Below are 57,671 nucleotides of genomic sequence, written 5' to 3'. Positions count from 1 at the left end.
CCTCTGCGCCAAGGATGAAAAGATGAAGGAGGCTCTGGAGAGAATCAAGAAGGTATTTGACAAATAAAGAAATTTAAAAATATACGACTATGGAATTAGAATTAGAACCATTGAATTTTCCTAGTGACCAGGAACGCCCTTGTATCATCGCAGGCCCATGCTCTGCCGAGACTGAGGAGCAAGTTATGACAACGGCCAAGCAGCTTGCTGCCAAGGGCTGCCACATGTTCCGTGCGGGTGTGTGGAAGCCTCGCACCAAGCCAGGAGGCTTTGAGGGAAATGGCGAGGAGGCCTTGCCTTGGATGAAGCAGGTGAAGGAGGAAACCGGTATGCTCACCGCTACCGAGGTGGCTACTCCTGAGCACGTGGAACTCGCCTTGAAGTATGGTATCGACATTCTTTGGGTGGGTGCGCGTACTTCTGCCAACCCATTCGCCATGCAGGCATTGGCCGACAGCCTGAAGGGTGTTGACGTGCCTGTGTTGGTGAAGAACCCTGTAAACCCAGACCTGGAGCTCTGGATCGGTGCCCTGCAGCGCATCAACCAGGCAGGTATCAAGAAACTCGGTGCCATCCATCGCGGTTTCTCAAGCTTCGACAAGAAGATCTACCGTAATCTCCCAATGTGGCAGATTCCTATCGAGCTGCATCGCCGCATACCTCAGTTGCCTATCATCTGCGACCCTAGCCACATCGGCGGCCGCCGCGACTTGATAGCCCCTCTCTGCCAGCAGGCGATGGACCTGGGCTTCGACGGACTCATCGTAGAGAGCCACTGCAATCCAGACGATGCATGGAGCGATGCCAAGCAGCAGGTTACTCCAGAGGTGCTGGATTACATCCTGAGCCTCCTCGTGGTTCGCGACGAGCACTATTCTACCGAGGGCCTGCACCAGTTGCGTGGCCAGATTGATGAGCTCGACAACCAGCTGATGGATCTCCTGGCAAAGCGTATGCGCGTGTGCCGTGAGATTGGTACCTACAAGAAGGAGCACAACATGACCATCGTGCAGACTAATCGTTATAACGAGATTCTTGACAAGCGTGGTGCACAGGCTGCCCTCTGCGGCATGAGTGCAGATTTCGCTGCTCAGATTTTCGAGCATATCCACGAGGAGAGTGTCCGCCAGCAGTTGGAAATCCTGAATCAGAAATAAATTAAGTGAAGAGTGAAGAAATGAGAATATTAATCATGGGAGCAGGTAAGATGGGAAGCTTTTTCATCGACCTGCTCAGCTTCGACCACGAGGTGGCGGTTTACGAGAAGGATGCCAAGCGACTGCGCTTCACCTACAACTGTTACCGCTTCACCAAGATGGAAGAGATAGAGATGTTCCGCCCCGAACTGGTCATCAATGCGGTGACGGTAAAATATACGCTGCCAGCCTTCGAAGAGGTGTTGCCACATCTCTCTAAAGACTGCATTATCAGCGATATAGCTTCGGTAAAGACCGGACTGCAGGAGTTTTACGAGAAGAGCGGTTTCCGCTTCGTGAGCACGCACCCTATGTTCGGCCCGACCTTTGCCAATCTGAACCAGCTTTCAGAGGAGAATGCAGTCATCATCAAGGAGGGCGACTATATGGGCAAGATATTCTTCAAGGATCTCTACCAGAAGCTGGGACTGAGCCTTCATGAATATACCTTCGACGAGCACGACCAGACGGTGGCTTACTCGCTGAGTATCCCATTCGTGAGCACCTTTGCCTTCGCCGCCGTGATGAAGCATCAGGATGCTCCGGGCACCACCTTCAAGCGCCACATGCAGATAGCCAAGGGCGTGCTGAACGAAGACGATTACCTGCTGCAGGAAATCCTCTTCAACCCGTATACTTCGGGACAGGTGGCACAGATTCGTGAAGAGCTGGCTGAACTCATCGATATCATCGACCACAAGGATGCCAAGCGCATGAAACTCTTCCTCACCAAAATCAGAAACCACGTGAAGGAAGACATCGAGATCAGACAGCAGAAATAAGAAGGTACAGGAAAGATACTGGAAAATAGAAGAAATGTACCGGAAAGATACAAGAAAATACAGGAAAATACAGGAAGACAACAGAAGAGTAGTAGATTATGAGTGAACAGATTGATCAACAGAATAACACAGCTGAACAGCCTAGCATGTTTCAGGTGGTAAACGAGGGATTCTCTACCCGCGAGGCGATTGAGGAGGCCAAGAGATGCCTGCATTGCAAGATTCCTCAGTGCAAGAAGGGATGCCCTATCGAAAACGATATTCCGGACTTCGTACACGAGCTGTCGATGGGTAACATGGGTGCTGCGATGAGCATCATCAACGCCAAGAGCAACCTGCCTGCCATCTGCGGACGTGTTTGTCCGCACGAGAAGCAGTGCCAGGGACACTGTGTGCTGGGAAAGAAGGGAAAACCGGTGCAGATTGGTAAGTTGGAGCAGTTTATCGCTGACTTCGATACCAAGATGAACCTTTCCAGAGAGAAGTTGCCTCAGAAGACGCGCGGCCGCGTGGCGGTTATCGGTTCGGGACCTGCTGGTCTTACCGTGGCTGGTGATCTCGCCCGCCAGGGTTTCAATGTTACCATCTTCGAGGGACAGGCTGAGCCGGGCGGCGTGCTGATGTACGGTATTCCGGAATACAGACTGCCTAAGAGCGTGGTTCGCGACGAGATTAGCAAGATTGAGGCACTGGGTGTACAGTTTATCACCAACTGCATGGTGGGTGAGAACAATGTCACCATCGACAGCCTCTTCCGTGCGGGTTACGATGCCATTTTTATGGGCACGGGTACCAATGTGCCTCAGAACATGGATTCTACCCCTGGTTCTACGCTGCATGGTGTGAGCCAGAGCACCTATTTTCTGCACAACGTGAGTGCCTATAACGAGGGTGCCCTGACCCGCGACATGGTGCCGCTGAGAGATGGTGAGAAGGTGGGCGTAATCGGCGGCGGCAACGTGGCGATGGATGCTGCCCGTACTGCCATCCGTCTGGGTGCCGATGTCACCGTGCTCTATCGCAAGACCCAGGAAGAGATGCCTGCCATTCAAAGTGAATACGAGGATGCCGTGAAAGAGGGCGTCAAGTTTGAGTGGAAAACCACCGTGGAGGCTTTCCTCAAGGGCAAGAACGGCCGACTGGGAAGCTGCGTGCTGAACACTCCTGATGGAGAGAGAGTTGAGAACTTCGACAGAATTTATCTCGCCATCGGTTCCCGTCCTGCCAACCGCATCGTTTCTACCACCGCAGGTATCGAGGTGGATGAGAAGGGCTACGTAAAGGTGGTGGAGCGTCCGTTCGGTATGACTACCCGCCGTGGTGTCTTTGCCGGAGGAGATGTGGTTCACCGTCCGCAGACCGTGGTCTTGGCGATGAAGGCAGCCAAGGAAGTGGCACAGGGCATCGCCCAGTATGTGGATGCCATCAAGCTGCTTGAAGAAGCTAAACGAATCGAAAAAGAAGGCGTATAATTACATGTAATTACATGAATCAGGAGGATATCTCATGATGCAGATATCCTTCCTGAGGTTAATATCTGCTTAATCAGGTTAATATCTATTGCAATATTTTGCAGAATGCAGGATTCTTGTTATTTTTGCCTTCTCAAAAATAAGCAAAGATTATGAAGAAGATTATATTTTTTATCATCTGCCTGATGTCGGTGGCATCTATGGCACAGGCGCAGAAAACCTGCGTCATCGCCAGCGCCGAAGACCATGTGCCTATCCGCGAAGCGCTGATTCATACCGACAAGAACCAGTGGGCACGCACCGATTACCGTGGCTATTGGAACATGCGCTATCAGTTTGACTCTGCCACCGTGTCGAAACCCGGCTACGTGAAGGCTACCATCCGCTACAAGGAACTGCCTGATACCGTGTTCCTGCTGCCGGAAGCCAAGCAGATAGGCGAGGTGACCGTGTGGGGCAAGAACCAGCAGCATATCGACGACATGGAAGGCTTGATTCAGGAGCAGGTGAACTCCATTCCTACCTCGCCAGGCGGCATCGGATTCGATGCCTTCGGCTGGATGGACAAGCAGGGCAAGCGCGACAGAAAGCATCTGGAAAAAGCGAAGGGAATCTTTAAGGAGATGGACCGCAAGGACCCTATCGTCTCTGCTTACGAGAAGGCTACGGGCAAGAACTACAAGCTGAAAGAGCCCGAAAAGTAGAAAAAATCGGGTAACTTGTTGGCTTTCTCAGAAAAAAGTAGTATCTTTGTCGCCGAAATAAAAAGAAATAATAAGAAATGTTTGAAAATTTAAGTGATAGATTAGAACGTTCCTTCAAAATCTTGAAGGGTGAAGGTAAGATTACGGAAATCAACGTGGCTGAAACCATGAAGGATGTGCGCCGTGCACTCCTCGATGCCGACGTTAACTATAAGGTGGCTAAGGAATTCACCAACAAGGTGAAGGAGAAGGCGCTGGGCATGAACGTGCTCACTGCCGTGAAGCCTGGACAGCTGATGGTAAAGCTGGTTCACGACGAGCTGGCTGAACTGATGGGTGGCGAGGAAGCGCCTTTGAAGCTGGAAAACCGCCCGGCAATCATCCTGATGAGTGGTTTGCAGGGTTCCGGTAAGACTACCTTCAGCGGTAAGCTTGCTAACCTGCTCAAGACCAAGAAGGGTAAGAAACCATTGCTCGTAGCCTGCGACGTTTACCGTCCTGCTGCTATCCAGCAGCTCCATGTAGTGGGCGAGCAGGTGGGCGTACCTGTATATAGCGAGCCTGATAACAAGGATGTCTGCGTCATCGCCGACCATGCCTTGCAGCAGGCTAAGACCAACGGCAACGACGTGGTTATCGTGGATACAGCCGGCCGTCTCGCCATCGACGAGCAGATGATGAACGAGATCAGCAATCTGAAGAATCATCTGAATCCTGACGAGACCCTCTTCGTGGTTGACTCCATGACCGGTCAGGATGCCGTGAATACAGCCAAGGAGTTCAACGACCGCCTCGATTTTAACGGCGTTGTTCTCACCAAGCTCGATGGTGATACCCGTGGTGGTGCAGCCCTCAGTATCCGCACCGTGGTTACCAAGCCTATCAAGTTTATCGGTACAGGCGAGAAGATGGAGGCCATCGACGTGTTCCATCCAGCCCGTATGGCCGACCGTATCCTGGGTATGGGTGACGTGGTTTCCCTGGTAGAGCGTGCGCAGGAGCAGTTTGACCTGGAGGAGGCTAAGAAGCTGGAGAAGAAGATTCGCAAGAACCAGTTCGACTTCAACGATTTCTACAATCAGATTCAGCAGATCAAGAAGATGGGTAACATCAAGGACCTGGCTGCCATGATTCCTGGTGTGGGCAAGGCTATCCGCGACGTTGATATTCCTGAGGATGCCTTCAAGAGTGTAGAGGCTATCATCCAGAGTATGACTCCAAAGGAGCGCTCTAATCCTGGAATCCTCAATACCAGCCGCCGCCAGCGTATCGCTAAGGGTTCGGGCACTGACATCCAGGAGGTGAACAAGCTCATCAAGCAGTTTGACCAGACCCGCAAGATGATGCAGATGATGACAGGCAACAAGATGGCCCAGATGATGAGCCGCATGAAGGGTATGCCAGGCATGCCTAAGATGCCGGGAATGTAAATCAGTTGATAGTTAATAGTTTATAGCGGCTTTGCCGTATAGCAAACTTGCTTTATAGGCAAGAATGCCTATAAAGCAAGAATGCCCTATAAACTATAAATTATAAATTATAAACTAAAGAATAAAATGCAGTTAATCGACGGAAAGGCGACAGCAGCCGCCATCAAGGAACAGATAGCCCAAGAGGTGGCACAGATTGTGGCACAGGGCGGAAAGCAACCTCATCTGGTTGCTGTGCTCGTGGGACACGACGGAGGAAGCGAGACCTATGTGAAGAACAAGGTTCTGGCTTGCGAGAAATGTGGCTTTAAGTCGACACTCATTCGATATGAGGATGATGTGACTGAAGAGGAACTTCTGGCCTGCGTTGACAGGCTGAACAAGGACGAGGATGTGGACGGATTCATCGTGCAGCTTCCTCTGCCTAAGCATATTGACGAGCAGAAGGTGACCATGGCGATAGACTATCGCAAGGATGTGGATGGTTTCCATCCCGTAAACGTGGGTCGCATGGCGCTGGGCATGCCTAGCTTCATCTCTGCCACGCCGCTGGGCATCCTTACCCTCTTGCAGCATTACAACATCCCGACCAGTGGCAAGAAATGCGTTATCCTGGGCAGAAGCAACATCGTGGGCAAACCTATGGCCCAGTTGATGATGCAGAAGCAGTATGGCGACGCCACTGTTACCGTGTGCCATTCTCATTCGGCTCATCTGAAGGAGGAATGCCGCGAAGCAGACATCATCATTGCTGCTATCGGCAAGCCTGATTTCGTTACTGCCGACATGGTGAAGCCGGGAGCCGTGGTCATCGATGTGGGTACCACCCGTGTGCCTGATGCATCGAAGAAAAGCGGATTCCGCCTGAATGGCGATGTGAAATTTGATGAGGTGGCAGAGAAGTGCTCTTTCATCACTCCAGTACCTGGAGGTGTAGGACCGATGACTATCTGTTCTTTGATGAAGAATACCCTTGCCGCCGGAAAAAAAGAGATCTATAAATAGGTCTATTCTGCACCAAAAGTGTGGAAAAGACGTTATGCGATTCGTGGAGGTAGGCTACTGTGAAGCAGCCTGCCTTTTTTCATATATTTGCATAGTTTATTTATTAAGCGTATGTATATAATAAGGTGAAACAATAGAAATCTAAAAACAAATTCGATAATTAAAAATTAGAAAATATGATGAAACCAAAGTATCTACTCTTCTCGGCGGCATTGCTAGCTATGACGCAAGCTGTGGCGCTGACTCCGGTAAAGAAGCAAATCAGTAAGGTGGCTGCTCGAAACAAGGTTGCGGCTGCTGCGAATGCGGCTAGAGCGAATGCTTCTGCTGCGAGTGTGGCTAATGCGCCTATAGATAAGGATGCGCCGGCTTATAGAATCGTGGGCAAGGATTCCACTTGCCAAATCTTCGTTTATTCTCCTGCGGCAGACCAGGGCTTGCATCTGGCTTATCTTACCGACGATGATCGCTGGGTGGATGTAGGTCAGCTCTGTGCCAGCGACTTCGGTCCGTGGGGCAGCGAGAAGAAGATGTATCGCCCGTTTGTGATGAAGGCGAACGATGGCACCTGGCGTGCGCTCTGGAGTGTGAATACCCGTTCGCCTCAGTTTGCCGTGGCTTATTCAGAGGATTTGGTTACCTGGCGCCCTCAGGATTATCCTATCATGAAGGAGAAGGGTATCAAGGATGTGGCAGCCTATCAGATGGACGACGGATCTTTCGATATCTATCTGAAAACAGCCAAGGGCAAGCGATATGTGCATGCCGACAAGGATTTCCGCACCTTTGAAGAGGATTCGCTGGAAGCCACAGCCGACGATGTACTCTGGCAGCGTGATACGGCTACCATCAACGGTAAGCTGGTGGAAGGCAACGATTTCGAGATTCCTGCCATCCATCTCAACTATATCCGTGCCTGGCACAAGGCACTAGCCGAGGAAAACAGAGAGAACTGCAGACTCCTGCCTCATAACGAAGCTGAGCTTCAGGCTTATCTGAAGGAAAAGAATGTAGAGCTGGCTGCAGGCAACGAGGTTTCTGCCCAGCTTCAGATCAAGGCTCAGAAATCGCATCGCATCTCAGACAAGCTCATCGGTATCTTCTTCGAGGATATCAGCCGTGCTGCTGATGGTGGCCTTTGTGCCGAGCTGCTGCAGAATGGCGACTTTGAGTATAACGGAGAAAGAAAAGGCTGGAATGCCATCACGGCATGGCAGGGATTGAATTTGCAGGTGGGTTCATCATCTGCCACTCTTTCATCTTCATCATCATCTTCTTCAGAGACTTCAACCTCTGTTGTTTCTTCAGAGAATGGTGTGAGCCAGAACAATCCTCATTATGCCATCCTGGGCGAGACACCTATTTATAATATAGGCTGGGAGGGTATCACCGTGAAGCGTGCTGCCTACGATGTGAGTCTCTATGCCCGCTGCATGGATGGCAAGAAAAAGCAGCTTACCGTGGCCTTGGTGGATGCTGAGAACCAGATAGTGGCTCAGGCTAAACTGAAGGTGCAGGGCGGCGAATGGAACGAATATAAGACCCAGCTCGTGATTTCTGATAAATATAAGGGTGAACTGGGCAAGGATATCCGTTTTGCCGTTATCCCTAAGGGCAAAGACAGAGTGGCTGTGGATATGCTGAGCCTCATGCCGCAGGATACCTATAAGGGACATGGACTGCGCAAGGATCTGGCAGAGGTAATCGCAGATTTGAAGCCTCGCTTCGTAAGATTCCCGGGCGGCTGCATGCTTCATGGTCAGGGCTTGGAGAACATCTATCACTGGAAGGAGAGCGTGGGTCCGCTGAAGGACCGCAAGCCGGCTAAGAATATCTGGAATTATCACCAGACTCGCAAACTGGGCTTCTTTGAGTATTTCCAGTGGTGCGAGGATATGGGAGCAGAGCCGCTGCCAGTGTTGGCAGCAGGTGTGCCTTGCCAAAATTCACAGCCTAATGCTCAGGACATCTGCGGTCAGCAGGGTGGTATCCCGATGGCTGATATGCCTCAGTATGTTCAGGATGTGCTCGACCTGGTGGAGTGGGCGAATGGCAATCCAGCCACATCGAAGTGGGCAAAGATGAGAGCTGATGCCGGTCATCCCGCTCCATTCAACCTGAAGATGGTGGGAATCGGTAACGAAGATTTGATTTCCACCGATTTCGAGCAGCGTTATCTGATGATATGCAAGGCCCTGAAGGAGAAGCATCCAGAGATAGAGGTGGTAGGCACTGTAGGTCCGTTCCACTATCCATCTTCTGATTATATCGAGGGCTGGAAGATTGCCAAGGAGAACAAGAAGTGGATTGATGCGGTGGACGAGCACTATTACGAAAAACCAGGATGGTTCATCAACCATCAGGACTATTACGATAACTATGACCGCAAGGCTCCGAAGGTATATCTGGGCGAGTATGCTGCCAATGGCAATAATGAGTTGGACCGTGCCCTGGCAGAAGGCATCCATCTCTGCAATGTAGAGCGTAATGGTGATGTGGTAGAAATGACCTCCTATGCTCCGTTGCTTTGCAAGAATGGTTATAGCAACTGGAATCCGGATATGATCTACTTCGATAACAGCGAGAAAATCCGTCTCACTGAGAGCTACAAGATGCAGAAGATGTTCGGTCAGCATGCCGGCGATACTTACATTGCTTCAGAGTTGAATCTTCCTGCTGCCTTGCAGCGTTATGTGGGAACCAGTGTGGTGAAGGATTCAAAGACGGGCAAAACGTGGCTCAAGGTGGTGAATGCCTTGCCTCGTACGCTCAAGCTTCAGGTAAATGGCCTTGGCAGCAAGGCTGTGGAAGTAAAAGCCCGTTCTTCGCAGGTCTTCGAACTCTAGGATAATTCCTATTTTCTATACAAGGGTAAAAGCATCAAACTTAATTCTGTATTGATGCTTTTGCCCTTCTTTTTTTTGCTCAATATCTCGTGAAACGTGCGTTTTAGCTGATAATTTGTTAGAATAAAGCTTTGTTTTATAACAAAATTCGTGATTTTTTGAAAGTTTATACGAAATTTGTTGGTTATTACATAAATTCTCATTATCTTTGCAGACAAAAATAAAGGATGAGGTCTCGAAAGAGTCCTTTTCGTAGTAACGAACAAGAAAAATAAAAGAGATAATTCAATATGAAACATCCATTAAGAAGTAGCGTCTGTACTGAAGGCAGAAGAATGGCAGGTGCCCGTGCACTTTGGGTAGCTGCTGGTATGAAACATGAGCAGTTTGGCAAGCCAATCATCGCTATCGTGAACAGCTTTACACAGTTTGTTCCAGGTCATACTCATCTTCACGAGATTGGTCAGATTGTCAAGAAGGAAATTGAGGCTATGGGTTGCTATGCAGCCGAGTTTAATACCATCGCTGTGGATGATGGTATCGCTATGGGCCACGACGGAATGCTCTATTCTTTGCCAAGCCGTGACATCATCGCTGATTCTGTGGAATATATGGTCAATGCTCACAAGGCGGATGCCATGATCTGCATCTCCAACTGTGACAAGGTGACTCCAGGTATGCTCATGGCATCTATGCGATTGAATATCCCTACCGTGTTCTGTTCGGGTGGTCCGATGGAGGCTGGCCGCTGGAAAGGCGAGAATGCCGACTTGATTACCGCAATGATCAAGGGTGCTGATACCAGCATTTCTGACGAGGAGATGGAGCAGATTGAAAAGTGTGCCTGCCCTGGTTGCGGAAGCTGCTCGGGTATGTTCACAGCCAACTCCATGAACTCTCTTACCGAGGCTATCGGTTTGAGTCTTCCGGGAAACGGAACCATTCTTGCTACCCATAAGAACCGCATCGAACTCTTCAAGGAGGCTGCCCGCCAGGTGGTTAAGAATGCATACGCATACTATCAGGATGGTGACGAGAGCGTTTTGCCACGCAATATCGCTACCCGTGACGCCTTCCTCAACGCCATGACACTTGATATCGCCATGGGCGGTAGCACCAACACCGTGCTCCACCTGTTGGCTGTGGCTCAGGAAGCTGGTGCCGACTTCAAGATGGAAGACATCGACGCTTTGAGCCGCAAGGTGCCTTGCCTCTGCAAGCTCTCTCCTAATACTCAGAAGTATAGCGTGCAGGAGTGCAACCGTGCCGGTGGTATCCTGGGCATCTTGAACGAGTTGAACAAGGGCGGACTTATCAATGGCAACGTGATGCGTGTGGATGGTCATACCCTTGCAGAACAGATGAAGAAATATGATATCACAGGTGCTAGCATCGACCCAGAGGCTGACAAAATCTATCATTCTGCCCCTGGCAGAAAGTTCTCTACCCAGATGGGTAGCCAGGATGCACAGTGGGAGAGCCTTGATACAGACAGAGAAAATGGTTGTATCCGCGACTTGGAGCATGCTTACACCAAGGATGGCGGTTTGGCAGTGCTCTTCGGTAACATCGCCCAGAATGGTTGCGTTGTGAAGACTGCCGGTGTTGACCCAGTGCTTTGGCACTTCGAGGGTCCTGCCGTATGCTTCGACTCTCAGGAGGATGCCTGCGAGGGAATCTTGGGTGGCAAGGTGAATTCTGGCGATTGCGTAGTGATTACTCACGAAGGTCCTAAGGGCGGTCCTGGCATGCAGGAAATGCTTTATCCTACCTCTTACATCAAGAGCCGTCACCTCGGAAAGGAATGTGCGCTCATCACCGATGGCCGCTTCTCGGGTGGTACTTCTGGCTTGAGTATCGGTCATATCAGTCCTGAGGCTGCTGCCGGTGGCAACATCGGTAAGATCAAGGATGGCGATATCATCGTTATCGATATTCCTAGCCGTTCTATCAACGTGAAGCTTTCTGATGAGGAACTCGCAGCGCGCCCACAGCAGCCTTTGAAGCGAAACCGTGTGGTTAGCAAGGCTTTGCGTGCCTACGCCCAGAGCGTAAGTTCTGCAGATAAGGGCGGTGTGAGAATCATCGACTAAGGTACGGGAATCATCGACTAATAGAGAAAAGATAACAAGTTTTTGAATTTTCAGAATAATAACAGATAAATGGCAAAAGAAGTAATAACAGGAGCTGAAGCATTGATGCGCTCGCTGCATAACGAAGGGGTTAAGACCATCTTCGGCTATCCGGGCGGTAGCATTATGCCAGTGTTTGATGCGCTGTATGGTTACACGAGAGGAGAGAAGAAGATGTTCGATCACATCTTGGTTCGTCACGAGCAGGCTGCTGCTCACGCTGCACAGGGTTATGCCCGAGTCAGCGGCGAAGTGGGTGTGACTCTCGTAACTAGTGGTCCTGGAGCAACTAATACGCTCACCGGTATTGCTGATGCCATGATGGATTCTACACCTATCGTGGTCATCGCCGGACAGGTGGGTGTGGGCGCTTTGGGTACTGATGCCTTCCAGGAGGTTGACCTGGTGGGCGTTACCCAGCCTATCTCTAAGTGGGCTTATCAGATTCGCCGTCCTGAGGATGTGGCATGGGCTGTGAGCCGTGCGTTCTATATAGCTCGTAGCGGCCGTCCGGGTCCGGTGGTTCTCGACTTCACCAAGAATGCCCAGGTTGCTACCTGCGAGTGGGAACCGGTGAAATGCGAGAAGGTTACATCTTACAATCCATATCCTAAGATTGATGAGAAGGCTGTGGCTGAGGCTGCAGAACTCATCAATCAGGCAAAGAAGCCTTTTGCCCTCGTGGGGCATGGTGTAGAGCTGGGAGGTGCCCATAATGAATTGTTGGAATTCCTGGAGAAGGCAGACATCCCGGCAGGTCGCACCCTGCTCGGTCTTTCTGCTCTTCCTAGCAATCACCCTCTCAACATGGGTATGCTCGGTATGCATGGTTCCTATGCTACCAATATGAAGACCCAGGAGTGCGATGTGCTCATCGCCATCGGTATGCGTTTCAGCGACCGTATCACGGGCGTTCCGTCTAAATACGCCAAGCAGGCTAAGATTATCCATCTGGATATCGACAAGTCGGAAATCGATAAGGTTATCAAGACAGATGTGGCTGTGATTGGCGATTGCAAGCAGTCGCTGCCAGCCATCACCCGTCTCCTGAACAAGAATGTTCACCGCGAATGGAGAGATTCCTTCGAGGAATATCGCCAGCAGGAGCAGGAGAAGGTGATAGAAAAGGATATCCATCCTACAGAAGGACCTCTGCTCATGGGCGAGGTGACCAATGTGGTGACAGAAGCTACTCATAATGAGGCGGTTCTCGTGAACGATGTAGGTCAGAACCAGATGATCAGTAGCCGCTACTTCAAGTTTACCAAGAAGTTGAGCATCGTGACCAGTGGTGGTTTCGGAACCATGGGCTTCGGTCTTCCAGCAGCTATCGGTGCTACCTTCGGTGCTCCAGACAGAACTATCTGCTGTTTCTTCGGTGATGGCGGATTCCAGATGAACATCCAGGAGTTGGGTACCATCATGGAGCAGCAGGCACCGGTGAAGATGATTCTCCTGAACAACAACTATCTGGGTAATGTGCGCCAGTGGCAGGATCTGATGTTCGAGGGACGTCACTCTTTCACCCACATGCTGAACCCACGCTATGAGGAAATCGCCAAGGCTTATGGCATCCCATACGATGTGGTTATCGACCGCAAGGACTTGAAGGAGAAGGTAGAGAAGATGATAAGCACCAAGGGACCATATCTTCTGGAGTGCGCCATCAAGGAAGACGAGGACATCGTTCCGATGACCCTGCCTGGAAAGAGTGTGGATGAAATGCAGCTTGAGCTTCACTATTAATAAAGAAAAGAATTATGGAGAATAACAACGAAAAGAAATTATATACGTTGCTTGTCTATTCTGAGAATATCGCTGGTATTCTGAATCAGATTACAACTGTGTTCACTCGCAGACAGGTTAACATCGAGAGCTTGAATGTATCGGCTAGTAGCATCAGGAATATCCATAAATACACGATTACTGTGTGGAGCGACGCTGAGCAGATAGAGAAAATCAACAAGGCGATTGAAAAGAAGATTGATGTGGTGAAGAGTGATTACTACACCGACGATCAGATTTTCATTCACGAGGTGGCACTCTTTAAGATTTCTACTCCTGTCTTGTTGGAAAATCCAGAGGTATCCCGCACCATCCGCAAGCACGATGCTCGCATGATGGAGGTGAATCCTACCTATAGCACCGTGCTTTTGGCAGGACTTACCGAGGATATCGCCGACCTCTTCCATAAGCTGAATAGTTTCGACTGTCTCCTGCAATATACCCGAAGTGGACGAATTGCCGTAACCCGAAGCTTCGACGAGCCGGTTTCCGACTATGTGAAGCAGAATTCAGAAGGATAATCCATTTATGATTCAATAGATCCCTTTGTTCCTTTGATTTGAAAATCAGAGGAACAGAGGGATTTTTGTCTTATATACAAGCATATTTTTCGTCCTTTATGCAAACAGGGCTTTTGCTATACAATATAAGCCGGAATTTTTCGCTATATATATAATGACGTTATATATATAATAACGCTATATATATAATAAGGTGTAAACGAATAAAAGAAATTAGTATGAAACCAGAATTATTAAGTAAAGTAGGTCGCTATGAGTTTTTGGCAGAACCCTTCCATTGCGACTTTTCCAGTCATCTCTTCATGGGACACCTGGGCAATCATCTTTTGAACGCAGCCGATTTTCATAGCAACGACCGTGGCTATGGCATGAATTATCTGATGCCTCGCCACAAGACTTGGGTATTGAGCCGTCTTGCCGTAGAAATGATAGAAATGCCAAAATCATACGATAAGTTCTTCGTGGAAACATGGGTAGAGAGTGCCATGAAGTATTTCACATCCCGTGATTTCAAGATTTGCGGAAAAGATGAGAAAGTGTATGGCTATGGCAAGAGTGTTTGGGCGATGATTGATACGGAGACCCGACAGCCTGTAGATATTTTTGAAATTAATGATGGTCTGATCAAGGAATATATCGAAACTGAAAAACTTTGTCCTATTGCTGCAAGTTCCAGAGTGAAGATGAGCAAGGAGGCAAAGCTGCTCCGCACCATCGATACCTATTATAATGATGTGGATGTAAACGGGCATATCAACTCCGTAAAGTACATCGAACACATCCTCGACCTCTTCGACATCGATTACTATTTGACACATTTCTTGCAAAGATTCGAGATAGCTTATGTTGCCGAGAGCCATCAGGGTGACAAATTGAAATTCTATATGGAGCAGGTAGAAGACGAAGAATTCTGCATAAAAATAACAAAAATATGCAGAAATGACGAAAATGAGGTGGAAATCGTAAGAAGTAAGCTAAAATTTATAAAAAAGTGATAGAAAAATTTGGTAGTGTCATTTTAAATCATTACCTTTGCACTCGAAATAAAGAATAAACCCAGTGCCGCTACCTTGGATAGGCAGTGGACGGATCAAACAGGCTCTCTTTGGATAAGAATACAGCTCGCATCCGTATGGACAAGTATAACCCGTGGCTCCATAAAGGTAAGCCGCACAAATTAAATTACAATTATGGCAGAAATGAATTTCGGTGGCGTAATGGAAACTGTTGTCACCAGTCATGAATTTTCATTGGAGAAGGCACGTGAAGTATTGAAGAACGAAACTATCGCAGTTATCGGTTATGGTATCCAGGGTCCTGGTCAGGCTTGTAACCTTCGCGATAATGGTTTCAATGTCATCGTCGGACAGCGTCAGGGTAAGACCTACGAGAAGTGTTTGAAGGATGGCTGGGTACCTGGCAAGACTTTGTTCTCTATCGAGGAGGCAGCTGAGAAGGGTACTATCATCTGTATGTTGCTTTCTGATGCCGGTCAGATTGCTTGCTGGCCAAAAATTAAGCCACACCTCACAGCAGGTAAGACTTTGTATTATTCACATGGTTTCGCTATCAACTGGAGCGATCGCACAGGCGTAGTTCCACCTAAGGATATTGATGTTATCATGGTTGCACCTAAGGGTTCTGGTACTTCTCTCCGCACAATGTTCTGCGAGGGTCGTGGTTTGAACTGCTCTTACGCTGTATATCAGGATGCATCTGGTAAAGCAGAGGAAAAGACTATTGCATTCGGTATTGGTATCGGTGCAGGTTATTTGTTCAAGACTACATTCCAGCGTGAGGCTACTTCTGACCTTACTGGTGAGCGTGGTTCTTTGATGGGTGCTATCGAGGGTCTGTTGGAGGCTCAGTACGATGTACTCCGTGAGAATGGTCACTCTCCATCTGAGGCATTCAACGAGACTGTTGAGGAGTTGACTCAGAGCCTTGGCCCTCTCTTCGGTGCTAAGGGTATGGATTGGATGTATGCTAACTGTTCTACAACAGCTCAGCGTGGTGCTCTCGATTGGGCTCCTCGTTTCCGTGAGGCTATCAAGCCAGTTATGGAGTGGTTGTATTACTCTGTTAAGACTGGTAATGAGGCTCAGATTTCTATCGACAAGAACTCTCAGGCTGATTACCGTGAGAAGTTGAATGCTGAACTCGAGGCTATGCGCAACAAGGAAATGTGGCAGGCTGGTGTTACAGTACGTAAACTTCGCCCAGAGAATAACTAATTTTTTTCTCGTACATAATGTTTTAAAAGGGGACGGACCGAGATGGTTCGTCCCCTTTTTAATGTGATTGATCAGAAGATATTTTGTGGCTTTATCAAAAGATGAAATTCTTGAGCATCTTTATTTATATAATCAGTGTAGGATGCTCAAGAGTTTCAATCCTTTTTTTCTATGATATGATGGTCTTCTATGATGATCTGGTTTTCTGCTACCTTCCTGCGGAGTTCCTTCTCTCTTTCTTCTGTCTGATCAGCCAGGCATACGTCGCATTGCTTGCAATCTCTGTCGTTCTCTTCTCCAAAATAGGCGAGTAGCTGTCTTGATCGGCATACCTCGTCGTTCTTGGCATAGCGAATCATGCTTTTGATGCGTTTCTCGTATTGCTCACGTCTCGACTCCCATACTTCTTTAGGAATCACTACTTTGTCTCCATCCACCCTGTCGCGGGTATAACTGATAAAAGGTATCTTGCGGCGAGGGATAAATTGGATGATATGGCGGGCTGCCAGACTCTTGAGAGCAAAATATACCTGCTGGATGGTTAGCTCTGCCTGCCGGGCTATCAGCGCCTCGTCGATATAGGTAAGATCAACAAAGAGACTTCCGTAGGAGCGTAGTAGGGCGGTGACGACGGCATCCTGGCTTGGAGCGAGCTGATCTAGCTGGTAAAGGTCGTTTCTGCCTAGCAGGAACATCACTCGTGCCTTGCCGTCGGGATTATCCTCATAATGCAGATATCCGCTTCTCTCCAGAATGCGAAGAGCTGCATCTACCTTGGTAGGGAAGTACTTGTAGGTGACGCAGAATTTCTCTATGTCAAACTCAAAGGTCTTGCCCTGTCCGCTGCCCACACCTATCTGGTAGAAGTAAGCCAGATGCTCATAAATGTCTTGTATGAGTTCTTTGGATGGGAAGGTGTCATCCACTCGCTTGCATAGCTTCAGCTCGTCGTGCTTGTTGTAGAGAAGTACGGCGTATGATTTCTGTCCGTCTCTTCCCGCACGTCCTGCTTCCTGGAAATAGGCTTCCAGCGAGTCTGGACAGTCTATGTGAATCACCACGCGTACGTCTGGCTTGTCGATGCCCATACCGAAGGCGTTGGTTGCACACATCACCCTTACTTCGTCCTTCTGCCATGCTTTCTGGCGCTGGTCCTTTACGTCGGGATCAAGACCGGCATGATAAAAGGTGGCGGTGATACCTTGCTGTGAGAGCAGCTGTGCCATCTCCTTGGTTCGCTTTCTGCTGCGGGCATAAACGATGGCAGAGCCACCCACGCTTTGCAGGATATGAATCATTTCGCCCTGCTTATCCTCTGCTTCGCGTACTACGTAAGCCAGGTTCTTGCGCTCGAAACTCATCTTGAAGACATTCTTTTCCTTGAAATGGAGCCTTTCCTGTATGTCGTCTACTACTTCGGGGGTAGCTGTGGCGGTAAGGGCAAGTATCGGAATGCCAGGTTTCATCTCCCTGATGCTGGCTATCTGCAGATAGGAGGGGCGGAAGTCGTAGCCCCACTGACTGATGCAGTGGGCTTCATCTACTGTGATAAAACTTACATGGATGTGGCGTAATTTGGTTTGAAACATATCCGAGGCAAGTCTTTCGGGCGAAACATACAGTATCTTCACACCTCCGAAGATGGCATTGTCGAGGGTTTGCAGGATTTCGCTTCTCGATTTGTCGGCATAGATGGCATCAGCCAGGATGCCATGTTCCCTGAGGTGCTGCACCTGGTCTTTCATCAGGGCGATGAGAGGGGTTATCACGATGCATACCCCTTCCTGTGCCAGGGCTGGCACCTGGAATGTGATTGACTTGCCACCGCCCGTAGGCATAAGACCGAGGGTATCCCGTCCGCTGGCAATGCTCTCAATGATATTGCGCTGAATGCCTCGGAAATCGGGATACCCCCAGTATTTTTGCAGAATAGATTGAAATTTATCTGCCATAATCTTCTTTCTTTAATCGTTAGGACGGATATCTTCTATCTGAAGCTGTACTTGGTTCTTCTTGAAGATATTGTCTTCGATGGTGTAAACAATGTCGAAACTGCGGCGGCTCTTGATGTAGCGGGCTGCTGCACTCTGTCCGAAGGCTATACCGTTCATGACAGTGCTCGACTTTGAATCCACCAATTCCAGCTTGATGTGTTCCTGTTCTCTACCCACCACCTTGCTGGTTCCGTAGTCGTATACCTTTCGGGTACAGAACACTGGTTTAGGGTTGCAGGGACCGAATGGCGAGAATCGCTTCAGGTCGGCATGCAGCTGCTTGCTGATGTCCTTGAAATCTATCACGGCTTCTATATTAAGCAGGGCTTCCGTCTGTTCGGGAGCGATGTGTTCTGCCACATATTTCTGGAATCTGTCTCTGAATTCCTTGATATGTTCCCATCTCAGGGTAAGACCGCATGCATAGGTATGACCTCCGAAGTTCACGAGCAGGTCGCGGCAACTCTTGATGGCAGAATAAACGTCAAATCCTGTCACGCTGCGGGCTGAACCTGTTGCCAGTTCTCCTTCGCGGGTCAATACCACGGTAGGACGGAAGTAGATTTCCGTGAGTCTTGAGGCTACGATGCCGATGACTCCCTTTTTCCATCCCTCATCATAGAGCACGATGCTTGAGTTGTGCTTCTGGGTTTCCAGTCTTGAAACAATCAGGTTGGCTTCCTCTGTCATCTGCTTGTCGATGTCCTTGCGCTGTTCGTTGTATTCGTTGATGTGCTTTGCCATGTGCAGTGCATGCCCATAGTCACGTTCCACCAGCAAATCTACGCTTTCCTTGCCATTCTCCATGCGGCCCGAAGCATTGATTCTAGGACCAATCTTGAAGACGATATCGCTCATGCCCAGCTCTCGCCCGTTCAGGCTGCAGATGTCGATGATGGCTTTCAGTCCGATGCTCGGGTTGGTGTTGAGCAGTTTCAAGCCATGGAAAGCCAGAATTCTGTTCTCGTCGACTACAGGCACGATATCCGCAGCAATGCTCACTGCACAGAGGTCGAGCAATGGGATGAGTCGGGAGAACGGAATGTTGTTGTTCTTGGCAAAGGCCTGCATGAACTTGAATCCCACGCCGCATCCACAGAGGTGCTTGAATGGGAATGGATCATCCGGGCGCTTGGGGTTGAGTATAGCCACAGCGGGTGGCATCACATCGTCGGGAACGTGATGGTCGCAGATGATGAAGTCTATGCCAAGGCTTTTGGCATATTCAATCTCCTTGATGGCCTTGATGCCGCAATCGAGGATGATGATGAGTTTCACACCAGTTTCATGTGCAAAGTCTATTCCCTTTTTGCTTACTCCATAGCCTTCGTCATATCGGTCGGGGATGTAGTAATCGATGTTGGAATAGAATTGCTGCAGAAACTTATACACCAATGCTACAGCCGTGCAGCCGTCTACGTCGTAATCGCCGTAAACGAGAATGCGCTCCTTGCGTCCCATGGCATCGTTGAGGCGGTCTACGGCGATATCCATATCCTTCATCAGGAAAGGATTGATCAGGTCGGAAAGCTGTGGACGGAAGAATCGCTTGGCTGCCGACTCGGTCGTAATGCCTCGATGGATGAGAAGATTCGCCAGGATAGGGCTGATGCTGAGCTTCACGGCCAGTTCGTTAGCCGTTTTTTCTTGCTCCGGTGAAGGTTCTTCGTAATTCCATTTAAAATGCATTTTTAATTATTTTTATTTCTGCCCCCAAAGTTACGAAAATAAAATGACAAACGGAAACTTTTTCCTAGGAATTTAACATAATTACGAAGAAATAATAAAAAAAGGCAGCAAACCAAGGTTTGCTGCCTTTGAATATTTTGTTTTTATTAGATTCCGAGCTTCTTGCGGATATCCTTAGGGATGGCGTTCTTGTTAACCATGAAGTCCATAGTCTTGTAAGCTACGAATGCCTTGGTCATGTACCAGGTGCCCTTGTAGTCACCATACTCACCCCAAGAGTTCTTTACCATATAGTACTCCTTGCCGTTCTGGTCCTTTGCGATACCGTAGATGTGCATTCCGTGGTCGTCTGTTGTCTCCCAGTTGTCGAATGCTTCCTGGCGCATAGCCTGTGTAGGAACCACCTCGGGAGCGTTTACGCCGAGTGAATCGAACTTCTCCTTCTTCTCGTCCTTAGAGAGCTTGAACCAGTGGTCAGCGTCTGTACCTGCCATAGAACGTACCTTCTTCACGTCGTAAGCGATACCGAGACCCTTGCGTGTGAAACCGTCCTCTGTTACGTCACCGCCCCAAGCTATGGTATAGCCATTGTTTACGGCGTTGTCGATAATCTTGCAGAGGTCGTCCATAGGAACGTTGTAGCTCAAAGGCCAGCGCCAGTTGTCCTGTACCTCAACAGCAAACTTGCTCCACATTGGATGGTGGGTGTAGCTGGTGATGGTTACGTAATCATCGAGGTTCAGACCGAGGCTCTTGCAGAAAGTCTCTGGAGTATACTGCTTGCCCTGGTAAGTGAACTTTTCAGGAGCCTTGCCGATGTATGAGTCGATGATGCCCTGAAGACCGTTCTTCCAAGCTGGAGAGAGCTTCTTGGCTGTGCTCTTAGCCACTGCCTCTACGTATGGAGTCATTACGTCGAAGAACTCGCCGAAGTTAGCCAGTGAGTCGCCTGTCATTGTACCTGGAGCTGGCATAGCATCCTCTGGTACGATGCCATAGTGCTGCAAAGCATAGAGAACATCGTATGCGCTACCACCCTGAGAGAAGCTTACGTCGCCGTGCATTCTCACTGCCATTGTGGCGCGGTCCATATAAGTCTTGTTGGCAACGAACATCTCGCTCAGGTTGAATGTCTTGCCTGTATTCTTCAAAATCTCGCTCTCGAAGAAGCTGAGAGTAGAGTAAGCCCAACACGTACCGCTACGGTTCTGGTCCTTGATGCTTGTGATAGGATTCTGCTTCACTACTGTGAAAACAGGCTTGTTCTTAGCGATGGCTGCTGAATCTGCAGCATTCTTAGCGCTTGCACCAGTAGCAACCATGGCCAACATGGCTGCGACAATCATTGATTTCTTCATGAATTTTTTTCTCTTTAAATTAATAATGTAATTGTATTATCTCTCTTTAAGATAGAATCTTCTCTTGTTAATGGCAGTTTCGCCTAGCGGATTTCTTCTCTGTTGGCTGCCATGTATTCCTCAACATCCTTTGGATGGTAAGGGATGCGGTCCTTGCCCAGGAATCTGCAACCATCCTTGGTGATGAGAACATCGTCCTCAATACGGATGCCACCGAAGTCCTTGTAAGTCTCAATTTTATCGAAGTTGAGGAACTCTGCACAGTGACCTGACGCCTTCCAGTCGTCGATGAGGGCTGGAATGAAGTAAACGCCCGGCTCGTCTGTTACTACGAAACCTTCCTGGAGTCGGCGACCCATGCGCAGGCAGTTGGTACCAAACTGTTCCAAGTTAGGACGTACTTCCTCGTCGAAGCCTACGTTAATCTGGTCGAGGTTCTCCATGTCGTGTACATCCATACCCATCATGTGTCCCAATCCGTGAGGCAGGAACATAGCGTGGGCACCAGCCTTTACAGCTTCCTCTGTATCGCCCTTGGCAAGACCGAGTTCCTTCATGCGGTCGAAGAGCAGGCGGCAAACACCGAAGTGAACATCTGCCCATTTTACACCTGGCTTTGCTACTTCGAGAGCATAGTCGTGGCAAGCTTCTACGATGGTGTAGATTTCCAGCTGGCGCTGGCTGAACTTACCGCTCACAGGCATGGTACGGGTATTGTCTGAACAGTAGTTGTTCATGGTCTCAGCACCCGCATCGCAGAGTGCCAGTCTGCCTTCCTCCAACAAGTTCATTGATGGATAGCCATGCTGAATCTCGCCGTGCTGGCTGAAGATGGTTGGGAAGCTGACCATTGATCCGTAAGAATGTGCGATTCCGCTTACCTGACCGGCTACGTATTTCTCTGTGATACCTGGGCGAACCAGTTTCATGGCTGTGGTATGCATCTTGTAGCCGATGACTGCAGCACGCTCCAGCTCTTCGATTTCCTCCTGGGTCTTGGTAGAGCGCATCTTGACTACGGCCTTAATCAGGTCCATGCTGGCTTCTTCCTTCTGCTGAACAGGGTGGATGCCGAGCAAGTCGAATACCTGAAGCTTGATGTCGTAGCGGTAAGGAGGCAGGAAGTGAATCTTGCGCTTCTTCGACATGGCATCGTTGCAGATGGTCTTGAGAGTCTTCATTGGCGCAGAGTTATGAACACCCACCTGTTCTGCCAGGTCGTGTACGCTGTCTACGCTTCCATACCAAACAATGTCAACCAGGTCGATGTCGTCACCGATCAGAGTCTCGATGTCGTTATCTATATCAATCACACCAACCAATCCTTCGCGCTGCTGTCCGAAGTAATACAGGAAAGTAGAGTCCTGACGGAATGGATAATATCCGTTGTTTGGGAAATTACATGGTGAATTGTTGTTTCCGAAAAGAATGATCACGCCGCTCTTTACAAGCTTCTTGAGCTCCTGGCGACGGCTGATATAAGTGTCCTTGCTAAACATATTTTTAGAATTTTACTTTATTTTGCTGCAAAGTTAGCAAATATTTCGCAAAAATGTATTATCTTTGCAAGCAAAAATAAAATATTCGTGTGAATTTATAAATAATTAATACATTCATGCGCTTTTTGATGGTAAATTGTAATGAAAATCGTAAAGAATACGCTTGTTTATTGCATGTTTGCTATCAGATTGAAAGCTATAATTGAAGAATAAAAAGCAGTTAAACAGTTATGAAGATAAAATTGAGAAATACAGGATTGGTATTAGAGGGTGGAGGCATGCGTGGTGTATTCACCAGTGGTGTGCTGGATGCCTTCATGAAGCATGATGTGTACTTTCCTTACACGGTGGCGGTATCGGCTGGAGCCTGCAATGGCATGTCGTATATAAGCCGTCAGCCTCGCCGTGCCCGAATTTCAAACATTGATTATTTGGCGCGTTATCAGTATATAGGTATTCGCCATCTCGTTACCCAGGGATGTATCTTCGACCGTAAGTTGCTTTATGATAAGTTCCCGAACCAGTTGCTTCCTTATGATTTCGACACCTTTTTTAAATATGCCGATGGCTTCGAAATGGTTACCACCAATTGTCTTACGGGACTGCCTATGTATCTTTCGGAGAACCACGACCGTCAGCGTGCCCTCGATATCGTGCGTGCTTCCAGCAGTCTGCCCTATGTGAGTAAGATTGTGAATGTGGATGGCATTCCGATGTTGGATGGTGGCATAGCCGATAGTATTCCTGTGCAGCGTGCCTTTGATAAGGGTTTTGAGCATAATGTGGTTATCCTGACACGTAACAAGGGGTGGCGAGATACGGGTAAGGATAGGAAGCTACCTTATTTATATAAGAACTATCCGCGTCTGCGAGTGGCACTGAGCCGTCGCCACAGGGCTTATAATGAGCAGATTCAACTGGTCGATGATCTGGAGGCTGCAGGAAAGATTACCTGTATTCGCCCGATACGTCCGATGGAGGTGGGACGCATAGAGAAAGATACCGCCAAGTTGGAGCGGCTCTATGAAGAGGGCTTCTTGCTGGGTGAAGCTTTCTGCGAGAAATATCTGTAAAATGAACTATAATAATAAAAATGAATATAGCTTGCTCTTTCTCTGGAATTCCAGGCAACGGGCAAGCTATATTTCAATTTATGCTGGTGCTCCGTAAATTTCTGTTATTTGCAGCAGATTCTTCCGTTTGGTGGCATCCATGATTAGAAATAGATCAATGAGCCACCAAATGCCACAATCTCCACATGTTAGCAATTTGATGATACCTAATCCCACATCACCAATGTAAATTCTGTCGATTCCCCATGATCCAACTATGATTGACAATATGATTGAAATCGTTGGGTCTTTGGCTTGTGCTAAAATAATACTAGCTGTATTGTAATCCATAGACAGTAATTTTTCCCTTACAGTAAAGATGGATTCAATAGGCAACTTGTTTCCATATATCGCAATAAGTTGTTCTACTTGTTGTTGTTCCATACATTAAGTTTTATATGTTTAATATGTTTCTGACTATAAACCAAATAAAAAATGTTGTTACATATATTCTTATAGCTATGTTGCTCTCAAATATATTTTTCATCTTTGTCTTTGTTTTGCTGTCAGGCAAATAATATGATATCACTACTAATATAAAATATGGTAATGCATATAGTAAATAATAGTTATATTGGTATGCTTTAGCTAAATTTCCTTGCAGTGCAGCATGAATAAACCTTTGTATTCCACAAGCGGGACAATTTAATCCTGTCAAAATCTTGATAGGGCACTTTGGCCAAAACCAATACTCTGAAGGGTTGTATTTGTATAGCAAAGGCAGACCAATGATAACTATTATTAATAGAGTGTATTTATTGATGTATTTCAATTTACAATTGAGATGCTATTGCTGCACCATAAAAGATGACATAAATCACTTGGATAACGAGACCAACAACAATACCGATAATACTCCATTTCTTGGCATCTTGTGCCATCAGAGCAGCGGCTTCGTATTGCTTTGTTAGGTAAAGTCCATTAACTTTACTAGCCTTAATGATACCAACTATACCAAATGGTAAGCAGCAGCATACGGTGCAAGCAATTGCCAAAACCATATTGTTGTCTGGTTTAGGTGGCATAGGTGTAGAAACTTGTTGTTCTAAATGGTTTTGTTCCATAATTCTAACTGATAGACCATTTATTAGTTATTTTCTTATGGTACAGTCTGGTCTTTTTCGCTGCGCCTAAGAACTTTATGTTAATTGTTGTTTATTCCTCAAGCAGGTCTGGGCGCAGGCGCTTGGTTCGCTCCATGGCTTGGTCGAACTCCCATTGGCGTATCTTCGCCTCGTTGCCGCTCAGAAGAATCTCTGGCACTTTCCAACCCTTGTAGTCGGATGGGCGGGTGTAGATAGGAGCTGAGAGGATATCGTCCTGGAAACAGTCGGATAGGGCACTCTGCTCGTCGCTGATAACGCCCGGTACCAGTCTGATCACCGCATCCGAGATAATTGCTGCAGCAAGCTCTCCACCTGTGAGCACATAGTCGCCCACGCTGATTTCGCGGGTGATGAGGTGGTCGCGCACACGCTGGTCTATTCCCTTGTAGTGACCACAGAGAATGATGAGGTTGCCACCCAGCGACATTTCGTTGGCTATCTTCTGGTTGAAGGTTTCGCCGTCAGGAGATACGTAGATCACGTCGTCGTACTCACGTTCTGCCTTCAGTGCCGTGATGCATCGGTCGATAGGCTCGCATTGCATCACCATGCCGGCACTTCCACCGTATGGATAGTCGTCCACTCGCTTCCATTTATCTAATGTATAGTCGCGCAAGTTGTGCAGATGAATCTCTGCGAGACCCTTCTTCTGCGCGCGTGCCAGAATCGACTCGTTGAAGAAGCCTTCCAGCATCTCTGGTAATACTGTAATAATGTCTATTCTCATATCATCTGCAAAATTAATAAATAATGTAGTAAGTTCCAAATCTTTTTCATCTTTTCTTTGTTTTTTGAGCCGAAAATTTGTTTTTTGCAGCTAAAACAAGTGGTTTGCTTGAAAATCGTAATTTTAGCGTGTTGGCACCAAAATAAGGTTGATTATTGCATAAATATGCAACAAATTCATCAAAAACAAAGAAATTTAATAGCAAAATGATAAATAATCGTGAAAATGTGCTACTATTTGAAGAAAAAGTCGTATATTTGCAAACAAAATCGCTCGATTAGGGTACATCGCATAGAAAAATGGTGTGCGTACACACGAGTGCATGGTTAATTTAATAATAGTGAATAAGATGATACTGGACATTGAAATGCTGAGAAGCTTTTATGCTTCGTATTCGGAAAGTGTAAAACAGGCGAAAGCTACTGTAAAACGACCTCTCACTTACGCCGAGAAGGTGCTCTTTGCGCATCTTTTCGACCCATCTGAGTTGCGACCATATAAAAGAGGTGTAGAATATGTGGATTTCCGACCTAACCGCGTGGCGATGCAGGATGCTACTGCTCAGATGGCGCTCTTGCAGTTTATGAACGCCGGTAAGGACAAGGTGGCAGTGCCTGCATCAGTACATTGCGATCACTTGATTCGTGCCGACGTGGGTGCTACACAAGACCTGCCTGAGGCATGCAAGACTAATAAAGAGGTATATGACTTCCTGAAGTCGGTATCTCAGAAATATCACATCGGATTCTGGGGACCAGGTGCTGGTATCATCCATCAGGTGGTACTTGAGAACTATGCCTTCCCGGGAGGTATGATGGTGGGTACTGACTCCCATACCCCAAACGCCGGCGGTCTCGGTATGGTAGCCGTGGGTGTTGGTGGTGCCGATGCCGTGGATGTGCTTACAGGTCAGCCTTGGGAGCTCAAGATGCCACGCCTCATCGGTGTGCATCTCACAGGCAAGCTCTCCGGATGGGCTACTCCTAAGGATGTGATTCTCGAAATCCTGGGCATCCTCACCGTGAAGGGTGGTACCAATGCCATCCTCGAATACTTTGGCGAGGGCTTGGATAGCATCTCTACCACGGGTAAGGCTACCATCTGTAACATGGGTGCAGAGCTGGGTGCTACCTGTTCTATCTTCCCATTCGACCAGAATGCCAGCGAATATCTTCGCAAGACGGGTCGTGAGGAGATTGCTTCTCTTGCCCAGAAGAACGCTGCCGAGCTTCGTGCCGACGATGAGGTACTTGCCAATCCGGCTGCTTTCTACGACCAGATTGTAGAAATCGACCTCTCTAAGGTGGAGCCACATCTCAATGGTCCGTTTACTCCGGATGCAGCAACTCCTATCTCTCACATGAAGGCGAAGGGACCTGCCAACGACTATCCAATGGTTGTTGAAGTGGGATTGGTAGGTAGCTGTACCAACTCTTCCTATCAGGACTTGGCCCGTGCTGCAAGTGTAGCCCGACAGGCTTACGAGAAGGGAATCCAGGTAAAGGGTCAGCTTATCATCAACCCTGGTTCTGAGCAGATTCGCTATACTGCCGAGCGTGACGGAATCCTCGATGACTTCAAGAAGATTGGAGCCTTGATCATGACCAATGCCTGCGGTCCTTGCATCGGACAGTGGAAGCGTCATACCGATGACAACACCCGCAAGAATGCCATCGTTACTTCTTTCAATAGAAACTTCCGTCGTCGTGCAGATGGCAACCCTAATACATTTGCCTTCATCGGCAGCCCTGAGCTCACCGTGGCTCTCACCATTGCCGGCCGTCTGGATTTCAATCCAGCCACCGACACCTTATTAGATAAGGATGGCAACAGCGTGAAGCTCGATGCGCCTACCGGTTTCACCTTCCCTCCTAAGGGATTCGCCGTGGAAGACAAGGGCTTCATCGCTCCTAGCGAGGCGAATGCCAATATCGAGGTAGTGATTGCTCCAGACAGCAACCGCCTGCAGAAACTGGCTCCATTCGCTCCTTGGGATGGTAAGGACCTGGTAGATATGCCTCTCCTCATCAAGACCGAGGGCAAGTGTACCACCGACCACATCTCTATGGCTGGACCATGGTTGAAGTTCCGTGGACATCTTCAGAACATCTCTGACAACCTGCTGATGGGTGCCGTCAATGCCTTCAATGGCGAGAGCAACAAGGTGAAGAACCAGTTGGATGGCAAGTATGTGGAGGTTTCTACCGCAGCCAAGGCTTACAAGGCACAGGGCATCAGCAGCATCGTGGTAGCAGAGGATAACTATGGCGAGGGATCATCCCGTGAGCATGCAGCCATGGAACCTCGTTTCCTGAACGTGAAGGTGATTCTTGCCAAGAGCTTCGCCCGTATTCACGAAACCAACTTGAAGAAGCAGGGTATGCTCGCCCTTACATTCTGCAACAAGGATGATTATAATAAGGTACAGGAAGACGACCGCATCTCACTCACCGGACTGAAGGAGTTTGCGCCAGGTTCTAAACTCACTGTCACCCTGAAGCACAAGGATGGTTCTGAGGATAGTTTCGAGGTTGAGCATACTTATAATGATACACAGATTGCATGGTTCAAGGCCGGTTCTGCATTGAACTTTGCTGCAAAGAAGTAATCTTGCAGCAGGAAAAGTAACAGTTTGTGCCATGCAACTTAAAAAGTAACAGTTATGAATAAAGAGTATTTGATATATAAATTAAGCGATGAGGTAAAGAACTCATGCAAGATAGATAAGGAGGCATTTACCAAGTTCAACGTGAAGCGTGGACTTCGTAATGAGGATGGCTCTGGTGTGCTGGTCGGACTGACCAACATCGGTAACGTTGTGGGTTACGAACGCGATGAGAATGGCAAGCTGAAGCCTACCGAGGGTAAGCTCTATTATCGTGGCTACGAGCTTGACGACCTCGTTACTCCTCTCTTGAAGGAGAAACGATTCGGTTTTGAGGAGGTTGCCTTCCTGCTCCTTTCCGGTCAGCTGCCGGATAAGGAGGAGCTGGAGGCTTTCAAGGAACTCCTCAACGACAACATGCCGCTCGACCACCGTACCATTACTCACATCATCGAGCTGGAGGGTTCTAACATCATGAACATCCTGGCTCGTTGCGTGCTCGAAATGTACACCTTCGATCCGAACCCTGACGATATCAGCCGCGATAACCTGATGCGTCAGAGTGTGGAGTTGATTGCGAAGTTCCCAACCATCATCGCCTATGCATACAACATCTATCGTCACTCTGTGCAGGGCAGAAGCTTGCACATTCGCCATCCACGCGAGAATCTCTCTATCGCAGAGAATTTCCTCTATATGATGAAGCACGAGAACTACTCTGAGCTGGATGCGCGTATGCTCGATCTGCTCCTCATCATTCAGGCAGAGCATGGTGGTGGTAACAACTCTACCTTCACGGTGCGTGTCACCTCTTCTACCCGCACGGATACCTACAGCTCTATTGCTGCCGGTATCGGTAGCTTGAAGGGTCCTCTTCATGGTGGTGCCAACATCAAGGTTATCAATATGTTCCATCATCTGAAGGAGGCTATCAAGGATTGGACCAATGTCAACGAACTCGATATTTACCTGAAGCGCATGCTCAATAAGGAGGCTTATGATAAGACGGGTCTTATCTATGGTATCGGCCATGCCGTGTATACCTTGAGCGATCCTCGTGCCGTAGAGCTGAAGCGACTGGCTGGCGAACTTGCCAAGGAGAAGGGTAGAGAGGATGAGTACAACTTCCTGAAGCTCATAGAGCAGGAGGGTATCAAGTGCCTGCAGGAGCATCGTGGCGGCAGCAAGCCAGCTTGCGCCAACCTCGACTTCTATAGCGGCTTCATCTATGAGATGATTGGTCTGCCTCAGGAAATTTATACGCCTATCTTCGCTATGGCCCGTATTGTGGGCTGGACTGCCCACCGCATCGAGGAACTCAACTTCGAGGGTCGTCGCATCATCCGTCCTGCTTACAAGAATATCCTGGGTGAGTTGGATTATACCCCATTGGATGAGCGATAAAAAGACTGTTTTATGGGTGCGAGATAAAAAAGCATCACATCTAGAATGATTGATTGTATAAAAAAGACAATGCTCCAGCGAGCATTGTCTTTTTATGTTTATAGGGTAGTTTCTAAGTTTATTTAGTAAAGTTCTGTTTGAAACGAAGATTTTTATTTAAAGAGTGTTAAATGTTTGAGTTTTAAAGGGATTTTATTTGCTTATAACGGATATTTGTCGTAACTTTGTCGACGGATTGCTAAAGTAGAAGGCACTATTCAAGGTGCTTAAAAAAATAGTAATAGATAATAATTTTAAGTATAGGTAAATTAAGGTGCTGCATTGAATGTCAGGCATCAATATGAAGGTATTAAATTAAGAATTGAATGGAAAAGGAATTTGAAGATTATTGGAATGCACATCGCAAGCGTATGCTGCTGAATGCACCACGCGAATTGCGAGAAGAATACTTGGAGTCTACTAAGTTGGATTCACCAATGGATTGGGTGTGTTTCGTTTTGCCTGTGGCGGTAGGTATCTTGGTACAGCCGCATATACACTTTGCAAGCGAGATACTCTCATGGATTATAGTGCTGCTCATCGTGGTGGTGCTTTTTGCCTTGTTGCAGATGGTGAAGCCGATGTTGCAGAAAAAGAAAACTACTATTCAGGTGATAGAGCAGATTAAGCAATATTACTATGATAGATATAAAAAATACGGATTGGATAAAATGGAGCCTTGGAAATAGGGCTCCATTTTTATGCGATTTATAATGCTTTTATTCGATTTGTAATGCCTTTATTCGATTTGTAATGCCTTTATTCGATTTTTATACTATCATGAAGTCGCTCATCACGTCGTCTGAGATATAGAGACCCTGATGGGTGAGCGATAGCCTTCCGTCTTCTATCTTCATCAGTCCACGCACTATATGCTTCTCTGCTTCCTGCATCATTTTTCCGGCAAGTTCTTTTCCGAATTCCTGTCTCGTCTTCTCGATGTTGATGCCGTCGCTTGTTCGCAATGCAGTGGTAATGAGGTCGTTGTATCGGGTGTTGAGGTCGAGTGTCTCGCTTTCCGATGGCAGTTCGCCTTGGTTGATTCGGGAGATGTATTCACTGATGTCGTCTACGTTCCAGCTTCTCATGGCTTTGCCGTTCCGCTTGTAGGAATGGGCAGCCGCACCTATTCCGATGTAAGGTATCTCGTGCCAGTAGCTGCTGTTGTGGCGTGACCGCTTGCCGGGACGGGCAAAGTTGCTGATTTCGTAGTGCTCGTAGCCGGCTTCGGTCAGCTGGCTGATAAGCTGCTCGTACATCTGGCGGCTGGCCTCCTCGTCTATTTCCTCTATTTTCCCTTGCTCCAGCATTCTGTAGAGGGTGGTTCCCTCTTCATACATCAGACTGTAGGCAGAGATGTGCTCCACGCCCAGATTGATGGCTGCAGCGATGTCGCTCTGCCAGTCGGCTAGGGTTTCTTGGGGGAAACCGAACATCAGGTCGATGCTGATGTTGCGGATGCCGATGCCGCGAAGCCTTTCTACGGCAGTCTTCACCTCGGCAGCATTGTGGCGGCGATGAAGAAAGCGGAGGCGATGGTCTGAGAAGGTCTGCGCACCCATGCTCACACGGTTCACGGGCAGCAGCTTCAGGGTTTCGCAGAATTCCTCGGTCACGTCGTCGGGATTGCACTCCATGGTGATTTCCATCTCCGGCAAGGAAGTTTCATGCCCTTTTTGAGCAGAAAGCTCTTCCTTCCTGGTGTCATCCGGGAATCCGCTTTGAAGATAGTTCTGCCTGATGGCATCGAAGAGGCGGATGAGCTGGTCTCCGGTCAGCTGGCTTGGAGTGCCGCCTCCCAGATAGATGGTTTCGATGTTTTCACCGTCGCCCAGTGCCTTCGGGATGGGGCGCAGTTCCATCTCTCTGCAGAGTGCGTCCACGTAAGCATCTCTCATTTTGAGCGATGTGGTGCTGTAAAAGCCGCAGTAGATGCAGCGGCTTTCGCAGAAGGGGATATGTATGTATAAACCTGCCATAATTCCTGATTCTTTAAATTTTCAATTCTCTTCCCACTTTCCCCTTAATATAATAAGGTGTAGGGGGCGAAAAAAGTCTTAACAAGATGCAAAATTACTAATATGTTTTAAATTATGGCAACTTTTTTGCGAAAATGTTTGGTGGTACGCAAAAAAAAGCGTAATTTAGTAGCATGAAACAGAAAACCGCATGGTTTTACTGATCATGAACAACTGACAAACATTAAGTATAACCCCTTAAAAATCTATAAGCGTCATGAGAGTATATCAGACAAATGAGATTAAAAACATTGCATTGCTGGGCAGTGCGGGTAGCGGCAAGACTACACTTGCCGAAAGTATGTTATTTGAAGCAGGCGTTATCAAGCGTAGAGGCTCTGTAGAAGCGAAGAATACGGTGAGCGACTACTTCCCAGTTGAGCTGGAGTATGGTTACTCTGTGTTCCCTACCGTTTTTCACGTGGAGTGGAACAACAAGAAGTTGAATATCATCGACTGCCCTGGTAGCGACGATTTCGTTGGTGGTGCTATCACATCACTCAACGTAACCGATCAGGCAGTGATCCTTATCAATGGTCAATATGGTCCTGAGGTAGGCACCCAGAACAACTTCCGTTATACCGAGAAGTTGGGCAAGCCTGTCATCTTCCTCGTTAACCAACTTGACTCAGACAAGTGTGATTTTGATAACCTCATTGCTACCATGAAGGACATCTATGGTCCTAAGTGTGTGCAGATTCAATATCCTATCGAGACCGGTCCTGGCTTCAATGCTCTCATTGACGTCTTATTGATGAAAAAATATTCCTGGAAACCAGAAGGCGGTGCACCTATCATCGAGGATATTCCTGAAGAGGAAATGGATAAGGCAATGGAACTGCATGCTGCGCTCGTTGAGGCTGCTGCCGAGAACGACGAGGGTCTGATGGAGAAATTCTTCGAGAGCGAGAGCTTGACAGAGGATGAACTCCGCGAGGGTATCCGCAAGGGTTTGGTTACCCGCAGCATCTTCCCTGTATTCTGCGTTTGCGCCGGTAAGTCAATGGGCGTTCACCGCCTCATGGAGTTCCTGGGCAATGTGGTTCCTTTCGTAAGCGAGATGCCTAAGCTGCACAATACCCGTGGTGAAGAGATTAGTCCTGATACCAACGGTCCTGAGAGTGTTTACTTCTTCAAGACTGGCCTGGAGCCACACATCGGCGAGGTGAGCTACTTCAAGGTGATGAGCGGTTCTATCAAGAGCGGCGACGACCTGACCAATGCCGACCGTGGTTCTAAGGAGCGTATCGGACAGATTTATGCCTGCGCTGGTGCCAACCGTGTGCCTGTGGATCAGTTGAATGCCGGTGACATCGGTTGTACCGTGAAGATGAAGGACGTGAAGACGGGTAATACCCTGAACGGAAAGGGTGCCGAGTGGCGCTTCGATTTCATCAAGTATCCTAACCCTAAGTATTCCCGTGCCATCAAGGCTGCCAATGCTCAGGATACTGAGAAACTGATGGCTGCCCTCATCAAGATGCGCCAGGAAGACCCAACATGGGTGGTTGACCAGAGCAAGGAGCTGCGCCAGGTTATCGTGCGCGGACAGGGTGAGTTCCACCTCCGCACCTTGAAGTGGCGTCTTGAGAACAACGAGAAGCTCAATGTTACCTTCGAGGAGCCTCGCATCCCATATCGTGAGACTATTACCAAGAAGGCTCGTGCCGACTACCGTCATAAGAAGCAGAGTGGTGGTGCTGGTCAGTTTGGTGAGGTTCACCTCATCGTTGAGCCATACGCAGAGGGTATGCCAGACCCTACATCATTCACCTTCAACGGCCAGGAGTTCAAGATGAACATCAAGAGCCGCGAGGAAGTTTCACTGGAGTGGGGTGGCAAGCTGGTATTCCTCAACTCAGTGGTTGGTGGTGCCATCGATGCACGCTTCATGCCTGCCATCCTGAAGGGTATCATGGATTGTATGGAGCACGGACCTCTTACAGGTTCTTATGCCCGCGACGTTCGCGTCATCGTATATGATGGCAAGATGCATCCGGTAGACAGCAACGAGTTGTCGTTCATGCTGGCAGCCCGCCGTGCCTTCAGCGACGCCTTCAAGCAGGCAGGTCCTAAGATTCTGGAGCCTATCTACGATTTGGAGGTTTATGTACCTGCCGACTATATGGGTGATGTGATGAGCGACCTTCAGGGACGCCGTGCCCTCATCATGGGTATGGATTCTGAGGCTGGTTACCAGAAGCTCAGTGCCAAGATTCCTCTGAAGGAGCTTGCCAACTATTCCATCTCTCTGAGTTCACTCACGGGTGGTAGAGCTTCGTTCACTACCAAGTTTGCCAGCTACGAGTTGGTTCCTTCCGACATTCAGAGCAAGCTGATTGCCGACCATGAGGCCGAGCTGGCTAAGGAAGCAGAGTAGAAGAATTATCTCTCTTATATAAATTAAAATTTTATGTTGATATGACCAATAGAGGGGGCGTGCATGTGATATGTACGCTCCCTTACTTGTTTTTCTGAAATTCAAATTCTAAATACGGAGCTATTAATGTTGCTTTTGGTTAAAAACAATTAATATCAAATAAATAATTAACTATTTTGTGTTAATCAATTAAGATTTTTCTTATCTTTGCGCCCATGAAGAAGAAAACGATTTGGACCATAGCCATTATCATGGGCTTTTCGTTCCTCGCGCTGCTATTCCTGCAGCTCAGTTACATCCAGGAGATGGTTAACATGAAGAAGGAACAGTTTGACGAGTCCGTCAACAGAGCCCTATATCAGGCTTCAAGAAACTTGGAGCTGAATGAGACCCTGCGCTATCTTGAAAAAGACGTCAATGAGGCGGAGCGCAAGGCCAACAGGAAAGATTCGGTGGGAACACGGAGCGGCCAGCCGGCAGATGGAACCGTACAGCATTCTCATCAGTATTCTGTGGTGGGCAAGGACGGCACGGTGTATTCATCCTTCGAGTTGAAGACCATCGCCACCAATCCTGCCAACAAGCCGAAGGCGATGATTCTCAGAAGCGACAGGAATTCGCTCAGCGAAACGCAGAAGTCGCTGCAGGAGATAGTGAAGAACCGCTATGTGTATCAGAAGGCTTTGCTCGACGAGGTGGTGTATTCCATCCTCTACTCGGCATCCGACAAGCCTCTGAAGGAGCGAATCAACTTCAAGCAGCTTGATCAGGATCTCAAGGCAGAGATGATGAACAACGGCATCAACATCCCTTATCACTTCACGGTGACAACGCAGGATGGACGAGAGGTGTACCGCTGCCCAGACTTTAGCGACGAGGGCGAGGAGTACAGCTATTCGCAGGTGCTCTTCAGAAACGACCCGCAGTCGAAGATGGGTGTCGTGAAGGTTCACTTCCCTGATATGAACAGCTACATTTTCTCCAGTGTGCGCTTCATGATTCCTAGCATCATCTTCACGCTGGTGCTGCTCATCACCTTCATCTTCACCATCGTGGTCATCTTCCGTCAGAAGAGGTACACGGAAATCAAGAACGATTTCATCAACAACATGACCCACGAGCTGAAGACGCCTATCGCCAGCATCAGTCTGGCTGCACAGATGCTCAACGACCCGTCTGTCTCCAAGAGCGAGCAGATGCAGAAACATCTGGGTGGCGTCATTGACGACGAGTCGAAGCGACTCCGCTTCCTGGTAGAGAAGGTGCTGCAGATGAGTATGTTCGACCGCAAGAAGGCGGTGTTCAAGAAGAAGGAGCTCGACCTCAACGAAATCGTAGAGAATGCAGCCCATTCGTTCTCACTCCGTGTGGAGCATACGGGCGGCAAGATTTACGTAGATATCGAGGCGATAGATTCCACCCTCTTCGTCGACGAGGTGCATTTCCAGAATGTAATCTTCAATCTGATGGACAATGCCGTGAAGTATCGCAAGCCGGATGAGCCTCTGTTCATCACGATGAAGACATGGAATGATGAACATCATCTCTATCTGTCCATCAACGATACGGGCATGGGAATGAAGAAGGAGAACCTGAAGAAGATATTCGACAAGTTCTATCGCGTTCATACCGGCAATGTGCACGACGTGAAGGGCTTCGGCCTCGGTCTTGCCTACGTTAAGAAGGTAGTGGATTTGCATGATGGCGAAATCAAGGTAGAAAGCGAGTTGGGCAAGGGCACCACCTTTACCATCAAGCTGCCTGTGATTCATGATTAATTCATGATTGATTCATGATTAATTCATGCCAAATCAGTATTCAATATTTAAAAATTCAACAATAGTAAAAAAGAATATTAACAAATTAAATAGATTAAGATATGGAAGAGACAGTAAAGATCCTGCTTTGCGAGGATGATGAAAACTTGGGTATGTTGCTCCGTGAGTATTTGTTGACCAAGGGTTTTGATACAACATTGTGCCCTGACGGTGAGGCAGGTTTCAAGGAGTTTTCCAAGAATAAGTTTGATATTGCCGTGCTCGACGTGATGATGCCAAAGAAGGATGGTTTCACCCTGGCACAGGAAATCCGCCAGCAGAATGTAGATATGCCAATCGTATTCCTCACAGCCAAGACTCTGAAGGAAGACATTCTCGAGGGTTTCAAAATTGGTGCAGATGATTATATCACCAAGCCATTCTCTATGGAGGAGCTGGTGTTCCGTGTAGAGGCTATCCTTCGCCGTGTACGCGGCAAGAAGTCTAAGGAGTCAACCATGTATCACATCGGTAAGTTCACCTTCGATACACAGAAGCAGCTGCTTACCATCAATGGCGAGCAGACCAAGTTGACAACCAAGGAGAATGAGCTTCTCGCTCTTCTCTGCGCTCATGCCAACGAGATTCTTCAGCGTGATTTCGCCCTGAAGACCATCTGGATAGACGATAACTACTTCAATGCCCGCTCAATGGATGTATATATCACCAAGCTGCGCAAGCATCTGAAGGAAGATCCGCAGATAGAGATCATCAACATCCATGGCAAGGGCTATAAGCTCATCGTGCCAGATGCAGAATAATGCCTATATTATATAAGGTGTAAGAAGAAAAGGGATAAGTCGGCAGCCGACTTATCCCTTTTTCAATGAATACACGAATCCTGCCACACCGGCAAGAACGAAGAATAATCCGGCGAAGAGCATGATGTTGCTCTTCATGGAAAAGGCGAAGCTGGCAGCAAGCAGCAAAACGCCCAGCACAATGAACGTCATGCCCATGGAAGGGATGACGCGGAGCGAATCTTTCAATTTTTTGTTCATAATTCCTACTATTTTCAAATATTTCCTGCAAAAGTACAAAAAATATTTGGTTAATTCAAAAAAAAATTGTAATTTTGCACCGCAATTCGTGAAATAGAGGTGTTTTCGCACACATTTCGTCGTTTTGCAAGAGAATTTTAATATTAATATTTAATCATTTACAAAGTAGTATGAATCAATACGAAACCGTTTTCATTTTGACTCCCGTTTTGTCTGATGAACAGATGAAGGAAACGGTCGCTAAGTTCGAGAAGGTACTCACCGATAATGGTGCTGAGATTCTGAACAAGGAGGCTTGGGGTTTGAAGAAGTTGGCTTACAACATCGAGAAGAAGACATCAGGCTTCTACAGCTTGGTTGAGTTCAAGGCAGAGCCAACTGTTATCGCTAAACTCGAGACAGCTTTCCGCCGCGACGAGAAAGTAATTCGTTACATGACTGTTAAACTTGACAAGTATGCCGTTGCTTACGCAGAGAAGCGTCGTGCAAAGCTTGGTAAAAAAGAGGAGGCTTAATCATGGCAGATCAGAAATCAGAAATCCGTTATTTGACCGCTCCTTCTATCGACACAAAGAAGAAGAAGTATTGCCGTTTCAAGAAGAGCGGCATTAAGTACATCGACTATAAGGACCCAGAGTTCTTGAAGAAGTTCTTGAACGAGCAGGGTAAGATCCTTCCACGTCGTATCACAGGTACATCTTTGAAGTATCAGCGCCGCGTGGCACAGGCTGTTAAGCGTGCTCGCCAGATCGCTTTGCTTCCTTACGTAACCGATTTGATGAAGTAATTTAAGGAGGAGAAGAAGAAATGGAAATTATTTTGAAGCAAGATATTATCGGTCTTGGATACAAGAACGATATCGTAAATGTAAAGAGTGGTTATGGTCGTAACTTCCTTATCCCTACAGGTAAGGCTGTTATCGCTTCTCCAGCTGCTAAGAAGCAGTTGGCTGAGGACTTGAAGCAGCAGGCTCACAAGCTTGAGGCTATCAAGGCTGAGGCTGTTAAGAAGGGCGAGGCTCTCAATGGCATCGTTCTTACTATCGCTGCTAAGGTTAGTGCTACAGGTCAGCTCTACGGTTCAGTTAACGCTGCTACCGTTGCTGAGGAGCTCGCTAAGAAGGGCATCGAGGTTGATCGCAAGATCATCACTATGAAGGATGCTAAGAAGGTTGGCGAGTACGAGGCTACTGTACACTATCACAAGGAGGTTGAGGTTAAGGTTCCAGTGAACGTTGTTGCTGAGAACGCTCCTGTTGCAGCTCCTGCTGCTGAGGAGGCTCCAGTTGAGGCTCCTGCTACAGAGGAAGAGGCTCCAGCTGCTGAGTAATCCCTTAAGGATAAAAATATCTCAAATCGACAAAAGTACGATAATTTTCGCACTGTAAAGCAAATTAATATAAAGAATCCCTTTTGCCGCAAGGCATTAGGGATTTTTTTTGTGTGTTTTAAGTCCGATTCTCAGATTTTTGTTGTTTTTCTCACGTTTCTCAGTTTTTTATTGTACCTTTGCAAGCGAAATAAGAAAATGATTGTAGAAAAATAGAATATTATTTATAAACTAAAAAAATAGGATAAAATGAAAGCATTTGTTTTCCCTGGACAGGGTTCTCAGTTCGTAGGTATGGGTAAGGACCTCTACGATAACAACACATTGGCAAAAGAACTTTTTGATAAGGCCGACGAGATTCTCGGCTTCAAGATTACTGATATCATGTTCGCCGGTACCGACGAGCAGCTCAAGGAGACCAAGGTTACACAGCCTGCTGTGTTCCTCCACTCTGTCATCTCTGCCCTCTGCCTGGGCGAGGAGTTCAACCCAGCTATGGTGGCTGGTCACTCTCTCGGTGAGTTCTCAGCATTGGTTGCTGCCGGCGCCATGGCTTTCGAGGATGGCTTGAAGCTCGTTGCTGCGCGTGCCAACGCTATGCAGAAGGCTTGCGAGGCTAACCCTGGTACAATGGCTGCCATCATCGGCTTGCCAGACGAGAAGGTTGAGGAAATCTGCGCTGAGGTAAGCACAGAGGGCAACGTGGTGGTTGCTGCTAACTACAACTGCCCTGGTCAGCTCGTTATCTCTGGTAACGTTGACGCTATCAACGCTGCCTGCGAGAAGCTGAAGGCTGCCGGCGCTAAGCGTGCTTTGCCATTGAAGGTGGGTGGTGCTTTCCACTCTCCATTGATGCAGCCAGCCAAGGACGAACTCCAGGCTGCCATCGAGAAGACTACATTCTCTGCACCTAAGTGCCCAGTTTACCAGAACGTGGACGGCAAGCCTCATACAGACCCAGCCGAGATTCAGAAGAACCTCATCGCTCAGCTCACAAGCTCAGTTCGCTGGACATCTTCTGTTCAGGCTATGATTGCCGATGGTGCTGACGACTTCACAGAGTGTGGTCCTGGTAAGGCATTGCAGGGCATGATCGGTCGCATCGACAAGACTGTCGCTGCTCACGGTATCGCTTAGTTCTTTGTATGGAGAAAAAAATCGTAATCTATCAGGTTCTTCCACGTCTCTTTGGCAATGGCAACACCACTTGCAAGGAGAATGGAACCATTGAGGAAAATGGTTGCGGAAAACTGAATAACTTTACCGACGATGTGCTGGCCCGTATCCATGATATGGGCTTCACGCACGTCTGGTACACAGGTGTGATTCGTCACGCCACCCAGACAAACTACTCTTCTTATGGAATTCCTACCCAGCATGCCGAGGTGGTGAAGGGCAAGGCAGGTTCGCCATACGCCATCACCGACTATTACGACATCGACCCGGATCTGGCAGTGAACGTGAGCATGCGAATGAAGGAGTGGGAGAGTCTCATCGAGCGCACGCACAAGGCAGGCATGAAGGTAATCATGGATTTCGTGCCAAACCATGTGGCCCGAGAGTATCATTCCATTTGCAAACCGGCAGATGTACGAGATTTAGGAGAAGATGATGATCCGAACATGCATTTCTCTACCAGGAATAATTTCTATTATGCCTGGGGCGATCTGGATTTGAACGAGATTCGTCATTCTAAGCCAGAATTCAAGGCTTTTCATGCTAAAGACGCTAAAATTTATGAGCAGTATGAGGAGAGCCCTGCCAAGGCCACGGGTAACGACCGCTTTGACAACCGCCCTGGTTGCAACGACTGGTATGAGACCGTGAAGCTCAACTATGGTGTGGATTATTGCGATGCCGGAGGCAGAAGCTATCATTACGAGCCGGTGCCAAGCACCTGGGGCAAGATGACCGATATTCTGCTCTTCTGGGCAAGTAAGGGTGTGGATGGCTTCCGCTGCGACATGGCAGAGATGGTGCCTACTGCATTCTGGGCCTACGCCACACAGATTCTGAAGGCGAAGTATCCTCACATCGTGGTTATCGGCGAGGTGTATGATCCTAACCAGTATCGCAACTACGTGAAGGCAGGCTTCGATTATCTCTACGACAAGGTGGGCATGTACGATTGTCTGCGTGGTGTGATTCGCGGCGAGCGTCCGGCAGCCAGCATCACCCATGAGTGGCAGGTGGTGGATGATATCCGCCAGCACATGCTCTATTTCCTTGAGAATCATGATGAGCAGCGCATCGCCAGCGATTTCTTCAGCGGCAGTGCCATGAAGGCGATTCCTGCGGCAGCCATGAGCCTCTTCTTCCAGAAGAATCCTTTCATGCTCTATAGCGGACAGGAGTTTGGCGAGAAGGGTATGGACAAGGAGGGATTCAGCGGCAGAGACGGCAGAACCACGATATTCGACTACTGGAGCCCGTCTACCCTGACTCATGCCTATCAGGATTCGGCCGATGGGACCCTGACTCCGGAGCAGAAGTATCTGGCAGCCACCTATCGCCAGCTTCTCCGACTTGCCAACGAGGAGAAGGCGCTTCGCGAGGGTGATACCTTCGACCTGATGTATGTGAATCCGGGTTCAGAGAATTTCGACCCGCGAACCAACTTTGCCTTCCTTCGCAAGAAGGATGATGAAGTGATGCTCATCGTGCTCAACTTTGCTCAGGAGGCCCGCCAGCTGCAGGTTTGCATCCCTGGCCATGCCTTCGATTTCTTCCAGATAGCAGAAGAGGAGGTGCTCGTTACAGAGCTGTTCTCGGGTGGCAAGAAGAAGGTAGAGTTGAAGAAGGACGGGGTATTCCCGATATCAATGGATGCCAACGGAGTAAGAATCTATAAATTCAATGTCAAGATGGAGGAGACTGATTTCATATTGAATGAGCATCACAAGGAGGAATTCCCTCCTGCTCATACGGCTGAGCATCTGCTCAACCAGTTGATGGTTCGTATGTTTGGTTGCGAGCGCAGCAAGAATGCCCATATCGAGCGCAAGAAGAGCAAGATGACCTTCGTGGTTGATCACAAGCCTACCCGCCAGGAGGAGAAGGCGATCGAGACGGAGATGAATCGCCTGATAGAGCTTGATATGCCAGTGACCTACGAGTTTGTGGATCGTGACCACATCCCAGCTGGTGTGAAGATAGACCGTCTTCCAGACGATGCCAGCGACACCTTGCGTCTGGTTCGCATTGGCGACTACGATGTTTGTCCATGCATTGGCAAGCACGTGCGTTCAACGGCTCAGATTGGCAAGTTTGTATTGCTCGGTACGAATTGGGATGAGCATGCTCACTCATTGCGTATCCGCTTCAAGATTGTGCAGTAATCGTTGATGCATTGCATTGACCCGATAGCCTGTGGTTTCTTTTCAGGCTTAATTCCCGATAAAGGGTATATGGTTGTTTTTTCAGGCAGCTGTATGCCCTTTTTCTCTTTCTTCATCTTCTCCTTTGTGCCCTTCTCTTTCTTTTTTCCGGAATCGGGTGCAAAGTTACGGCTATTTTCCGATACCGCCAAAAATCACCCTGCAGAGTTATGTGAAATTCCGTTAAAATATCGGGGGATATGCGTTAAAGAAAAAAACTCATGGTTTTGGTAACGAGAAAACATAGTTTTTCTTGTACGAACTCATAGCTTCTCTTGTACGAACTCATAGTGTGCTTACAGACTGCTGCTTACTGCTTACTGACAGCTTATTACGATTACTGATTACTGATTACGATTACAGTTCCATTTTCCGCTAGTTGTCTTATCAGGTGTGAAGGGAGCTTTTAAAGAAGGGTATATTATATATATATATTTATATAGATATATATATAATATACCTCCCCATATAACCCCTCATACATCGTTCGGAAAATGGAACTGTAATCGTAATCAGTAATCACTTTCAGCAAAGTAAGAGAAAAAGTTGGTGGGGTTCATCAGATGAAGGTCACCAAACTATATATGTTGATAATCAGATAGTTGTAAGTGAAAGGAAAAGATGGGATAGCCTATGTTTTTCAATATATTTTTAGGGAATCTATCGAAGTTACCTCCTGTCATTTTCCAGAAAAAAACAGAAAGATAGAAAATAATCTTTTGAAAGCTTGCCAGTTTCATTTCTTTTTATTATTTTTGCAACCATAAATATCAGTATATTGAAGATAAAGGCTGATATAAGGGATAAATATCATTATAATGATAGATAAATGATAGAAGATTATGGCAGATTTATATGAATATTCTACTCCAGAGTTGGTACGCTTGCTGGGAGTGAGATTCAAGGAATACAGATTGCGATGCAATCTCACCCAGAAGGAGGTAGCCGAGCTTACGGGGCTTGGCTTGACCACCATCCATAAATTTGAGAATGGCACAGCTGGCAATCTTTCGCTAGCCACTTTTCTTCTCTTGCTGAAGGTGGTAGGTCAGATTGATGCCATCAATGATGTGCTTCCAGAGCTGCCCCCTTCCCCTTATCTGATGAGAAAGGATGAGAAGAAAGCACAGAGAATTCGTCATACTAAACAATAATGGGCTATGGTAAATACGTTGAGAGTAATGCTTTGGGACGAAGAAATCGGTCGCTTAGCATGGGACGATCGCCGCAGGCTGTCGTACTTCACATATAATCCTGAGTTTTTGAAGAAGGGAATCGAAGTTTCTCCTCTTCAGGCTCCTGTGCATGGTATCCGTGCGATGATACCAGTGTGGGGAGAGGATGCCAGAATGTACCAAAAACTTCCTGCATTTTTGGCAGATTCGTTGCCGGATGCTTGGGGTAATCAGCTTTTCGAGCTTTGGCGAATTCAAAATCATATTCCTAATGCTGATATAACTCCGTTGGATAAACTATCCTTTATCGGTAAGCGAGGTATGGGTGCATTGGAATTCTTGCCAGAGGTGGCAAAGACGGATAAGGCTGAAATGATAGATGTCAAGTCGTTGGCCGATTTGGCAGAGCGCATATTCATCGAGCGTGAAAATGCCCACATCATGCCAGAGGAATCTATCACTATGCAGTCTTTGCTTACCGTGGGAACATCGGCTGGTGGACGGCAACCTAAGGCTATCATTGCCATCAATAAAGATACAGGGGAAATACGAAGCGGTCAGGTGGCTGGGCTGCAGGATTATGATTATTACATATTGAAATTTGGAGACACAAAATACAGTTCTGCTGAGATAGAGATGACCTACTATGAGATGGCCATCAAGTCGGGAATAGATATGATGCCATCCAGACTATATGAGATTGATGGAAACAGGAATTTCATAACGAAGCGTTTCGATCGTGATGGTGAGCGGAAATTGCATACACAGACCCTTGCTGCGATTTCTCCGGAAACCGATAGCTATGAGGGACTTGTGGCTATCTGTAGAAAATTACATTTGCCGGAGACTGATTGTCAGGAAGTATTTCGCAGACTTGTGTTCAATGTCCTTTCCAACAATACGGATGATCATACAAAGAATTTCTCTTTTGTGATGGACGAGGCGGGTCTTTGGCGTTTGTCGCCAGCCTACGATCTTACTTATATTATAGATACGGGAGGCTATTTACCCAATACGGGTCATTGTATGTATGTAAGGTCTAAGCTGCATCATATTTCTTACGATGATGCCATTCAGTTTGCCAAGGACAATGGTATTCGTCGTGCTGATGCAATCATCAGGGAAGTAGCTGATTCACTGCGGCAATACCGTGAAATTGCCAAGCGAAATGAGGTTCAGGACAGATGGATCAGTTCCATAGAGTCAGCGATAAATGCTCATCTCGTATCATGGGGGTTGGAGGATAAAGGCAACAGTTCTTCTTCTTTTGAGATAGATGGCAAAAGTTGTACTGATGTTCGCATAGAGCAGGCTTACAAAGGCAACTTCCATTTGTATGCAAGCATAGATGGGCGAGACTGTAAGTTTATTATCGGAAAGAACAAGCCCGAATATGCTATGATTCAAGAGACGGGATTGTCCAATCTTTCAGAGTCGATGCTCATGGATTTGGTTGCGAAATATCTGCTGAGATAGTATCGCGGCCTGATATAAATGTCAATATATTGAAGATAAAGGCTGATATAAGGGATAAATATCATTATAATGATAGATAAATAATAGAAGATTATGGCAGATAAAAATAACATCTAACAATACTGCGTATGAAACGTTATACAATAAAGAACCTACCACCCTCTATTCATAAAGAGACAGAGGATATACGACTTACTTTTGCCAAAAGCAGAAGTACATTCTTATGGTGTGCATTCAAGGACTTGCTTTTGAATGAAACTCTTCCTATGAGGATCATTATTGCCATCCTTGTCATAGGAGCCATCGGATTGGTGGCTTTAGACCGTCCTGAAAAATCCATCACCTGCTTGATAGTCCTGCTTATCTACTATGTAAGATACATTTGGACAGTCAACAAAGTTTACTCCTTGTATAAGGAAGGTACTTTTCCGATGCTTACATTCGAAGGACCGCAAAATACAATGAGCGTCGAGGAGGGAAAAAGGTATGTCCGGTTGGAGTCGCCAACCTGGGAAGAAGTGGACCGTATCTGCTTTTACCACAATTGCTTGGTTGTAGGAATGAACAAAAAATCAGAGTATGGGCTATTGTTTATGTGGACAAACGATATGGAAAAAGCGCAGCAAACAGCTTTGGACATGTGGCGGAATGCCTTGGATGCCAAAGCTTCCAACACGAAGATGCCTGAGTTCTATTCAGAAACAGAAGTCGATGAAATATCCAATTTCATTGAGAACATTTTCGGCAATTACGAACTTGTCCTTCACGAGATAGTCTCTCCTGATATTCACGTGGACATTGCTATCATTCCTCCTACTGAAGAACGCAATTATTATACTTTGTGTACAATGGGCGTGGGAGCGCATCGCATGAACGTGCCTGATACATTAAGGTATGAATCCCTAATTGCTGAACGTGTGGAGTTATTGATGTATCTTCCTGCTGACTGGAATCTGTCAGAGGAAGCATCGGAAGACGAACGGAATTTCTGGCCTATTCGTCTCTTGAAAGATTTTGCTCGTATGCCTATCTATAGCGACAGTTGGATGGGTTGGGGACATTCTTTAGGGCAAGAAGAGGTAGAACTCTTTGCAGAGGGCGTTCCATATTCTGCAGCTGTCCTGTTGGCACCACAACCCGACATTGACAACTTCACGTCTTGCCCTTTGACGGTTGGTAAGACTGTAGATTTCTTCCAAGTTTTTCCACTAACTCACGAAGAATTGGAATACAAGATAAAATGTGCCGAGGATGAAGATTGTGAATCTCCTACCGATATGCTGTTAGACCATATTCATGCCGACCGTGAGCATTGGCTGGACTATGCTTTAAGCCGCTTTGATTATCGAGAAAAAAAATAACAACGTTTACCAAGGGTCAACTCGTGTGTCGCTATTTGACTGTCTGGATTTCGTAAATATAGATACAGCTCCATGCTATATGAGATACATTCCGATATGGGCATAATTGTAACTTGCCTGTAACTTGCCTACAAATCGTTGCTTCTTCTACTGGAATCAATAATGTTACGATGGATTCTAATGTAAGCAATTGTCCTGTTTATAATATGAACGGGCAGAGAGTAGGAGGTAGTTATAAGGGCGTAGTAATCCAGAATGGATAAAAGAGATTAGTAAAGTAAAAACTTGCAGGATATATTATAAATGAAAAACAGCCAACTTTCAAATGTTATTGAAGGTTGGCTGTTTTTTTCTTGCTCAAAAGTTTGTATTATTAATAATTATTTGTATCTTTGCAGTGCGAGAACCCGCCAAGCCTCTCAACGATGCTCAAATGTGCGGGTCGTTTTGTATAATACGTTTATTCTCAAAATACGCTAATGTAAAGATTACTGCATTTTTTAGTCGTTTAAGTAGGAGTCGCCGCAGTCGAAAGAATCAACTTTATATTCTGTATCTGAATCAAAACGATAAATATTCATCCTAAAAGTGCGTTATATGTTAAATTCCAATTTTTCATGATGATGGCACTACGGTATGAACCTAAGAAACCGAAGTACATAGCTTCCGTGTGCTGGTTGTCGTTGTTCCTATCATCCTTGCTCTAACAAATCTTTGTCTGTCAGAAAATCCAATAATCCAACCGTCAATACTCCGAGTTCGTCTTCTTTGCGATGGATGTCATCACCTACAATAACAATCTTACGGAAGTGGTCATTGATTGACAATAGTGGGCGTCGCTCTTGTTCTTCCTTCTCTGGCGTAGGCATGTGGAAAGCTGACTGGATATACACCCTGTATGGAGGACGGTTTACTACAAAGTCAACCTCTAGCTGCTTTCTTGTAAACTTGCCGTTCTCATCCTTACCACCAAGTTCTACCAATCCTACGTCCACATTATATCCACGGCTACGAAGCTCATTATAGATAATGTTTTCCATAATGTGCGTTTCTTCCTGCTGTCGATAGTTGAGAATGGCTGCACGTATGCCGATATCTGCGAAGTAGTATTTCGTCTCGGTACCAATATATTTTCTGCCTTTCACATCATAGCGCAAGGCTTCTTCTATCAAGAAAGAGTCTTTCAGATAGTCAATATATTGTTTTATAGTGTCTCTTTTTATGGTTACCCCTTGTGCTGATCGAATGGTATTGGCTATTCTCGTTGGATTGGTTGATGAGCCAATGCCCGAAGCTAGAACACGCACCAATTCCTTCATTCCTTCAGGATTACGCAGATGGTTGCGCTCTATTACGTCACGCAGATAGGTGGTTTCATACAGACCACGCAAATAGTCTGTTTTCTTTTCTTCTGTTTCGAGCAAAGCCACCTGTGGTAGTCCGCCAAAGGTATAGTAGTTCAGCCATGCTTTGCGTATATCGCCACCAATGCCTTTAAAGTATTCGTCAAAGGTGAGAGGCCAGATACGTATCTCGTCACCTCTGCCTCGGAACTCAGTCACAACATCACTTGACAGAAAGCGAGAGTTTGAGCCTGACACATACACATCCACATTTCTCATGTGTGTCAAGCTAAGAATAACCTCCACAAATTCTTCTACCAGTTGCACCTCGTCTAAGACTATATAATAAGGATAGCCATCATTCACCACCTTTGAGTCTATATAGTCAAGTAAAGCATCAGGCTTCCTCAATCGTCTATTTCGGAAATCATCAAGTTGTATCTCGATGATGTGACTATCAGTCACCCCATGTTCCAACAGCCAATTATGCCAGATATCAAACAGCAGGAATGACTTTCCACATCGTCTGACACCTGTTATAATCTTCACAAGACCGTTCCCGCGTCCTGCAATAAGTTCATTCAAGTATTTCTTACGTTCAAATATCATATTAGAGTACTATTTTTGATACTGGTATCACATTTTACACCGCAAAGATAACATTTATATCTCGAAATACCGCATAAACAATGAAAAAAACTGTGTTTTTTAAGAATAAAAAATGTTTTATATAAGCCATAATCCCTTTACTTTAAGATGTTCTATCATTTCCTCTTCGTCAATCAGTCCATTTTTCTCTATGTCGGCTTCTATAGCCTCGATGCGAGCTATGGCTTTTTCTTCGTTGGTAGGTCCCCAGCCAACAAGTGTAGTTTTCTTCTCTTTCATATCTTTCCTGTTTTTAATTTATGGCAAAAATGAAAAGTGTATGTCACCACATTGAATCAGGGTTGGTGGGGTTCATCTGATGAAGGTCACCACATTATTTAATTGATAATCAATAATATGAAATGGAATCACTTATTGCTTAAACAAATCGTCCATCGTAATCTCGCTCTGTATCATGCCGTATTGGGCATTTTTTGCCACTCCGTAAGTCGTAACGAAGGTGAGGTGCAGAGCCTTGCTGGTACCAGTGGTTTCTCTGAACAACTCACGGCGATAGATGATATGCTCTAAATAGGAGGGAGTAATTTTTCTTTGAAGAATTGTTTCACCAGGAAAGTCTTGCCGATGCGTCGTCTTCCATAGACTGCTACGAATTCCGGTTTGTTGGATTCATAGCAATCCTGCAACGTTTTCTGCTCTTCCTTGCGTCCTATTATTTTTTGTAGCATAATGGTAAAGTCTTATTTTATGATAACAATTAGCCCTAAGGCTCTGATATTTGGCTACAAAGATAATGTTTTTATTTGAATTCCGCAAGGGATTTTAGATAAAAATATGCTTGAACTGGGGCGGTAACTCGTTTTTTAAGGCAGTTACCGCCCCATTTCAAGCATGTTTTGTTGAATTTCGGTTCTATTTTTACAGTGATATATTGTTAATAATCAGAAAAACGCTTGTTTTCTGAAATATTATCCGTATCTTTGTACCTAGATTATAAAGAGTAAGATTATGGCTTCAAAGAGATATCCTTTGGGAATACAAACGTTCTCCGAAATCGTGAAGGGGAATTACTTCTATGCTGACAAGACGGCTATCGTCTATCAGTTGGCTCATTATGCCAAGTTTCATTTTCTGAGTCGCCCACGTCGATTCGGAAAATCCTTGTTTGTATCTACTCTCCAGGCTTATTTCGAGGGTAAGAAAGAGTTGTTCAAGGGACTTGCCATCGAACAGATGGAGAAGGAGTGGACGGCATATCCCGTCATTCACCTGGATCTGAGCTGCGGTAAGTATTATAGTTTGGAGAATACTAAAATCATATTAAACAATATTCTTAAAGTTGAAGAGCAGAAATATGGAATAGAAGTTCCTGAATCTGAGCGCGAAGGCTTTGGAATTCGCTTTAGGGATATCTTGCTGGCTGCCACGGCTCAAACCGGTAAACAAGTTGTCGTTCTCATTGATGAGTATGATGCCCCGATGCATGATTCTGTAAGTGACGAAGAATTACAGAAGACCATCCGCAACATCATGCGAGATTTCTTCAGTCCCTTGAAGCAGCAAGAGGGAAACATTCGTTTTGTATTCATCACGGGCATCTCTAAGTTCAGTCAGCTCAGCATCTTCAGCGAGTTGAACAATCTCAAGATTCTCACGTTGAAGGATGAATACAGTAGCTGTTGTGGTATTACCAAGAGTGAATTGTCTCAGTATTTCCGTGAGGGAATTGAGGAGATGGCTGAGCATAATGGGCTTACTTATGAGGAGACCTTAGGGCAACTCAAGCAGCATTATGATGGCTACCATTTCAGTATCAATAGCGAGGATATCTTCAATCCTTACAGCATCATCAATGCATTGGATGATAAAGAGTTTAATAGCTATTGGTTTACATCTGGTACGCCTACGTTCCTGGTAGAGTTGTTGCAGCAGAAAAATTTGGACATGCTCAATCTGGATGATTTGTGGATACAGGCTTCACGTTTTGATACACCTACGGAACGACTCACTGATCCTATTCCGGTTCTTTTCCAAAGTGGCTACCTTACCATTAAAGGATATGAGCGAAGAGGAAAATTGTATCATCTCTGTTTCCCAAATCTAGAAGTAAGACAAGGCTTTTCTGATAGTCTCGTCAGGTATTATACTGCACAAGACATGAACAGATATGATGCCATTGTGTATGCTTATGCCAAGAATGTGCTCGTCAATGACGACATGGGAGCCTTTATGCCTCACTTGAAGGCATTCTATGATAAGTTCCCATATACGATTATCAACAATAATGAGCGTCACTATCAAGCCGTGATATTCACCATCTTCACCATGCTTGGCGAAGATGTGAAGGTGGAGCATAGCACTTCTGATGGAAGAATAGACCTTGTTCTCAAGACGGATAAGAGCATCTTTATCTTTGAGTTGAAATATAAGAAGTCTGCCGACATCGCCATGGCGCAAATCAGCCACAAGGACTATGCCAAGGCTTTTGCCGATGATGGGCGAAAGGTAGTGAAAGTGGGTATTAACTTCTCTGAAAACCAGCGAAGTATAGAGGATTGGGTGATAGAATAAATGATATAGAAGAAAGTTGGTGACCTTCATCAGATGAAGGTCACCACATTGAACAGGAGTTGGTGGGGTTCATCTGATGAAGGTCACCAACTCTCATTAACTCTGTAAAGTAATGTCATTCAGTTAATTATCTTATATAATCACTGCCGTTCCGCTGCACGTTACCATCAGCATGGAGCCGCTGTTGCCCACGGTTTCGTAATCCAGGTCGATGCCCACGATGGCGTTGCAGCCCAGGGATGCGGCACGCTCGGCCATCTCTCTCAGGGCAGTATCCTTGGCCTGGCGGAGGGTGCTTTCGTAAGAACCGCTTCTTCCACCTATCACATCACGGACACTGGCAAAGAAATCCTTAACAAAGTTGGTACCAATGATGGTTTCGCCAGTAACTACGCCACGATATTCACGGATAGGGTGGCCTTCTATGGTTGGAGTTGTACTTAAAATCATAATCTTTTTCCTTTCTTTTTTATGTTATCTATACTATTTATTTATGTAACTATACATGTTATTTTATAGCTTAGACGATAAAATACAGCAAAAGGTTGCAGGAAAAAATAAAAAATATGTAAAAAGCAACAAAAAAGAGCATAAGAAGCACTAGAAGCAAAAAAAGCTCCATTCGCATCATAAAATTGCGAATGGAGCTTTTTGCTGAGAATTAAAAACTTACTTTGTCTCCTGCTCTTCCTGCATATCCAGATACTGGTTGTCCTTGTCGTAGAATTCATACTGGAGGAACGCCAGTTTCTGCGAAGGAATCACATTGAAGCCGAATCCATACTTAAACTGCCATCTGCGCTTCAGGGAAACGAAGCCCTTGTTGATGAAGGCAGCTACATAAGGATTCACATACAAAGTGAACTTCTTGACGCCAATCTTGTTGACTAGGCGGTCGATCTTTCTTTCCAGCTGGTCGGTGAAGAGGATGCTCGACTTGATTTTGCCCGTGCCGAAGCAGGTAGGGCAGGTCTCCTCTACGTTCACGTCCATCGCTGGGCGCACACGCTGGCGGGTAATCTGCATCAGTCCGAACTTGCTCAATGGCAGGATGTTGTGCTTGGCACGGTCCTTCTGCATGTTCTTGCACATGCGCTCATAGAGCAGCTGTCGGTCTTCGGCAAGGTTCATGTCGATGAAATCCACCACGATGATGCCTCCCATATCACGGAGGCGCAACTGTCGGGCCAATTCATCGGCAGCGCCGAGGTTCACGTCGAGAGCATTCGCTTCCTGACCTTTCTCACGAGTGCGGTTGCCGCTGTTCACATCCACCACATGCAGGGCTTCGGTATGCTCAATGATGAGATACGCACCGTGCTTGTAGTTGACAACTCTTCCAAAACCAGCCTTAATCTGCTTGGTGATGCTGAAGTTGTCGAAGATAGGCACCTTTCCGGTGTAGAGCTTGACTATGCCCGCCTTTTCAGGGGCTATTAGAGAAACATAGTCCTTCACCTCGTTCATCACACCTTCGTCGTTGACGAAGATGTTCTCGTAAGATGGGTTAAACAAGTCACGCAAGAGAGCGACGGCTCTTCCGGTCTCCTCGAAGGCGATTTGCGGGCGCTGCTGGGTCTTCTGCACCTTGGCGATAGCATCCTCCCATCGCTTCACCAGGATTTTCAGCTCAGCATCGAGCTCAGCGACACGCTTACCCTCAGCCACAGTGCGGACAATGACACCGCAATTCTTTGGCTTGATGCTGTGAATGAGTTGCTTGAGTCGGGAGCGTTCTTCACCGCTTTTGATTTTCGACGAGACAGAAACTTTGTCACCGAATGGCATGAGTACCAGGTATCGACCTGCGAAAGAGATTTCGCCCGTAAGTCGAGGACCCTTGGTAGAGATTGGTTCTTTAACGATTTGCACCAGCACTTCCTGTCCCGCTTTCAGGACATTCTGAATGCTGCCTTCCTTTTCCAATTCAGGCATTTTGCTGGCTTTAGAGAATGGGAAAAGTTTCTTTCTGTCGCTCTGTACTTGTTTTAGATACTTCTGGTAGGAATTGAAATGACTTCCTAGATCAAGATAATGAAGAAAGGCGTCGCGTTCATAACCCACATCCACGAAGCAAGCGTTAAGTCCTGGCATCAGTTTCTTAACCTTTGCAATGTAGATGTTGCCCACAGAGAACGATGCCTCACGGGGTTCGTTCTGGTATTCCACCAGCTGCTTGTCCTCCATGAGTGCGATAGAGATGTCCTTCTGCTGGACGTCAATTACAACTTCGCTTGTCATACTCTTCAATAATCTTTTTACTTAAAGTTCTACTAATTACACTTTACAAAAAGGGGCATGCCAAACCATGTTGATATGACACGCCCCCTCAGTCTGACGAACCGACTGAGAGCAATGTTAGCTTCTAAATCGAAAGCTTACTTGCTCTTATGTCTGTTCTTACGTAATCTCTTTTTACGCTTGTGAGTAGCCATCTTGTGGCCCTTCTTTTTCTTTCCGTTTGGCATGATTTTAAAATTTTAAAAATATTGTTATTATTAAAAATGATATTATTATCTTTTAATGCAGCGATTGCCCTATTACTGGGCGTTCTGCATCTCCTCTACGAAGCTCTTTGCTGGCTTGAAGCTTGGAAGGTCGTGAGCTGGGATAGTGAGGGTTGTGTTCTTGGAGATGTTACGAGCGGTCTTGGCTGCACGGTGCTTGATGTTGAAGCTGCCGAAACCACGCAAGTAAACGTTCTCCTTGTTCTGGATGAGGCTCTTCTTCACCTCTTCCATGAACGACTCCACTACCATGCCTACTTCTTTCTTTGGCATACCCGTAGCGATTGCTACTTCGTTAATGATATCTGCTTTGGTCATTTCTTCTTTTATTTACTTTTATACTTTAATTATCTCAAATCGGTGTGCAAAGATACAAGTTTTTTGCGATATAACAAAATAGTTCGGGCTTTTTTTTGAAAAAAAATGCTCTAAGTATTTGCATATTAGGTTTTTATTATGTATTTTTGCACAAAAATAGGGAAATTATGGGTTTTAAGAGATATTTTTTGCTTTTCATAGGAGTGGCTTTCAGCGTGTTGTCGCTGGCTGCCAGCAGGGAGTGGAGCGCACAGAATGTGCCGATTCCGTTCCTCAAAGACTCCACGCAGTATGTTTCCGATCCGGATGGATTGGTGGGGAAGGCGCAGAAGGATTCTGCCAACCTATACCTGCAGAAGCTGAAACTGGAGTGTGGGGTGCAGAACGTGCTCATCATCGTGGGCAAGGTGGAGAACCAGGATGCCTTCCGCATGGCGCAGGATGTGGGCAACAAGTATGGCATCGGATATAAGAAGAGCCGAAGAGGACTGGTCATCGTCATCGCAGTGGAAGACCATAAGTATTTCATTGCTCCGGGTAGCGGACTGGAAGGCGAGCTGACGGATGTGGATTGCGACGACATTGCCCGTGCCTGCATCGTGAAATACATGCGAGAGGATGACCCCGGCGAGGCTGTGGCATCAGTGAGCCGTGCTATATATAATAAGGTGAAGAGCGGACGCACCGGAATCGAATCGGTAGACGAGGGTACGGTGAATGGAGAAGAAGACTGGGCGCTGGTTATCATCCTCTTCCTTCTCTTCTTCGGAGTTCCGATTTATTACCTCGTCAGATATATCCTGGAGCAGGTGGGTGTGCTGAAACCAAAACCTAAGGGAAAGGGTAGAAGCCAGAATAGAAGAAGAAATGATGACGACGACTGGTTGCCGCCGTTCTTCATGGGAGGAGGCGGCTTCTCCGGAGGTGGTGGAGGCGGCTTCTCGGGCGGATCCTTCGGCGGCGGTAGCTTCTCTGGCGGCGGATCCGGAGGAAGCTGGTGATAGTTAAAAGTTGATAGTTTATAGTTGAAAGTTGATAGTTTACGCAGGTAATCACTAATCACTAATCAATAAACACTAATATAATAATGTATAATCAATAAATAAAAGAGAATTATGAAGAAAACAGGATGGATCATCTTAGGCGTCATCGTAGTGTTGGTGCTGTGGGTGTTCAGTGGTTATAATGGAATGGTGAGTGAGCAGGAGGCTGCTACCACCGAGTTGTCTAACATGCAGGCTCAGTATCAGCGCCGTGCCGACATGATGCCTCAGCTGGCAAAGATAGTGAAGGCGTATGCCAAGCATGAGAAGGAGACCTTCGAGGAGGTGACCAAGGCTCGCGCCTCTGTGGGACAGGTGAAACTGGATGTAAACAACCTTACCGAGGCTAGCATGAAGCAGTATGCTGCTGCCCAGGGCGAGTTGGCGAATGCCTTTTCCAAGCTGATGCTGGTGGCAGAAAGATATCCTGAGCTGAAGGCGAGTGAGAACTTCAAGGCCCTTCAGGTTCAGGAGGAAGGCACCGAGAATCGCATCAGCGAGGCACGCCGCAAGTACAACGAGGCGGTACAGTCGTATAATCAGACCATTAGAAAGATGCCTAACGCCATCATCGCCGGTCTCTTCCATTTCAATGTGATGCCAAAGTTCGAGGCAGCCGCAGGCGCCGAGAAGGCACCGGATTTGGATATCTAGTCACCGGATGAACCAGTAAGGAATCCGGCCAAAGGGAGATAAACATCCTTTTGGCTGGATTTTTTTGTTTTCGCCCCCTTTCAATCTGTTACTATCGCAATATTTTATATATATTTTGTAGTTCAGATGAATCATATTTCAGATTTTCTTTGTATCTTTGCACAAAATTTGAGAAAAGTGATAGAAATGTCACGAAAATAATTGAAATTTCAATAAGGTTAATACAAATATGAAACAAACAAAGATTGTCGCTTCCATCAGCGATCGTAGATGCGATCAGGATTTCATCCGCAAACTCTTTTTTGCTGGCATGAACGTGGTTCGTATGAACACCGCACATGCCACAGAGGAAGGTATCCGCAACATTGTAAAGAACGTTAGAGCCGTATCTCCACACATCGGTATCATGATTGATACCAAGGGACCAGAGGTGCGTACCACCGACGTGAAGGAGCCTATACTGTATCATACTGGTGACGTGGTGAAAATCTTCGGTCGCCCAGAGATGGAGTCGTCTCACGACATCGTGAACCTGAGCTATCCTGATATTGCTGCCGATGTAAAGGTGGGCGATGACATCTTGTTTGATGACGGTGAGCTCGACATGAAGGTCATGGAGGTGCAGGGACCTATGCTCGTGGCTGAGGTGCAGAACGAGGGTGTACTCGGTGCGCACAAGAGCGTGAACGTGCCAGGCGAGCACATCGACCTGCCTGCACTCACGGCAAAGGACCGCCGCAACATCGAACTTGCCATCGAGCTCGACATCGACTTCATCGCTCACTCCTTCGTGCGCAATGCCGCTGATGTAAAGGCCGTTCAGGATATCCTCGATGCTCACAACAGCGATATCAAGATCATCTCAAAGATTGAGAACCAGGAAGGTGTTGACAACATCGACGAGATCATCGACGCCTGCTACGGTATCATGATTGCCCGTGGTGACCTGGGTATCGAGGTGCCTATCGAGAAGATTCCTGGCATCCAGCGCCGCATCATCACCAAGTGCGTGAAGGCCCAGAAGCCAGTAATCGTGGCTACACAGATGCTCCACACCATGATCAAGAACCCTCGTCCTACCCGTGCCGAGGTAACCGATATCGCCAATGCTATCTTCTATCGCACCGACGCCCTGATGCTTTCAGGCGAAACGGCAAGCGGTAAGTATCCGGTAGAGGCTGTGCAGACCATGGCCCGCATTGCCGAGCAGGCAGAGAAGGATAAGTCGCCACTGAACGACATCAACCCAATGGAGGATGGCAAGATAGACCAGAAACTCTTCCTGGCTCACGCAGCCATCGAGGCTACCAAGCAGTTGGGCGTAGCAGGTATCATCACCGACGGTGAGACCGGTCAGACCGCCCGCGACCTTGCCGCCTTCCGTGGTCCGAACCCAGTGCTTGCCATCTGCTACAAGGAGAAGCTTCAGCGCTGGCTGAACCTGAGCTACGGTATCATCCCAATCCATCAGAAAGACTACGTGTCTTCAAAGGATATGTTTACTGCAGCGGTACGCATGCTTCGCCAGAAGGGCTACCTTGACGAAGAGGATAAGATAGCTTACCTGAGTGGTAGTTTCGGAGAAGGCGGCGGCACCACTTTCGTTGAAATCAACAAGGTGAAGAAGATTTTCGATAATAGTTATACCTTTAATTTGCCTTCAAATGGCGTTGAAGACAAGTAAAAAGGCTCTTATTTTCTAAAAAATAATACGTTTCAGTAAATATTGGTGCAAAATATTTGCATCATTCAAAAAAATGCTGTAATTTTGCACCGATATTTTATAAACGAAATTTGTTGATAATGAAAAAATTCATCTATTCAGCGCTTGTCGCTTTAACAATGGTCTTGATGCTCGGCAGTTGCGGTAGCACCAAGAACGTGGCTTATTTTCAAAATGCAGATTCTATCAGTTTGGCGGCTTCTAAGATGCTTTACGAGGCTAAGATCATGCCAAAGGACGAGTTGACCATCACCGTCATTACTACAGACCCTCAGGCTGCCATGCCTTTCAACCTCTCGGTTTCACAGACCCTCGGCACTGGTGGCCAGTTGAGTTATGGCAGCGGTTCCTTGCAGGGTTATCTGGTTGACAATGCCGGCAATATCGAGTTTCCGGTTGTGGGTACCCTGCATGTAGGCGGCTTGACCAAGAAGCAGGCTGAGGACCTCATCAAGAGTAAGGTGAAGCCTTACTTGTCAGAACAGGAAAATCCAATCGTTACCGTGAGAATGGGTAGCTACCATGTTTCTGTGCTCGGCGAAGTTGAAAAGCCAGGCATCATCTATGCTCCACAGGAGAAGATGAGCGTGCTCGAGGCTTTGGCACAGTGTGGCGACTTGACTATCTATGGTAAGCGTGATAACGTGCTGCTCATCCGTCAGGATGCAGCAGGAGAGAAGCATACTTATCGCATGAACCTGAATGATGCAAACATCATTAACTCTCCATTCTACTATCTGCAGCAGAACGACATTATCTATGTAGAGCCTAACAAGGTGAAGGCACAGAACTCTGCCATCGGCTCTTCTACCACATTGTGGTTCTCTGCTGTGGGTACATTGATTTCTATCGCATCGTTGATTGTCAACATCTTGCGATAAGAAAAACGTTTGAATAGGGAACAAGGTCAGGATTAACGAACGGAATTACAACATAAAAGATTATAAGAAAATGTGTGGCATTGTAGGATATTTAGGTAAGGGCGAGGCTTATCCTGCCCTTATTAAAGGCTTGAAGCGCCTGGAGTATCGCGGATACGACAGCGCAGGTGTAGCCCTTATAAGTGATGATGGCTCTTTGAACGTGTATAAGGCAAAGGGCAAGGTGGCAGATCTGGAAGCGTTCTGCTCGGATAAGGATATTTCTGGACATGTGGGTATCGCTCATACTCGTTGGGCTACTCACGGAGAGCCTTCTGCAGTGAATGCTCATCCTCATTATTCTTCAAGCAAGAACCTCGCCATGATTCACAATGGTATCATCGAGAACTATGCCGATATCAAGAAAAACCTGATTTCCAAGGGTGTGGAGTTCAAGAGCGAAACCGAT

51 protein-coding genes (2 of these 51 only partly in view) are annotated in these 57,671 nt (G+C 46.9%); 35 read left to right on the top strand and 16 right to left on the bottom strand.

The features are described 5' to 3' along the window. The 13 genes from V8Z93_RS11700 to ilvC all read left to right on the top strand — a co-directional run. On the top strand, positions 1–67 hold the final stretch of the coding sequence (locus V8Z93_RS11700; protein WP_439431590.1) for a pyridoxal phosphate-dependent aminotransferase. Its footprint begins 1,103 nt before the window's first position; the window shows 67 of its 1,170 coding nt (coding positions 1,104–1,170); its start codon lies off the left edge, out of view; its stop codon occupies positions 65–67. A gap of 22 nt (positions 68–89) precedes the next feature. Continuing rightward, positions 90–1,157 carry a bifunctional 3-deoxy-7-phosphoheptulonate synthase/chorismate mutase type II gene (locus V8Z93_RS11695; RefSeq protein WP_203039895.1) on the top strand — a complete coding sequence of 356 codons (1,068 nt, stop codon included), beginning with the start codon at positions 90–92 and terminating at the stop codon, positions 1,155–1,157. A gap of 20 nt (positions 1,158–1,177) precedes the next feature. Next, on the top strand, positions 1,178–1,978 hold the full coding sequence (locus V8Z93_RS11690; RefSeq protein ID WP_203039894.1) for a prephenate dehydrogenase: 801 nt from the start codon (positions 1,178–1,180) through the stop codon (positions 1,976–1,978). A gap of 98 nt (positions 1,979–2,076) precedes the next feature. Beyond that, positions 2,077–3,450, top strand: coding sequence for an NAD(P)-dependent oxidoreductase (locus V8Z93_RS11685; protein ID WP_203039893.1), 1,374 nt, complete (start codon positions 2,077–2,079; stop codon positions 3,448–3,450). A gap of 152 nt (positions 3,451–3,602) precedes the next feature. Next, positions 3,603–4,154 carry a hypothetical protein gene (locus V8Z93_RS11680; RefSeq protein WP_203039892.1) on the top strand — a complete coding sequence of 184 codons (552 nt, stop codon included), beginning with the start codon at positions 3,603–3,605 and terminating at the stop codon, positions 4,152–4,154. A 77-nt stretch (positions 4,155–4,231) separates the two neighbouring features. Further along, the gene (gene ffh, locus V8Z93_RS11675; protein ID WP_218412735.1) at positions 4,232–5,584 is read left to right on the top strand and encodes a signal recognition particle protein; all 1,353 of its coding nucleotides are present in this window, start codon (positions 4,232–4,234) and stop codon (positions 5,582–5,584) included. Between the two features lie 126 nt (positions 5,585–5,710). Beyond that, positions 5,711–6,589, top strand: coding sequence for a bifunctional methylenetetrahydrofolate dehydrogenase/methenyltetrahydrofolate cyclohydrolase FolD (gene folD, locus V8Z93_RS11670; protein ID WP_217763453.1), 879 nt, complete (start codon positions 5,711–5,713; stop codon positions 6,587–6,589). Between the two features lie 176 nt (positions 6,590–6,765). Beyond that, positions 6,766–9,435 (top strand): alpha-L-arabinofuranosidase C-terminal domain-containing protein, encoded by a 2,670-nt coding sequence (locus V8Z93_RS11665; protein ID WP_439431589.1) that lies wholly within the window; start codon positions 6,766–6,768, stop codon positions 9,433–9,435. 290 nt (positions 9,436–9,725) lie between these two features. Next, positions 9,726–11,528: a dihydroxy-acid dehydratase gene (ilvD, locus tag V8Z93_RS11660; protein WP_439431588.1), complete on the top strand. Its 1,803-nt coding sequence runs from the start codon at positions 9,726–9,728 to the stop codon at positions 11,526–11,528. A gap of 69 nt (positions 11,529–11,597) precedes the next feature. Then, positions 11,598–13,313: a biosynthetic-type acetolactate synthase large subunit gene (gene ilvB / locus V8Z93_RS11655; protein ID WP_439431587.1), complete on the top strand. Its 1,716-nt coding sequence runs from the start codon at positions 11,598–11,600 to the stop codon at positions 13,311–13,313. Between the two features lie 14 nt (positions 13,314–13,327). Beyond that, positions 13,328–13,873 (top strand): acetolactate synthase small subunit, encoded by a 546-nt coding sequence (ilvN, locus tag V8Z93_RS11650; RefSeq protein WP_439431586.1) that lies wholly within the window; start codon positions 13,328–13,330, stop codon positions 13,871–13,873. A 218-nt stretch (positions 13,874–14,091) separates the two neighbouring features. Continuing rightward, complete coding sequence (locus tag V8Z93_RS11645; protein ID WP_439431585.1) at positions 14,092–14,868, top strand: acyl-[acyl-carrier-protein] thioesterase; 777 nt, start codon at positions 14,092–14,094, stop codon at positions 14,866–14,868. Between the two features lie 195 nt (positions 14,869–15,063). After that, a complete protein-coding gene (ilvC, locus tag V8Z93_RS11640; protein ID WP_089543564.1) occupies positions 15,064–16,107 on the top strand; it encodes a ketol-acid reductoisomerase in 1,044 nt (347 codons plus the stop codon). A gap of 155 nt (positions 16,108–16,262) precedes the next feature. Here ilvC and V8Z93_RS11635 read toward each other — a convergent pair whose 3' ends face one another. From V8Z93_RS11635 to V8Z93_RS11620, 4 genes are all read right to left on the bottom strand, one after another. Continuing rightward, positions 16,263–18,059 (bottom strand): RecQ family ATP-dependent DNA helicase, encoded by a 1,797-nt coding sequence (locus V8Z93_RS11635; RefSeq protein ID WP_439431584.1) that lies wholly within the window; start codon positions 18,057–18,059, stop codon positions 16,263–16,265. 12 nt (positions 18,060–18,071) lie between these two features. Beyond that, positions 18,072–19,790, bottom strand: coding sequence for a single-stranded-DNA-specific exonuclease RecJ (gene recJ / locus V8Z93_RS11630; protein ID WP_203039876.1), 1,719 nt, complete (start codon positions 19,788–19,790; stop codon positions 18,072–18,074). A gap of 146 nt (positions 19,791–19,936) precedes the next feature. Continuing rightward, positions 19,937–21,148: an aminopeptidase C gene (locus V8Z93_RS11625; protein ID WP_203039874.1), complete on the bottom strand. Its 1,212-nt coding sequence runs from the start codon at positions 21,146–21,148 to the stop codon at positions 19,937–19,939. An 83-nt stretch (positions 21,149–21,231) separates the two neighbouring features. Then, complete coding sequence (locus tag V8Z93_RS11620) at positions 21,232–22,647, bottom strand: aminopeptidase P family protein (protein ID WP_203039872.1); 1,416 nt, start codon at positions 22,645–22,647, stop codon at positions 21,232–21,234. Positions 22,648–22,877: 230 nt separating this feature from the next. On the opposite strand from V8Z93_RS11620, the gene V8Z93_RS11615 reads away from it, so the two are divergent. Next, positions 22,878–23,720, top strand: coding sequence for a patatin-like phospholipase family protein (locus V8Z93_RS11615; protein ID WP_439431583.1), 843 nt, complete (start codon positions 22,878–22,880; stop codon positions 23,718–23,720). Between the two features lie 78 nt (positions 23,721–23,798). On the opposite strand, the gene V8Z93_RS11610 is transcribed toward V8Z93_RS11615, so the two are convergent. From V8Z93_RS11610 to trmD, 4 genes are all read right to left on the bottom strand, one after another. After that, complete coding sequence (locus V8Z93_RS11610) at positions 23,799–24,143, bottom strand: TM2 domain-containing protein (protein WP_439431582.1); 345 nt, start codon at positions 24,141–24,143, stop codon at positions 23,799–23,801. A gap of 10 nt (positions 24,144–24,153) precedes the next feature. Next, the gene (locus tag V8Z93_RS11605) at positions 24,154–24,417 is read right to left on the bottom strand and encodes a DUF2752 domain-containing protein (protein ID WP_238405836.1); all 264 of its coding nucleotides are present in this window, start codon (positions 24,415–24,417) and stop codon (positions 24,154–24,156) included. 115 nt (positions 24,418–24,532) lie between these two features. Then, entirely contained in the window at positions 24,533–24,823 is a 291-nt protein-coding gene (locus V8Z93_RS11600) for a CD225/dispanin family protein (RefSeq protein WP_178709173.1), read from the bottom strand. Positions 24,824–24,914: 91 nt separating this feature from the next. Beyond that, positions 24,915–25,592: a tRNA (guanosine(37)-N1)-methyltransferase TrmD gene (trmD, locus tag V8Z93_RS11595; protein ID WP_203039868.1), complete on the bottom strand. Its 678-nt coding sequence runs from the start codon at positions 25,590–25,592 to the stop codon at positions 24,915–24,917. A gap of 349 nt (positions 25,593–25,941) precedes the next feature. On the opposite strand from trmD, the gene V8Z93_RS11590 reads away from it, so the two are divergent. The 3 genes from V8Z93_RS11590 to V8Z93_RS11580 all read left to right on the top strand — a co-directional run bounded on the left by V8Z93_RS11590 (position 25,942) and on the right by V8Z93_RS11580 (position 30,329). Next, positions 25,942–28,200 (top strand): aconitate hydratase, encoded by a 2,259-nt coding sequence (locus V8Z93_RS11590; RefSeq protein WP_217763462.1) that lies wholly within the window; start codon positions 25,942–25,944, stop codon positions 28,198–28,200. Positions 28,201–28,254: 54 nt separating this feature from the next. Next, a complete protein-coding gene (locus tag V8Z93_RS11585) occupies positions 28,255–29,601 on the top strand; it encodes a citrate/2-methylcitrate synthase (RefSeq protein ID WP_203039866.1) in 1,347 nt (448 codons plus the stop codon). Between the two features lie 365 nt (positions 29,602–29,966). Further along, positions 29,967–30,329 carry a hypothetical protein gene (locus V8Z93_RS11580; protein WP_203039864.1) on the top strand — a complete coding sequence of 121 codons (363 nt, stop codon included), beginning with the start codon at positions 29,967–29,969 and terminating at the stop codon, positions 30,327–30,329. 81 nt (positions 30,330–30,410) lie between these two features. On the opposite strand, the gene hemW is transcribed toward V8Z93_RS11580, so the two are convergent. Further along, complete coding sequence (hemW, locus tag V8Z93_RS11575; protein ID WP_439431581.1) at positions 30,411–31,619, bottom strand: radical SAM family heme chaperone HemW; 1,209 nt, start codon at positions 31,617–31,619, stop codon at positions 30,411–30,413. Positions 31,620–31,875: 256 nt separating this feature from the next. On the opposite strand from hemW, the gene V8Z93_RS11570 reads away from it, so the two are divergent. The 3 genes from V8Z93_RS11570 to rprY all read left to right on the top strand — a co-directional run bounded on the left by V8Z93_RS11570 (position 31,876) and on the right by rprY (position 36,616). Then, positions 31,876–34,038: an elongation factor G gene (locus tag V8Z93_RS11570; RefSeq protein WP_439431580.1), complete on the top strand. Its 2,163-nt coding sequence runs from the start codon at positions 31,876–31,878 to the stop codon at positions 34,036–34,038. A 215-nt stretch (positions 34,039–34,253) separates the two neighbouring features. Continuing rightward, positions 34,254–35,816, top strand: coding sequence for a sensor histidine kinase (locus V8Z93_RS11565; protein WP_203039858.1), 1,563 nt, complete (start codon positions 34,254–34,256; stop codon positions 35,814–35,816). A 101-nt stretch (positions 35,817–35,917) separates the two neighbouring features. Next, the gene (gene rprY, locus V8Z93_RS11560) at positions 35,918–36,616 is read left to right on the top strand and encodes a response regulator transcription factor RprY (RefSeq protein ID WP_203039856.1); all 699 of its coding nucleotides are present in this window, start codon (positions 35,918–35,920) and stop codon (positions 36,614–36,616) included. Between the two features lie 51 nt (positions 36,617–36,667). Here the strand turns inward: rprY and V8Z93_RS11555 are convergent, their stop codons facing one another. Beyond that, positions 36,668–36,856, bottom strand: a complete 189-nt coding sequence (locus tag V8Z93_RS11555) for a hypothetical protein (protein ID WP_203039854.1) — start codon at positions 36,854–36,856, stop codon at positions 36,668–36,670. 170 nt (positions 36,857–37,026) lie between these two features. Here V8Z93_RS11555 and rpsF point away from each other — a divergent pair, with 170 nt between their 5' ends. The 8 genes from rpsF (at position 37,027) to V8Z93_RS11515 (ending at position 45,574) form a co-directional block, all read left to right on the top strand. Continuing rightward, complete coding sequence (gene rpsF, locus V8Z93_RS11550) at positions 37,027–37,371, top strand: 30S ribosomal protein S6 (protein ID WP_203039853.1); 345 nt, start codon at positions 37,027–37,029, stop codon at positions 37,369–37,371. Positions 37,372–37,373: 2 nt separating this feature from the next. Further along, positions 37,374–37,643, top strand: a complete 270-nt coding sequence (rpsR, locus tag V8Z93_RS11545) for a 30S ribosomal protein S18 (protein WP_006847399.1) — start codon at positions 37,374–37,376, stop codon at positions 37,641–37,643. A gap of 20 nt (positions 37,644–37,663) precedes the next feature. After that, complete coding sequence (rplI, locus tag V8Z93_RS11540; protein ID WP_203039851.1) at positions 37,664–38,185, top strand: 50S ribosomal protein L9; 522 nt, start codon at positions 37,664–37,666, stop codon at positions 38,183–38,185. Between the two features lie 249 nt (positions 38,186–38,434). Next, positions 38,435–39,322, top strand: coding sequence for an ACP S-malonyltransferase (gene fabD / locus V8Z93_RS11535; protein ID WP_439431579.1), 888 nt, complete (start codon positions 38,435–38,437; stop codon positions 39,320–39,322). An 8-nt stretch (positions 39,323–39,330) separates the two neighbouring features. Continuing rightward, the gene (locus tag V8Z93_RS11530; RefSeq protein WP_439431578.1) at positions 39,331–41,523 is read left to right on the top strand and encodes an alpha-amylase family glycosyl hydrolase; all 2,193 of its coding nucleotides are present in this window, start codon (positions 39,331–39,333) and stop codon (positions 41,521–41,523) included. Positions 41,524–42,404: 881 nt separating this feature from the next. Then, complete coding sequence (locus tag V8Z93_RS11525; RefSeq protein ID WP_439431577.1) at positions 42,405–42,716, top strand: helix-turn-helix domain-containing protein; 312 nt, start codon at positions 42,405–42,407, stop codon at positions 42,714–42,716. Positions 42,717–42,722: 6 nt separating this feature from the next. Then, on the top strand, positions 42,723–44,213 hold the full coding sequence (locus V8Z93_RS11520) for a type II toxin-antitoxin system HipA family toxin (protein ID WP_439431576.1): 1,491 nt from the start codon (positions 42,723–42,725) through the stop codon (positions 44,211–44,213). A gap of 128 nt (positions 44,214–44,341) precedes the next feature. Further along, positions 44,342–45,574, top strand: coding sequence for a suppressor of fused domain protein (locus tag V8Z93_RS11515; RefSeq protein WP_217765371.1), 1,233 nt, complete (start codon positions 44,342–44,344; stop codon positions 45,572–45,574). A 692-nt stretch (positions 45,575–46,266) separates the two neighbouring features. Here the strand turns inward: V8Z93_RS11515 and V8Z93_RS11510 are convergent. Both V8Z93_RS11510 and V8Z93_RS11505 read right to left on the bottom strand, forming a co-directional pair. Continuing rightward, the gene (locus tag V8Z93_RS11510) at positions 46,267–47,526 is read right to left on the bottom strand and encodes an ATP-binding protein (RefSeq protein WP_439431575.1); all 1,260 of its coding nucleotides are present in this window, start codon (positions 47,524–47,526) and stop codon (positions 46,267–46,269) included. 117 nt (positions 47,527–47,643) lie between these two features. Next, positions 47,644–47,805, bottom strand: coding sequence for a hypothetical protein (locus V8Z93_RS11505; RefSeq protein WP_439431574.1), 162 nt, complete (start codon positions 47,803–47,805; stop codon positions 47,644–47,646). Positions 47,806–47,922: 117 nt separating this feature from the next. Here V8Z93_RS11505 and V8Z93_RS11500 point away from each other — a divergent pair, with 117 nt between their 5' ends. Next, positions 47,923–48,096, top strand: a complete 174-nt coding sequence (locus V8Z93_RS11500) for a hypothetical protein (RefSeq protein WP_439431573.1) — start codon at positions 47,923–47,925, stop codon at positions 48,094–48,096. On the opposite strand, the gene V8Z93_RS11495 is transcribed toward V8Z93_RS11500, so the two are convergent. Beyond that, positions 48,093–48,254, bottom strand: a complete 162-nt coding sequence (locus V8Z93_RS11495; RefSeq protein ID WP_293518957.1) for an ATP-binding protein — start codon at positions 48,252–48,254, stop codon at positions 48,093–48,095. The genes V8Z93_RS11500 and V8Z93_RS11495 overlap by 4 nt on opposite strands. Before the next feature lie 280 nt (positions 48,255–48,534). Between V8Z93_RS11495 and V8Z93_RS11490 the strand changes: the two genes are divergently transcribed. Further along, positions 48,535–50,097, top strand: coding sequence for an AAA family ATPase (locus V8Z93_RS11490; RefSeq protein ID WP_439431572.1), 1,563 nt, complete (start codon positions 48,535–48,537; stop codon positions 50,095–50,097). A 132-nt stretch (positions 50,098–50,229) separates the two neighbouring features. Here V8Z93_RS11490 and V8Z93_RS11485 read toward each other — a convergent pair whose 3' ends face one another. The 3 genes from V8Z93_RS11485 to V8Z93_RS11475 all read right to left on the bottom strand — a co-directional run bounded on the left by V8Z93_RS11485 (position 50,230) and on the right by V8Z93_RS11475 (position 52,922). Continuing rightward, positions 50,230–50,547, bottom strand: a complete 318-nt coding sequence (locus V8Z93_RS11485; protein WP_439431571.1) for a heavy metal-binding domain-containing protein — start codon at positions 50,545–50,547, stop codon at positions 50,230–50,232. 219 nt (positions 50,548–50,766) lie between these two features. Further along, positions 50,767–52,338, bottom strand: a complete 1,572-nt coding sequence (locus V8Z93_RS11480; protein ID WP_439431570.1) for an Rne/Rng family ribonuclease — start codon at positions 52,336–52,338, stop codon at positions 50,767–50,769. 299 nt (positions 52,339–52,637) lie between these two features. Then, entirely contained in the window at positions 52,638–52,922 is a 285-nt protein-coding gene (locus V8Z93_RS11475; protein WP_203039826.1) for an HU family DNA-binding protein, read from the bottom strand. A 188-nt stretch (positions 52,923–53,110) separates the two neighbouring features. Between V8Z93_RS11475 and V8Z93_RS11470 the strand changes: the two genes are divergently transcribed. From V8Z93_RS11470 to glmS, 5 genes are all read left to right on the top strand, one after another. Next, positions 53,111–53,923: a TPM domain-containing protein gene (locus V8Z93_RS11470; RefSeq protein WP_439431569.1), complete on the top strand. Its 813-nt coding sequence runs from the start codon at positions 53,111–53,113 to the stop codon at positions 53,921–53,923. A gap of 114 nt (positions 53,924–54,037) precedes the next feature. Then, positions 54,038–54,619: a LemA family protein gene (locus V8Z93_RS11465; RefSeq protein ID WP_439431568.1), complete on the top strand. Its 582-nt coding sequence runs from the start codon at positions 54,038–54,040 to the stop codon at positions 54,617–54,619. A 229-nt stretch (positions 54,620–54,848) separates the two neighbouring features. Beyond that, on the top strand, positions 54,849–56,303 hold the full coding sequence (gene pyk / locus V8Z93_RS11460; protein WP_439431567.1) for a pyruvate kinase: 1,455 nt from the start codon (positions 54,849–54,851) through the stop codon (positions 56,301–56,303). Positions 56,304–56,422: 119 nt separating this feature from the next. Continuing rightward, the gene (locus tag V8Z93_RS11455; protein ID WP_203039818.1) at positions 56,423–57,223 is read left to right on the top strand and encodes a polysaccharide biosynthesis/export family protein; all 801 of its coding nucleotides are present in this window, start codon (positions 56,423–56,425) and stop codon (positions 57,221–57,223) included. A 70-nt stretch (positions 57,224–57,293) separates the two neighbouring features. Next, positions 57,294–57,671, top strand: the 5' end (the start) of a protein-coding gene (glmS, locus tag V8Z93_RS11450; RefSeq protein ID WP_218413362.1) for a glutamine--fructose-6-phosphate transaminase (isomerizing). Its footprint extends 1,527 nt past the window's final position; only the first 378 of its 1,905 coding nucleotides appear in the window; it begins with the start codon at positions 57,294–57,296; its stop codon lies off the right edge, out of view.

This window comes from Segatella copri (assembly GCF_051861805.1).
GTDB classification, from domain to species: Bacteria; Bacteroidota; Bacteroidia; order Bacteroidales; family Bacteroidaceae; genus Prevotella; species Prevotella copri_M.
Note: the sequence above shows the minus strand (reverse complement) of the source record. Positions and strands in the feature narration are given on the sequence as shown.

Excerpts from the sequence above, each read along its gene's own strand:
- V8Z93_RS11525 (WP_439431577.1), top strand. The coding sequence starts at position 42,405 with ATGGCAGATTTATATGAATATTCTACTCCAGAGTTGGTACGCTTGCTG.
- V8Z93_RS11520 (WP_439431576.1), top strand. The coding sequence starts at position 42,723 with ATGGTAAATACGTTGAGAGTAATGCTTTGGGACGAAGAAATCGGTCGC.
- V8Z93_RS11515 (WP_217765371.1), top strand. The coding sequence starts at position 44,342 with ATGAAACGTTATACAATAAAGAACCTACCACCCTCTATTCATAAAGAG.
- V8Z93_RS11555 (WP_203039854.1), bottom strand. The coding sequence starts at position 36,856 with ATGAACAAAAAATTGAAAGATTCGCTCCGCGTCATCCCTTCCATGGGC.
- V8Z93_RS11635 (WP_439431584.1), bottom strand. The coding sequence starts at position 18,059 with ATGGCAGATAAATTTCAATCTATTCTGCAAAAATACTGGGGGTATCCC.
- V8Z93_RS11620 (WP_203039872.1), bottom strand. The coding sequence starts at position 22,647 with ATGTTTAGCAAGGACACTTATATCAGCCGTCGCCAGGAGCTCAAGAAG.
- V8Z93_RS11475 (WP_203039826.1), bottom strand. The coding sequence starts at position 52,922 with ATGACCAAAGCAGATATCATTAACGAAGTAGCAATCGCTACGGGTATG.
- V8Z93_RS11505 (WP_439431574.1), bottom strand. The coding sequence starts at position 47,805 with ATGAAAGAGAAGAAAACTACACTTGTTGGCTGGGGACCTACCAACGAA.
- V8Z93_RS11625 (WP_203039874.1), bottom strand. The coding sequence starts at position 21,148 with ATGAAGAAATCAATGATTGTCGCAGCCATGTTGGCCATGGTTGCTACT.
- V8Z93_RS11590 (WP_217763462.1), top strand. The coding sequence starts at position 25,942 with ATGATACTGGACATTGAAATGCTGAGAAGCTTTTATGCTTCGTATTCG.
- V8Z93_RS11495 (WP_293518957.1), bottom strand. The coding sequence starts at position 48,254 with ATGCTACAAAAAATAATAGGACGCAAGGAAGAGCAGAAAACGTTGCAG.
- fabD (WP_439431579.1), top strand. The coding sequence starts at position 38,435 with ATGAAAGCATTTGTTTTCCCTGGACAGGGTTCTCAGTTCGTAGGTATG.
- V8Z93_RS11665 (WP_439431589.1), top strand. The coding sequence starts at position 6,766 with ATGATGAAACCAAAGTATCTACTCTTCTCGGCGGCATTGCTAGCTATG.
- V8Z93_RS11510 (WP_439431575.1), bottom strand. The coding sequence starts at position 47,526 with ATGATATTTGAACGTAAGAAATACTTGAATGAACTTATTGCAGGACGC.
- V8Z93_RS11455 (WP_203039818.1), top strand. The coding sequence starts at position 56,423 with ATGAAAAAATTCATCTATTCAGCGCTTGTCGCTTTAACAATGGTCTTG.
- V8Z93_RS11695 (WP_203039895.1), top strand. The coding sequence starts at position 90 with ATGGAATTAGAATTAGAACCATTGAATTTTCCTAGTGACCAGGAACGC.
- V8Z93_RS11570 (WP_439431580.1), top strand. The coding sequence starts at position 31,876 with ATGAGAGTATATCAGACAAATGAGATTAAAAACATTGCATTGCTGGGC.
- V8Z93_RS11600 (WP_178709173.1), bottom strand. The coding sequence starts at position 24,823 with ATGGAACAAAACCATTTAGAACAACAAGTTTCTACACCTATGCCACCT.
- rprY (WP_203039856.1), top strand. The coding sequence starts at position 35,918 with ATGGAAGAGACAGTAAAGATCCTGCTTTGCGAGGATGATGAAAACTTG.
- rpsF (WP_203039853.1), top strand. The coding sequence starts at position 37,027 with ATGAATCAATACGAAACCGTTTTCATTTTGACTCCCGTTTTGTCTGAT.
- V8Z93_RS11680 (WP_203039892.1), top strand. The coding sequence starts at position 3,603 with ATGAAGAAGATTATATTTTTTATCATCTGCCTGATGTCGGTGGCATCT.
- trmD (WP_203039868.1), bottom strand. The coding sequence starts at position 25,592 with ATGAGAATAGACATTATTACAGTATTACCAGAGATGCTGGAAGGCTTC.
- V8Z93_RS11500 (WP_439431573.1), top strand. The coding sequence starts at position 47,923 with ATGAAATGGAATCACTTATTGCTTAAACAAATCGTCCATCGTAATCTC.
- recJ (WP_203039876.1), bottom strand. The coding sequence starts at position 19,790 with ATGCATTTTAAATGGAATTACGAAGAACCTTCACCGGAGCAAGAAAAA.
- V8Z93_RS11480 (WP_439431570.1), bottom strand. The coding sequence starts at position 52,338 with ATGACAAGCGAAGTTGTAATTGACGTCCAGCAGAAGGACATCTCTATC.
- V8Z93_RS11615 (WP_439431583.1), top strand. The coding sequence starts at position 22,878 with ATGAAGATAAAATTGAGAAATACAGGATTGGTATTAGAGGGTGGAGGC.
- hemW (WP_439431581.1), bottom strand. The coding sequence starts at position 31,619 with ATGGCAGGTTTATACATACATATCCCCTTCTGCGAAAGCCGCTGCATC.
- ilvC (WP_089543564.1), top strand. The coding sequence starts at position 15,064 with ATGGCAGAAATGAATTTCGGTGGCGTAATGGAAACTGTTGTCACCAGT.
- folD (WP_217763453.1), top strand. The coding sequence starts at position 5,711 with ATGCAGTTAATCGACGGAAAGGCGACAGCAGCCGCCATCAAGGAACAG.
- ilvN (WP_439431586.1), top strand. The coding sequence starts at position 13,328 with ATGGAGAATAACAACGAAAAGAAATTATATACGTTGCTTGTCTATTCT.
- V8Z93_RS11685 (WP_203039893.1), top strand. The coding sequence starts at position 2,077 with ATGAGTGAACAGATTGATCAACAGAATAACACAGCTGAACAGCCTAGC.
- V8Z93_RS11490 (WP_439431572.1), top strand. The coding sequence starts at position 48,535 with ATGGCTTCAAAGAGATATCCTTTGGGAATACAAACGTTCTCCGAAATC.
- V8Z93_RS11465 (WP_439431568.1), top strand. The coding sequence starts at position 54,038 with ATGAAGAAAACAGGATGGATCATCTTAGGCGTCATCGTAGTGTTGGTG.
- pyk (WP_439431567.1), top strand. The coding sequence starts at position 54,849 with ATGAAACAAACAAAGATTGTCGCTTCCATCAGCGATCGTAGATGCGAT.
- V8Z93_RS11580 (WP_203039864.1), top strand. The coding sequence starts at position 29,967 with ATGGAAAAGGAATTTGAAGATTATTGGAATGCACATCGCAAGCGTATG.
- ilvB (WP_439431587.1), top strand. The coding sequence starts at position 11,598 with ATGGCAAAAGAAGTAATAACAGGAGCTGAAGCATTGATGCGCTCGCTG.
- V8Z93_RS11585 (WP_203039866.1), top strand. The coding sequence starts at position 28,255 with ATGAATAAAGAGTATTTGATATATAAATTAAGCGATGAGGTAAAGAAC.
- V8Z93_RS11645 (WP_439431585.1), top strand. The coding sequence starts at position 14,092 with ATGAAACCAGAATTATTAAGTAAAGTAGGTCGCTATGAGTTTTTGGCA.
- V8Z93_RS11530 (WP_439431578.1), top strand. The coding sequence starts at position 39,331 with ATGGAGAAAAAAATCGTAATCTATCAGGTTCTTCCACGTCTCTTTGGC.
- rplI (WP_203039851.1), top strand. The coding sequence starts at position 37,664 with ATGGAAATTATTTTGAAGCAAGATATTATCGGTCTTGGATACAAGAAC.
- V8Z93_RS11485 (WP_439431571.1), bottom strand. The coding sequence starts at position 50,547 with ATGATTTTAAGTACAACTCCAACCATAGAAGGCCACCCTATCCGTGAA.
- rpsR (WP_006847399.1), top strand. The coding sequence starts at position 37,374 with ATGGCAGATCAGAAATCAGAAATCCGTTATTTGACCGCTCCTTCTATC.
- V8Z93_RS11690 (WP_203039894.1), top strand. The coding sequence starts at position 1,178 with ATGAGAATATTAATCATGGGAGCAGGTAAGATGGGAAGCTTTTTCATC.
- V8Z93_RS11565 (WP_203039858.1), top strand. The coding sequence starts at position 34,254 with ATGAAGAAGAAAACGATTTGGACCATAGCCATTATCATGGGCTTTTCG.
- ffh (WP_218412735.1), top strand. The coding sequence starts at position 4,232 with ATGTTTGAAAATTTAAGTGATAGATTAGAACGTTCCTTCAAAATCTTG.
- ilvD (WP_439431588.1), top strand. The coding sequence starts at position 9,726 with ATGAAACATCCATTAAGAAGTAGCGTCTGTACTGAAGGCAGAAGAATG.
- V8Z93_RS11610 (WP_439431582.1), bottom strand. The coding sequence starts at position 24,143 with ATGGAACAACAACAAGTAGAACAACTTATTGCGATATATGGAAACAAG.